Genomic DNA, 54,482 nt, shown 5'->3' with positions numbered 1-54,482 from the left:
TCCCAGCACCCTGAACGCCCGCGACACCCTCGCCTACGCCTACACGACGGCGAAGGACCTGGAGCGAGCCCTGCCCCTGTGCGAAACCACGCTCGCCCAGCGCGAGGAGGTCCTGGGGGAGACCCACCCCGGCACACTGGGCAGCCGCAACACCCTGGCCTTCGCCCACCGGGTGGCCGGAGACCTCGCCCGTGCCATCCCCCTGTACGAGTCCACCCTCGCCGACCGCGAGCGGGTCCTCGGCGACACCCACCCCGAAGTCCTCAGCAGCCGGGCCGCCCTGGCCCACGCCTACGTGGCCGCGGGAGACCCCGCCCGTGCCGTCCCCCTTCTGGAGACGGCACTCGCGCAGTACGAACAGACCCTCGGCGAGGCTCACCCGGACACCCTGAACATCCACGCCTCCCTCGCCCACGCCCGTCGAGCCGGCAGCTGACGCCCCTCAGCGCAGATGCCGCCCGAAGAACGCCACCGTCGCCTCCATCGACCGCGGCCACTGCGGCCCGAACGTGTGCCCCTCACCCGGGTACTGGCGCAGTTCCACGTCCTTGCCCGCCGCCTCGAACGCCGCGACGGTGCGCTTGGTCCAGGCGAGGGGGCAGGTGGTGTCGGCGGTGCCGTGGTGGATGAGGAGGGGCTCGGTGACGCGGTCGACGAAGGTCAGCGGGGAGACATTGCGCCAGAACCGCGGGTTCTCCTCGGGCGCGCCGTACGCCTCGTCGATCTCGGCGACCAGCGGGTCGCCCTCGCCGCGCTGGAAGTGGTCGATGTTGTCCTGCGGCCGGGCGCTGACCGGCGCGAAGACGACGGCCGCGTCGAACAGCCCCGGAGCCACGACCAGCGTGTTGTACACGACCCCGCCGCCCATCGAGCGGCCGAGCAGCCCGATGCGGTCCGGGTCGATCTCCGGGCGGCCCGAGTCGCGCAGGGCCAGGCCCGCGCCGATGACGTCCGAGGTGTAACCGAGCCGCAGGCGCACGTCGTTGTCGGGGTCGTCGTCGGAGCGGGCGTGGTTGCGGTAGTCGGTGTGCAGGACGACGTATCCCTCGCGGGCCAGCAGGTCCTGTTCGCGGGCCAGGCCCCGGCCGGTGGTGTACACGGCGGGGTCGATGTACCCGTGCGCCAGCACGAGCGCCGGGAAGGGGCCCTTGCCGCGCGGGATGTTCATCAGGCCGGAGACGGTCAGTCCGTCGCTCTCGTAGGTCATGGCGTACGAGGTGTACGCGGCGGTGCGGGCCAGGACCGTGCCCAGACGCAGGCCCGAGCCGCTGTGGTCGCGCTCGATCAGGGCCTGGATCGACACCGGGTGCGGCGGGGTCGGTGTCGGGGTGGGTGTGGGCGTGGGGGACGCGGAGGTCGTCAGCGGGCTGGGTGGCGGCGCGGGTTCCTCCCCGCCGCCGGTGCACGCCGCCGTCAGCAGCAGCGTCAGTCCGGCGGCGACGCCGGACAGTGCGCGGAGCCGCCTCATGCCGTCATTGTCCCCCCGGTCACCCCCGGGTCACCCGCTCAGCGCGCCGCCCCCGTACTGTCCCGTTCGATCAGCCTCGGCACCGGTACCCGTACGGTCCGGGCAGGGCCCCCGTCGAGCAGGGCCGTCAGTTCGCGGGCCGCCGTGCGGCCGAACTCCACGCTGTCCCGGGACAGGGCGGACAGCCAGGGCTTGACCATGCGGCACAGCGCGGAGTCCTCCCAGGCCACCACCGAGACATCGGCCGGCACCGAGAAGCCCAGCTCGCTCGCGGCGGCGACGCCGGCGAGCGCCATCACGTCGTTGTCGTAGATCAGCGCGGTCGGGGGAGCGGAGCCGCCCAGGACCCGCCGGGTCACCGCGGCGCCCTCGGCGTCGGAGTAGTCCGTGGTCACCGACTGCACCTCGGTCAGACCCCGCCGCCGGGCCTCGGCGGCGAGCGTGCGGATACGGCGTTCGGTGTGCGCGAGGCCCGCGAGTCCCGCGATGTGCACGATCCGCCGGTGGCCGAGGGCGTACAGCCCGTCCACCACCGAGGCCATTGCGCCCGCGTCGTCCGCCCACACCGTCGACAGGCCCGGATGCCGTTCCTCGGGGGCGCCGCCGATCACCACCGCGGGCAGGCCCAGTTCGTCCAGCAGGTCGGGGCGGGGGTCGTCGGTGCGCGGGTCGACCACCAGCACTCCGTCCACCCGGTGCTCGGCCCACCAGCGCCGGTAGACCGCGCACTCGTCGGCGATGTCCTCCACCACCTGGAACAGCAGCCCGAGATGGCGCTCGGCCAGCACCTCCTGGATGCCGGAGACGAGTTGGAGGAAGAAGGAGTCCACACCCAGGGTGTCCGCGGGGCGGGCCAGCACGAAGCCGACCGTCGCCGCGCCCTCCCCGGACAGCGCCCGCGCCGCCGTGCTCGGCTGCCAGCCCAGCTCTTCGGCCACCCGGCGCACCCGCTCCCGGGTCTCCTCCGAGACCCCGGCCCTGCCGTTCAGCGCGAACGACACCGCGCTCTGCGAGACCCCGGCATGCCGGGCGATGTCCTTCATCGTGGGCCGCCGGGCCGGTGACCGCCTGCCTGTCACGCTGTTCCCCATTCCTCCGACACATTTCGGCCACCAGTGTGCACTAATACGGTTCAGCGGTGTCAACCTAATGCGTATTAGTCACTAATGAAATTAGCCGTGCGAGATGCATTGACGGGCCCGTGCGCAGGCGTGCAGGGTCGGACGTCGTCGACCAACTCCACCGTCAAGGAGGCCGGTTCACCGTGCCCGTTTCCCGAAGAAAACTCGCTGCCGCCCTGGCTGTCTGCGTTGTCCTGCCGCTCAGCGCGTGCGGTTCCGGGGACGACGGCGGCTCGTCCGACGCCTCCGGAAAGATCGAGGGCGACATCACCTTCCAGACCTGGAATCTCCGGGCGAACTTCAAGGACTACTTCGAAGGGCTGATCGCCGACTTCGAGAAGAAACACCCCGGTACCCACGTCAAATGGGTCGACCAGCCCGCCGAGGGCTACGCCGACAAGATCAGCGCGGACGCGGCCGGCGGCACCCTCCCCGACGTCGTCAATGTCTCGCCCGACCTGGTCGCCCCGCTCGCCAAGGCGGGCCTTGCCCTCGACCTCGACAAGGACGCCGGGCAGTACAGGAAGGAGTACCTGGACGGCGCCTGGGCAAGCCACCAGATACCGGGCATGAGCGGCACGTACGCCTTCCCCTGGTATCTGAACACCGGGCCGCTGTTCTACAACAAGTCCCTCTTCGAGAAGGCCGGACTGCCCGCCGACCAGCCGCCGACCACGTACGACGAACTCTTCGAGGACGCCCTCACCATCGCCGAGAAGACCGACGGCAAGGTCGCCACCCTCGCCAACGTCCCCACCGTCGAGGACTTCGGACGCTACGGCGTCCCGCTGATGAACCAGGAGGGCACCGGCTTCGCCTTCAACGACCCCAAGGGCGTCGAACTCCTCACCAAATACAAGGAGTTGTACGACGCCAAGGCCCTCGACCCGCAGGCGCTCACCGCGACCCCGGAGTCCTCGGGCAAGAAGTTCCTCACCGAGGCCGTCGCCATGAACCCGGGCAGCGCCCTCGACCTCGGCAACTTCAAGAAGCAGGCGCCGAACCTCTACAAGAACATCGGCATCACCGACCAGATCACCAGCACCGGGCACGTGAACATGTACGTCATGGGCGTGATGGTCAACTCCCAGACCAAGCGCAAGCCCGCCGCCATCGCCTTCGCGCACTACGTCACCGACGCCCAGCGCCAGATGTCCTTCGCCAAGAAGGTCGCCATCTTCCCCAGCACCGCCGGCTCCCTGGACGACCCGTACTTCACCGAGGAGGACGGCACCGACGAGACCCGGGTCCGCGTCGCCGCCGCCAAGTCGCTGAAGAACGCGGTCAATTACACGCCTGTGCTGTTCAGCGAGCAGATGAAGACCGAGCTGCGCAACGAGGTCGCCAAGGCGCTCCAGGGCAAGGAAAGTCCGAAGGAAGCTCTTGACAACGCTGTCAAGGCCTGCGACCGGCTCCTCCAGCAGCAGGGGTAGCCGATGGCCACCGCGTCCCGGGTGAGGCGCCAACTACCGGTGAGTCCCTGGCTGTTCGCCGCTCCCGGGCTGTTGGTCATCGGCGCCTTCGTCCTCTACCCCTTCGTCTCCACGCTGATCAACGCCTTCACCGACCGGCGCACCCTGATCGAGGGCGAGTTCGTGGGCCTCGCCAACTTCCGCGAGCTGCTCCACGACGACATGTTCTGGATCGGCCTGCGCAACAGCACGCTCTACGTCCTCGGCGTCGTCCCGGCGCTGGTGGTCCTGCCGCTGCTGCTGGCCCTGCTCGTGCAGAAGAACATCCCCGGCATCGCCTTCTTCCGCTCCGCCTTCTACACCCCCGTCGTCGCCTCGATCGTCGTGGTGGGCCTGATCTGGGTGTGGCTGCTCGACGAACGCGGCCTGGTCAACGCCGTGCTGGAGACCATCGGCGTCGGCCGGGTCGGCTTCCTCAGCGACCAGTGGCTGCTGCTCCTGAGCGCCATGGCGGTCACCGTCTGGAAGGGCCTCGGCTACTACATGATCATTTATCTGGCGGCCCTGGCCAACGTGCCCCGCGAACTCCACGAGGCCGCCGCGGTCGACGGCGCCGGAGCCGTACGCCGCTTCCTCACCGTCACCGTGCCCGCCGTACGGTCCACCATGGTGCTGGTCGGCGCGCTGTCCTCGGTCGCCGCGTTCAAGGTGTTCTCCGAGGTCTACCTGATGGCGGGGCCCAGCGGTGGCCCGGCCGGGGAGGACACCACCCTCGTCATGCTCGTCCAGCGCACCGGCACCGGCCTCACCGGACGCGTCGGCTACGCCTCCGCGATCTCGGTCGTCGTCTTCGTCATCACCGTCGCCCTGATGCTGCTCGTCCTGCGCGCGGACCGAAGGAGCGAGACGTGAAGGTCACCGACGACAGCGGCCGCCGCATCAAGGTCTGGGAACTCGTCCTGCGCTACACCCTGTTGCTCGCGGTGCTCGCCCTCACCGTGGGGCCGTTCCTGTGGCAGCTGTCCACCTCGCTCAAGGGGCCGACCGAGAACATCTACACCTCCCCGCCCCAGTTCCTGCCCGGCGAGCCGACCCTGCACAACTACGAGCGCGTCGCCGACACCATCCCGGTCTGGGACTACGCCCTCAACTCCGTGAAGGTCGCCACCGCCAACGTCGTCACCAACTGCGTCGGCGCCGCCCTCGCCGGTTACGCGCTCGCCCGGCTGCGCTACCGGGGCCGCCGCGCCGCCACCCTCGCCTTCATCCTCGCGATGCTGGTCCCGGTGGAGGGCATCATCATCGCCCAGTTCACCACCATGCGGGACCTCGGCCTCAACAACACCCTGATCGCCGTCGTCCTGCCCGGCTGCATCGGCGCCATGAACGTCCTGCTGATGCGCAACGCCTTCCTCAACCTCCCCTACGAGATCGAGGAGGCGGCCTTCGTCGACGGCGCCAACGTCTGGCAGCGGTTCACCCGGATCGCGCTGCCCTCGGTCAAGGGCACGCTCGCCGTCGTCGCGATCTTCGCCTTCATGGGCGCCTGGGACGACTTCCTGTGGCCGCTCATCGTGCTCAGCGACCCCTCCAAGTTCACCCTCACCATCGGCCTCAACTACCTGCACGGCACCTTCGCCAACGACGAACGCCTCGTCGCCGCGGGCACCGTCATCGCCGTCGCCCCGCTGATCGCCCTCTTCGCCTGTCTCCAGCGGTACTTCTTCCGCGGCGTCGGTGAGGGCGCCGTCAAGGGCTGAACCCCCAACCTCCGTCACAAGGACACGCATTGACTCCTGCCGTGCGCTTCGGCGTCAACTACACCCCGAGCGTCGGGTGGTTCCACCACTGGCTCGACTTCGACCTCGACGCGGTACGCGCCGACCTCGACTCGATCGCCGCACTGGGCCTGGACCACATCCGCGTCTTCCCGCTGTGGCCCTACTTCCAGCCGAACCGCACCCTCATCCGTGAACGCGCCGTCGCCGACCTCGTCCGCCTCGTCGACGCCGCCGCCGAACGCGGCCTCGACGTCAACGTCGACGGACTGCAGGGCCACCTGAGCAGCTTCGACTTCCTGCCCGCCTGGACCCGCACCTGGCACCGGCGCAACCTCTTCACCGACCCGGCGGTCATCGAGGGCCAGGCCGCCTATCTGCGCACCCTCGCCGCCGCCCTCGCCGACCGCCCCAACTTCCTCGGCATGACCCTCGGCAACGAGATCAACCAGTTCGCCGCCGACCCCCACCCCGACCCCGACCGCGCCACCACCGACCAGATCGACGCCTGGCTGGAACGCATGCTCGCCGCCTGCGAGCAGGGCGCCCCCGGACGGCTGCACCTGCACGCCGAGTACGACGCCACCTGGTACCAGGACGACCAGCCCTTCACCCCCGCCCAGGCCGCCCAACTGGGAGCCGTCACCGCCGTCCACTCCTGGGTGTTCAACGGCACCGCCCAACGCCACGGCCGACTCTCCGTGCCCACCGAGCACCACGCCGCGTACCTGATCGAGCTGAGCAAGGCATGGGCGGACGACCCACGGCGGCCGGTGTGGCTCCAGGAGGTGGGTGCCCCGGCCCCGCTGATCCCCGCCGAGCACGCCGCCGCCTTCACCGAGGCCACCGTCGCCCACGCCCTCGACTGCCCCGACCTGTGGGGCATCACCTGGTGGTGCTCCCACGACGTGTCCCGGCAACTCGCCGACTTCCCCGAACTCGAATACGGGCTGGGGCTGCTGACCAACGAGCGGCAACCGAAGGACACCGCGCGCGTGCTGGCCGAGGCGGCGGCCCGCAAACCCGGCCCCGCCCCCGTCCGTACGACCGCACTCGTCGTCCCCGCCGACCCGGCGGCCCGGTCCCGGTGCGCCCCCGGCGGTGCCGTCTTCGACGCCTACTTCCGGCTGACCGCGGACGGCGCCCGGCCCACCACCGTCCTCGACACCCGCGTCGGCAACCCGGCCCATCTCGCGGCGCGCGGCATCACCGAAGTGGTCACGCCCGACCAGGTACTCCCCACCCCACAAGGAGGCACCCGCTCGTGAAACCCACCAGACGCGCCCTGCTGATCGCGGGCGCCACAGCGGCCGTCACACCCGCCCTGCCCGCGACCGCCGCACCTTCGGGAAAGAGCCCCAGGGCCGCCGCGCCCCCGCCCTACGCCTCGTACTGGTACCCGGACTCGCTGCCCTCCGGCACCCCCGGCCCCGGCATCACCTGGCGCAGCCTGAAGAGCTGGCGGGCCGCCGACGACCCCGACCTCGCCTTCAACGCCGCCTCCGTCCCGCTCGCCGCCCGGTTCACCCCGGCGCCGGTCAACGCCACCGCCCGCGCGGACCAGGCCCGCATCCAGTCCCTGGTGTCCTTCGCACCCACCGCGAGCAACCCCTCGCAGGGCTCCGCCACCGCCGACTACTACGCCCTCACCCACTGGGCCTACATCGACGAACTGGTCTTCTGGGGCGGCTCCTCCGGCGAGGGGCTGATCCTCGCCCCGAACGCCCCGATCGTCGATGCCGCCCACCGGCACGGCGTGCGGGTGCTCGGCAACATCTTCCTGCCGCCCGTCGCCTACGGCGGGCAGTTGCGGTGGACCCGGGATCTGGTGCAGAAGGACGCCGCGGGGCGCTTTCCGCTGGCCGAGCGGCTGGTGGCCGTGGCGCGGGCGTACGGCTTCGACGGGTGGTTCGTGAACGCCGAGACCGGGGGCGGGAACGCCGCGCTGGCCACCGACATGCTCGGTTTCCTGCGGGAGCTGAAGTCCCGGGCGGCGGCGGTCGGGCAGCGGGTGACCTGGTACGACTCGATGACCGTCAACGGCTCGGTGAGCTGGCAGGGGGCGCTCGACGCGCAGAACCAGCCCTTCTTCGAGACCGCCGACGACATGTTCGTGGACTTCCGCTGGTCCGCGAGCAGCCTGGCGTCCTCGGGGGAGCGGGCGGAGCGGATCGGACGCGACCGGTACGAGCTGTGGGCGGGCGTCGATGTGGAGGCGAGCGGCTGGAACCGGGCCGTGAACTGGGACGCGATGGTGCCGAAGGACCGCGACCATGTGGTGTCGGTCGGCTTCTACCGGCCCGAGTGGACCCGCAACCACCTCCCGGCGGGCCGCACGCCGGAGCAGTTCCACGCCGCCGACGACCGGTTCTGGAGCGGGCGGTCGCTGGATCCGTCGCGGCCGGATGACACCGACTCCTGGCGGGGGCCGGCCGTTTCGGTGGCCGACCGGTCGACGGTGACGGCGGTGCCGTTCGCGAGCGTGTTCAACACGGGGCACGGGCTGCGGTGGTACGAGCGGGGCGCGGTGACCTCGGACGCGCCCTGGAACCATCTGGGGTTGCAGGACCGGCTGCCGTCGCGGCGCTGGGTCGTGCACACCTCGGGGGCGCGGCCCGCTGTGAACTTCGATTTCGCGGACGCCTGGTGTGGCGGCAGCAGTGTGCTGGTGGACGGTGAACTGACCGCTCCGGCGGTGCTGGATGTGTACGCGGCCCGGCTGCCCCTGGGTGTGAACACGGCTGTCGAGCTGACCCATCGCATCGACTCGGGCGCGGTCGACGTCGAGTTGGCCGTCGCCACCTCCGACCCCGACACCCCGGGGTCGACACCGCCGTACACCTACTTCCCTGTGAACACGGTCAACACCTGGCAGACGGCGACCGTTCGGCTCACAGGGCTCACCGGCACCATCCGAGCGATCGGCGTCCGCCTCACCCCGGCCAACGGAGGCAGCGGCGGCGGCCCCGTGCGGTGGCGGCTCGGCGGCCTCGCCGTCCGCTCCGGCGCGCCCTGCACCCCCGCCGCCCCTTCCGGCCTGCGCGTCACCGGCGCGAGCGGCGGCGACCTGCGCCTGACCTGGAACCCCGCCCCCGGCGCCGTACGCCACTACACCCTGCACCGCTTGCTCCCCGACGGCACCCACCGCTTCCTCGGCGGAACCTGCCAGCAGGCGTACTTCCTCACCGGGCTGCGCCCGGAACAGGGCGAGACGGCCGCGCGGTTCGAAGTACGCGCGGTAGGGGAGCTGTACACCAGTTCCACTCCCGCGACCGTGACGCACGCCTGGTAGCCACCACCGCCTGGTATCCACCCCCGACCGTGACGCACGCCTGGTAGTCACCCCCGGCCGGCATCCACCCCGGTCGTGCCTGACGCCTGGCAACCACCCCCCACCCGGACGACCTACGGAGCACCCCGCATGCATGACGACCGCAGCCTGGTCGAAGCCCGTCTCAAGCGCGTCCTCGACGAGCGCATCCGTCCCGCCGTGTACCCCGAGTCCGTGCCGCTCGACGTGGCGGTCTGGCACGCGCCCGGTGAGCCCGTGCCGGTCGCCGAGGGTCTCGCCGCCGAGCCCGAGCCGATCGAGGTGGGCGCCCGCTGGGGTGCTCCGTGGGGCACCAGCTGGTTCCGGGTGACCGGCAGAGTCCCCGAGGAGTGGGCCGGGCGGACCGTCGAGGCGCTGCTGGACCTCGGCTTCGACGAGAACATGCCCGGCTTCCAGTGCGAGGGCCTGGTGTACCGGCCCGACGGCACCCCGGTGAAGGGCCTCAACCCGCGCAACCAGTGGGTGCGCATCGGCGCCCCTGTCGCGGGCGGCGAGGAGGTGCGGCTGCACATCGAGGCCGCCTCCAACCCCGTCATCCTCGACTACCACCCCTTCCTGCCGACCCGGTTGGGCGACAAGGAGACCGCGGGCAGCGAACCGCAGTACCGGCTCGCCCGCATGGACCTCGCCGTTCTCGACGAGACGGTGTGGGAGCTGGTGATCGACCTGGAGGTGCTCGGCGAGCTGATGGCCGAGCTGCCGGTGGACTCCGCGCGCCGCTGGGAGATCCTGCGGGCGGTGGAGAAGGCGCTGGACGCCATCGACCTCCAGGACGTGGGCGGGACGGCCGCGCAGGCGCGGGCCCGGCTGGAGACGGTGCTGTCCGAGCCCGCGGTGCCCTCCGCGCACCGCGTCAGCGCGGTCGGGCACGCGCACATCGACTCGGCGTGGCTGTGGCCGCTGCGCGAGACGGTCCGCAAGGTGGCCCGGACCACCGCCAACATGACCGCGCTGCTGGAGGACGAGCCGGAGTTCGTGTTCGCCATGTCCCAGGCCCAGCAGTGGGCGTGGGTGAAGGAGCACCGGCCCGAGGTGTGGGCGCGGGTGAAGAAGGCGGTCGCGGACGGGCGGTTCGTGCCGGCCGGCGGGATGTGGGTGGAGTCGGACACCAATATGCCGGGCTCGGAGGCGATGGCCCGGCAGTTCGTGCACGGAAAGCGGTTCTTCCTCGACGAGTTCGGCATCGAGAACGACGAGGCCTGGCTGCCCGACACCTTCGGCTTCGCCGCCGGACTCCCGCAGATCATCAAGGCGGCGGGCGCCAAGTGGCTGCTGACCCAGAAGATCTCCTGGTCGCAGACGAACAAGTTCCCCCACCACACCTTCACCTGGGAGGGCATCGACGGCACCCGCGTCTTCACCCACTTCCCGCCCGTCGACACCTACAACTGCTCCATGAAGGGCAGCGAGATCGCCCACGCCGCCCGCAACTTCAAGGACAAGGGCGTCGCCCGGCACTCCCTCGCGCCCACCGGCTGGGGCGACGGAGGCGGCGGAACCACCCGCGAGATGGTCGCCAAGGCCGCCCGGCTGCGCGACCTGGAGGGCTCGGCGACCGTGGTGTGGGAGACCCCGGCGGAGTTCTTCACCAAGGCCGAGGCCGAGTACCCGAACCCGCCGGTGTGGGTCGGCGAGCTGTACCTCGAACTGCACCGGGCCACCCTCACCAGCCAGGCCAGGACCAAGCAGGGCAACCGGCGCAGCGAGCACCTCCTGCGCGAGGCGGAGCTGTGGGCGGCGACCGCGGCGGTCCGCACCGGATTCCCCTACCCGTACGAGGAGTTGGACCGCATCTGGAAGACGGTGCTGCTGCACCAGTTCCACGACATCCTGCCCGGCTCCTCCATCGCCTGGGTGCACCGCGAGGCACGGGCCACCTACGAGCGCCTGGCCGCCGAACTCACCGGCATCATCGACGCCGCCCAGCGCGCCCTCGCCGGGGACGGCACGACCCCGCTGGTGTTCAACTCCGCCCCGCACATCCGCGAGGGCGTCCCGGCGGGCGGCGCCCGGACCCCGGTCACCGAGGGACGCACCACCGTCTCCGACCGCCCCGGCGGCGGACACGTCCTCGACAACGGCCTGCTCCGGGTCGAGATCGACGCCCGGGGCCTGGTCGTCTCCGCCTACGACCACGACGCCGACCGCGAGTCCATCGCGCCCGGCGAGGCCGGAAACCTCCTCCAACTCCACCCCGACTTCCCGAACATGTGGGACGCCTGGGACGTCGACGAGTTCTACCGGAACACGGTCACCGACCTCACCGACCTGGACGAGATGGCCCCGCAAGGTGACGGGGTACGCCTCACCCGCTCCTTCGGCGCCTCCCGCGTCACCCAACTGCTCACGCTCGCCCCGGGGGAGCGGCGGCTGCTGGTGGACACCGAGGTGGACTGGCACGAGACGGAGAAGTTCCTCAAACTCGCCTTCCCCCTCGATGTGCACGCCGAACGGTACGCGTCCGAGACCCAGTTCGGGCACTACTACCGGCCCACGCACACCAACACCTCGTGGGAGGCCGCCAAGTTCGAGGCCTGCAACCACCGGTTCGTGCACCTGGAGGAGCCGGGCTGGGGCGTGGCGATCGTCAACGACTCGACGTACGGCCACGACGTGACCCGCGCCGTCCGCACCGACGGCGACCGCGGCACGACCACCACGGTCAGGGTCTCCCTGCTGCGCGCCCCGCGCTTCCCCGACCCGGAGACCGACCAGGGCGTCCACCGCTTCCGGCACGCCCTGGTGCCGGGCGCCGACATCGCCGACGCGGTCCGCGAGGGCTGGCGGATCAATCTGTCCGAGCGACGGCTCACCGGCGCCGACGAGGTCGCCCCGCTGGTCGGCGTCGACCGGGACGCGGTCGTGGTCACCGCGGTCAAGCTCGCCGACGACGGCAGCGGGGACGTGGTCGTCCGCTTCCACGAGGCCCACGGCGGCCGCTGCCGCGCCCGACTCACCGCCGGTTTCGCCTTCAGCTCCGTCACGGCCACCGACCTGCTGGAGCGCCCGCTGCCCGACAGCGCGGTGGAGCACGACGGCACCGGGGTGGACCTGCGGCTGCGTCCGTTCGAGCTGGCGACGCTGCGGTTCCGGAGGGCAGACTCCGTGCTGTGAAGATCAGCGAGCGGGAACTGAACCGGGCCACCCTCGGCCGCCAACTGCTGCTGCGCCGCGAACCGCTGGGCGCCGCCGACGCCGTACGGCGGATCCTGGCGCTCCAGGCGCAGCAGCCGGAGTCGCCGTACCTCGCCCTGTGGAACAGGCTCGACGGCTTCGACCCGGCGAGCCTGGACACCGCCTTCGCCGACCGCACGCTCCTGAAGGCGACGCTGCTGCGGATCACCCTGCACGCCGTCCACCGCGAGGACTATCCGATGCTGCGGGCGGCGATGTGGCCCACGCTGCGCGCCACCCGGCTCGGGTACCGCTACGCCGCCGCCGGACTGACCCCGTCGGTCGCGGCCGAACTGGAGCCGGGGCTGCTGGAGTTCGCGGCCGAGGAACCGCGGTCCAACGGCGAGATGACGGAGTGGCTCGCGCAGCGGGTCGGTGAGCAGCGGAAGGACGGCGCGTGGTGGGGGCTGCGGGCGTACGCCCCGCTGGTGCACGCGGTGACCGGTGGGCCGTGGTCGTTCGGGACCTCGCCCGCGTACGTCGCCGGACCGGACGACTCCTTCGCCGGTGGGGCGGACGCGGGGCTGCTGGAGCTGCTGCCGCGCTATCTGGCGGCGTTCGGGCCCGCCTCGGTGGTCGACATGGCCCAGTTCGCCACCGTGCGGCGGGGCCGGGTGCGCACCGCGGTGCGCGAGCTCGCCGGCTCACTGGAGGAGCTGGAGGGGCCGGACGGGACGGTGCTGTACGACATCCCGGGCGGTCTGCGGCCGGACGCGGACACACCGGCCCCGCCCCGGCTGATGGCCATGTGGGACAGCGTGCTGCTCGCCCACGCGGACCGCTCCCGGGTGATCCCGCCCGAGTACCGTCCGCTGGTGACCCGGGTCAACGGCGATGTGCTGCCGACGCTGCTCGTCGACGGCAAGGTCGCCGGGGTGTGGCGCGTCGCCGAGACCGGGGGCATCGAGGCGACCGCCTTCCACGACCTGCCGTCCGAGGCGTGGGAAGGGCTCGCCGAGGAGGCCCGGGGGCTGGTGGCGTGGCTGGCCGAGCGGGAGCCACGGGTCTACAGCCGGTACGGGCACTGGTGGAAGAAGCTGCCGGACGGGCAGGTGCGGGTACTGCCGGGGTGAGCGCGACCGTTCAACCTGTCTCCGGCCGCGCCCGCAGCTACGCCTCCACTTCCCCCACGTGCGCCGCCGCCGCGACCCGCGCCGCGTCCGGGTCGCAGGCGACCAGCGCGCGATGGATGGCGGCGTGCTCGCGGCGGGTGCGGTCGAGGGCGCCCTCCTCCTGGTAGGCGCGCCGGATGCGGGCGCGGAGGGTGCGTGAGGAGAGGCCGTCCAGGATCGCGGTCCTGGTGCCGTTGCCCGCGGCCAGGGCGATCTCCCGGTGGAAGGCCAGGTCGTGGGCGAGGATCTCCTCCGGGTCGTCGGTGGCGTGCATGGCCTTCAAGTGCCGTCCGACCTCGGCGAGTTGACCGGGCGTGATCGGGCGGCGGCCATCGCGGTCGCTGTCGACCACACCGAGGTCGCCTTCCGCGAGGGCTACCCGGCCCTGGAGCGGCTCCGCTCGGAGGGAGTCGTCGGCGCGATAGGCGCCGGGATGAACCAGGCCGGGATGCTGACCCGCTTCGCCCGCGACACGGACGTCGACACGGTGCTGTGTGCGGGCCGGTACACCCTGCTCGACCGCACCGCCCTCGACGAACTGCTGCCCGCCGCCCAGGAGCGGGGCGTGTCGGCGGTCATCGGCGGCCCCTTCAACTCGGGCCTGCTGGCCGACCCCGGCCCGGACGCGACGTACGACTACACCCGGGCGCCCGCCGACCTGGTGGACCGCGCCCTGCGCATGCGGCGCCTCGCCGAACGCCACGGCATCAGCCTGCGCGCCGCCGCCCTCACCTTCTGCGCCTCCCACCCGGCGGTCACCGACGTTCTGGTGGGCGCCCGTTCGGCGGCCGAAGTACGCGACTGCGCCGAGCAGTTCGCCACCCCCGTGCCCGCCGCCTTCTGGCGGGAGCTGGCTCGGACCGGCGGGCACCCGTCATGACCGTTCCGCCGCCAGCCGGGTCGGTGGCAGGTACTCCCTCACGTACGTGCGCTCCCAACAGGTGCCGGTCTCCCGCAGTTCGCTCCAGGTCGTGTAGCGGTAGCGGAAGAGCCGGGCGCGGATGTAGCGGGGCGGGGCGTCGGGCGGGAAGGGGGAGTGGCGCAGCAGCTTCAGGGTGGCCCGGTCGCCCTCCAGCAGCCGCTCCACCAGCGTGCCGAACCAGGAGCCGGCGTAGGAGGGGGAGAGCGCGGCGAACCACATCAGCCAGTCCAGGCGCAGGTGGTACGGCGCGAACTGGCGGGGCCAGCGCCTTGGGTCGCCGGGCTTGCCCTTGAACTCGTACTCCCGCCAGTCCGAGTCCGTGCGCGGCGTCCCGTCCGCGGTGCCCTCGATCACGACCTCGTGGCGGATCCGGGTGACGCTGCCGAAGGCGCCGTAGGTGTTGACCAGATGGAGCGGGTCGAAGGAGCGGTTCATCACCTGGCGGCGGGAGATCATGTTGCGCACCGGGTGGTAGCCGAGGGCGAGCAGCAGCGCGGAGACGGTCAGGACGACGGCCGTGTACCAGACTGGCGTGTCCGGGACGGCGGGGGAGGTGTCCGGGAGGCGCAGCGCGGAGGCGGCCAGCGCGATGGTGAGCCAGTTCAGCCAGGAGAAGTTCCCCGAGAGCACCAGCCACAGCTGGGTGAGGATCATCAGGGACGCGGCGGCCGTGGCCACGGGCTGCGGGGTGAACAGCAGGAACGGCACGACGAGCTGGGTGACGTGGTTGGCGGCCACCTCCGCGCGGTGCAGCGGCCGGGGGAGACGGTGGAAGAACCAGCTCAGCGGGCCCGGCATCGGCTGGGTCTCGTGGTGGTAGTAGAGGCAGGTCAGATTCCGCCAGCAGGCGTCGCCCCGCATCTTGATCAGGCCCGCCCCGAACTCGACACGGAACAGGACCCAGCGCAGCAGGAACAGCACCACGACCGGCGGGGCCACCTCGTCGTTGCCGAGCAGCACGGCGAGGAATCCCACCTCCAGCAGCAGGGACTCCCAGCCGAACGAGTACCAGGTCTGGCCCACGTTGACGATGGACAGGTACAGCGCCCAGGGCACCAGCCACAGCAGCATCGCCGCCCACAGCGGCAGCAGCGCGTCCACCCCCGCGAGCAGCGCCGCCGACACCGCGCACCCCGACCAGGCACACAGGGCGAAGAAGCGGTCCGAGTAGTGGAAGTGGAACAGGCTGGGCGCGGCCTTGAACGGCACCAGGTCCACGTAGCGTCGTACGGGCAGCATCCCCCGGTCGCCGATGAGCGGCCGGAACTGGAGCGCCGCCGTCAGGAACGCGACCAGGTACAGCCCCGCGAGGGCCCGCTGGAAGACCAGCCGGCTCAGCCAGTACTCCGATGCGGTGAACCACTCCACGGCCTGCGCTCCTTCGCTCCATTGTGCTGCCGGGACCAGCCTCCACCGGTGCCGTCACTCTGTGTATACAACCACTCCGTTTGCGTCATCCGAGCGGGTGAAGCAGACAATTGGTGACGAAGTTCCCGATGAGAGGCGGGAGGACGCGGTGCGAACCCTCACCGGATTACTGGCCACGGCCTGCGCGCTCACCATGGCGCTCCTCGTCACCGGCTGCGCCGGTCTCGGCGGCGAGGCCGCGGCGTCGAGCGGGGAGGTGCTGCTCCAGCCGGTCGCGGCGCGGGGGCCCGCCCCCTTCACGGACTCCACGGCCACGTCGTCCGTCCCCCGCCCCCGGTCGCCCGAACGCCGCAACCCTCTTCCGGCGAGGTCCGCGCGTACTCCGGTGCGACGCCGGGGCTCTACGCCGGTACGGCCGGGGTCGGCAGCTGCGATGTGGCCCGGCAGATCGACCGGCTCACCGCCGACCCGGGGCGCGCGAGCGCGTTCGCCGGGGCCGTGGGTGTCTCCGGGGCGGGGGTGCCCGGCTATCTGCGCGGTCTGGCGCCGGTGGTGCTGCGGGCCGACACCCGCGTCACCAACCACGGGTACCGGAACGGCCGGGCCGTCGGCTTCCAGTCCGTCCTCCAGGCCGGAACCGCGGTCCTCGTCGACGACCGGGGGCTGCCCCGGGTGCGCTGCGCCTGCGGCAACCCGCTGGGACCGCCGAGGGCCACGCACGGCAGTCCCGGCGCGAAGGGAGAGGTGTGGCCCGGATACCGGCCCGAGGAGGTCGTCGTGGTGACCCCGGCGCCCCGGGCGATCACCAACGTCACGATCATCAACGTCGTCGGCGGGACGTGGATCGAACGGCGGATCTGGCACGACGTCCGCCACGACCGCCCGGTCCCGCGACCGGAACCGCTGGAGCCGAGTCCGGTACCGGAGGCGGACCATACTCCGGACCGGAGCCCCGCCCCGGACGACAGCCCTGTTCTGGATGACCGCCTCAGCCCGGGCGGCAGCCTCACCCCGGCCGATCCGTCGACCGTCGAGCCGCTGAGGACCGGCCCCGCCCGGCAAGACAGCGGGTCCACCCCCGATCCGACCCTCCCCGAGGACACCCGGACCATCCCCGACTCCCCGGACGACATCGGCCCCGAGTCGGTCCCGGAGACCCCGGACCTGCCCGACGGCGGCGGCCTGATCCCGGACGACACCGAAGATCCTCGCGATATCGAAGATCCTCGCGACGCCGAGGATCCCGACGACGCCGAAGGTCTCACCCGGTGAGCGAGCGACCGGAAGATCGAGTCACCGAGTCAAGTCCTCCCACTCGAAGAATCGGACAAATCCTGGCAAGGTGGGCCCATGGTTGATCGGGGAGCGAGCGCCCTGTCACTCCCGGACGACTGGCCCGCCCACCCGGATCCGATTCTGGCGCTCAACCGTATGGGCAGCTTCGACTGGGACCTGGACAGCGGGCTGTTCCACATGGACGCGCAGGCGTACGAGGTCTTCGACCTGCGCCCCGACGAATACGACGGCCACCCGGAGAGCCTCGTGGCGCGGGTGCCCCAGACGGAGGGGTACCGCCTGGACGCCCTCGTCTCCCAGGCGATGAAGGACGGCAGCGAGAACTACGGCGCCTACTTCCGCATCCGCCGCCGCGACGGCAGCCTGCGCTGGACCCACACCCAGGGCTACATCCGCCGGGACGAGACCGGCCGCCCGCGCCGCATCATCGGCATCGTCCGGGACGCGACCCAGGAACTGCGCGAGATCGAGGAGCGCCGGGACCGGGCCGACGCGGACGAGGCGTTCCGCCGGCAGCAGACCAACGTGGTCGAGCTGACCACCGCGGCGCTGGCGCACGCCCGCACCGTCCAGGACGTCATCGACGTACTCAAGGACACCCACGGCCTCACCCACCTCGGCGCCACCAGCCTGGTCATGGGACTGGTCGAGGCGGGCCGCATCCGGCTGATCGCCGAGGGCCCCGCGGGCAGCTTCGTTCCCGGGACCCGGGTGACCGGCATCGATGAGCCGTACCCGATGAGCGAGGTGGTGCGCACGCTCACCCCGCGGTTCATCGAGTCGCCGGAGGAGTTCGCGGACGGCTATCCCATCCTGTGGCCGCACATCACCGACCTGCACATCACCTCGGCCGCCTATCTGCCGCTCATCGCCCAGGCCCGGCCGATCGGCGCCATGGGACTGCTCTACAGCGACCGGCACGGCTTCTCCGCCGAGGAGCGCAACGTCCTGGTGGCGCTGGGCAGCAGCATCGCGCAGAGCCTGCAGCGGGCCATGTTCTACGAGCAGGAGAAGGACCTCGCCGCCGGACTCCAGCAGGCCATGCTGCCGCGCACCATCCCGAGCGTCCCGGGCGCCGACGTCGCCGTCCGCTACCGGGCCGGGACCGCGGCCGGCACCCTCGGCCGGGACATCGGCGGCGACTGGTACGACTTGATCCCGCTGCCCGGCGGCCGGGTCGGCGCGGTCATCGGGGACGTCCAAGGGCACGACACGCACGCGGCGGCCGTCATGGGCCAGCTCCGTATCGTGCTGCGCGCCTACGCGGCCGAGGGGCACACCCCCGCGACGGTCATGGCCCGCGCCTCGGTCTTCCTCCACGAACTGGACACCGACCGGTTCGCGACCTGCCTGTACGCGGAGGCCGACCTGTCCACCGGCGTGGTCCAGGTGGTCCGCGCCGGGCACATCGACCCGCTGGTCCGTGAAGCGGACGGCACCTGCCGACGGGTGACCATGGAGGGCGGGCTGCCGCTCGGACTGTCCGCGGAGTTCGGGCAGTTGGAGTACCCGGTGCGAACCCTGGAGCTGGACCCCGGGCACACCCTGCTGCTGTGCACCGACGGACTGGTGGAACTGCCCGGCTCCGACCTCGACGAGGGCATGCACGCCCTGGCCGCCCTGGTCGCCGACAGCGACGACGACGTACGCAAACTCGCCGACCGGCTGATCGAGGTGGCCGAGGAGCGCGGCGGCGACGACGACGTGGCGCTGCTCCTGCTGCGCCGTCGGGGCGTGGACAGCCCGCGGCGCGGCGGCCGGCTCCAGCAGCATGTGGCGCCCGGCGACCCCGAGGCCCTGTCCCAGGCCCGGCACATGATCCGCGCCGCGGTGCGCGCCTGGGGCTCGGGCCAGCGCGCCGACGAGATCGAACTGGTCGCCGACGAGCTGATCACCAACGCCCTGATGCACACCGAAGGCGCGGCGGTCGTCACCCTGCGCGTGCTCAGCGGCGCCGACCTGCGGCTGCGGGTCGAGGTGGAGGACTCCTCCAGCGCCCTGCCCCGCCGCCGGGAGGCAGGTGCCGACGGTGTCTCCGGGCGGGGTCTGCTGCTGGTCGAACTGCTCACCGATGTGTGGGGGGTGGAGGCGCGCGGCGGCGGCAAGTGCGTGTGGTGCGAGTTCCTGGTCACGGGCCGGGGCTGAGCCCTGGTGGCACCCTGGACCTATGCCGGAACTCCCCGAGGTCGAAGCGCTGAAGGATTTCCTCACCGAGCACCTGGTCGGACGTGAGATCGTCCGGGTGCTCCCGGTCGCGGTCAGCGTGCTGAAGACGTACGACCCGCCCCTGACCGCCGTCGAGGGCCGCGAGGTCACCGGGATCGGGCGGTACGGGAAGTTCCTGGACCTGCGTACGGCGGACGGCCCCCATCTGATCACGCACCTCGCCCGGGCGGGCTGGCTGCACTGGAAGGACCGGCTCCCCGACGGCCCGCCCAAACCCGGCAGGGGCCCGCTCGCCCTGCGCGTCGCCCTGGAGACCGGCGAGGGCTTCGACCTGACCGAGGCCGGCACCCAGAAACGCCTCGCGGTCTACGTCGTCCAGGACCCCCAGCAGGTCCCCGGCATCGCCCGCCTGGGCCCCGACCCGCTCGCCGACGACTTCGACGAGGCCCGCCTGGCCGGCCTGCTCAAGGACGAGCGCCGTCAGATCAAGGGAGCCCTGCGCGACCAGTCCCTGATCGCCGGGATCGGCAACGCCTACAGCGACGAGATCCTGCACGCGGCGAGGATGTCCCCGTTCAAGCTGGCCGCCAAGCTCACCCCGGAGGAGACCCACACCCTCTACGAGGCCCTGCGCACCACGCTGGCCGAGGCGGTCGACCGCTCGCGGGGTGTGGCGGCGGGACGCCTGAAGGCGGAGAAGAAGAGCGGCCTGCGTGTGCACGGCCGTACGGGCGAGCCCTGCCCGGTCTGCGGCGACACCGTCCGCGAGGTCTCGTTCAGTGACTCCTCGCTCCAGTACTGCCCGACCTGCCAGACGGGGGGCAAGCCCCTGGCGGACCGGAGGATGTCGCGGCTGCTGAAGTAGCCCGTCGGGCCACGGGCCCGAGGATCAGCCGAGGGCGAGGGTCACGAGGTGCTCCCCGTCCGTGGTGCGGACCTCGTAGTGGGCGATCTCGTCGGGGTGGAAGGCGGCGGCGCCCATCATCGTGTTCTCGCGGGCGTCGTGCCGGGCCGCGGTCCAGCTGGTGACCATCTGCTCCGAGCCGTCACGGCCGACGGCGATCAGCCGGCAGGCGCGCGGGCCCGCGCCGTCCTTGACCTTCAGCTCGACCTGGGTGCCCCAGGGCTCCTCCTCGGCGGTGACCTGGGCCCACACCCCCGAGCGCTCGTCGGTGGCGTCGATCATCCGGGCCGACGAATCGCCGTCCGCGGCCATCATGGCGATCCCGGGGGAGGCCAGTGCCACCGCCGCGGAGGCGGCCAGACCGAACAGCAGGCGCCTGCGACGCATCCGGCTGCGGCCGGCCACCTCGCCCATCAGGCGGTCCAGCAGCCGCGGGCCGGGCTTGGCCATCGGGTGGACCGAGCGCGGGGTGGCGTTGCGGTACAGCATCAACTGCCGGGTGGCGGGGCCGAACTCGGTCACGCGTGCCGCGCAGCTGGGGCACTCCATGAGGTGATCCTCGAAGCGGAAGGCATCCGCCTCATCCAGCACGCCGAGCGCGTAGGCGGCGACGTCGCGATGCCTCTCCAGGGACCTCATGCGATTCCTCGGTGCCGTTGGGTGCGGGGTGGGTTACTCCTTGCTCCCATCGGTACGCACCAGACCGCCGAATCACTCAAGCCACACACCGAATCGTAACCAAAGCATTCGGAGCGGCCGGGGCGGCGGATTGGTCCCGTGCCGGAAAAATTTTCCGGACGGGCCCCGCGGCCCCCCGAGCAGGGCGCCTAGAACAGATGGATCGCCAAGTGGCCCAAGGGCAGACCCAGTTGCCAGGCCGGGGTCCACACCTTCGGACCCTCGTCCTCACCGACGGGTACGCCGCCGCCGGGCACCGCGTTCAGGTCCGGGGCGAGCAGTTCGGTCTCCTCCAGCCAGCGCCAGGCCGCCTCGGCGAGATCCAGGTCGGGTGTGGGCCCCCCGGACTCGATCGACTCGGCGGCCAGCTTGGCCATCCGCTCGCGCACCCAGTCCTGCCAGGGCTGGTCGTACGCCGTCAGCGAGAGCCAGGTGTCGAGCTGGGAGACGACGCGGATGCCGGACAGTTCACCGCCGTCGTCGGACAGGAAGATCGTGAGCGCCAGCGCGTCCCGCCCGGCGCGGAACTCGAACGACGTCGGCGGCATCAGATCACCGCTGCGCAGCAGTTCGTCGGCGATGTACTCGGCGTACAACCACGCCATGGGAACGGTCAGTTCACCGCCGCCGGTGTCGTCCGTGCTCTCGTGGCCTCTGTGCAGCATCCCTTCCTGCCTTCCTCCGGTGCGTACGCGTCGCCCGATCCGGGGCCGCGCGGGGCGCCCCTTCCGGAACACGGATGAAGACAGCCGATTACTCAACCATGGTCCACAGCAAGGCGCTTTACGGAGGTTTGACTCGGCTCACGGTTTCACCGCAGGTCGGCCGCGTATCCGGGAAGCACCCGGCGCAGGGCGCGCAGCGCGTAGTACGCGCGGGACTTCACGGTACCGGGCGGGATGCCGAGGGTTTTCGCCGCTTCCGCAACACTGGCTCCTTGGAAGTACACGAGCACCAGGACTTCACGGTGCTCCGGAGTGAGTGTCTTCACAGCCTCGCGGACATCGAGGGTCGCGGCCGATCGCTCGGCGTGGTCGGCGCACACCCGGGCGTTCTCCAGGATCGCGTCGCCGACCTCGGCGGGCCGCGCCTGCCGGGCCCGCCGGGCGTCGATGGCGAGCCGCCGGGCGACGGTCATCAGCCAGGGGCGTACGGAGTCGAAGTCGTCGGCGCGCAGGGCCTCGGGATGCTGCCAGGCCCGCACGAGGGTCTCCTGGACCAGGTCCTCGGCGCGCTGCCGGTCCCCGTCGCAGAGCCTGAGCAGCAGCGCGAAGAGAGGCCGGCCGTGCTCCCGCTGCAGTGCGGCGAGCTCGTGCTCGGCGGTCGTCGTCCCGGTCATGAGAGTGGTTCCGGCCGTCATGGCGGTTATGGCACCGCAGGGCACCGTCCGTGCCCAGATCGTGCACACGGGTCTGCGACGGACGGTCGATCGCGTCGACGAACGGTTCGACGAACGGTTCGGGCCACCGTTCGTCGAGGGCCGGACGGGCTAATGGGCGTGTCGGAACCCCGTACCGAACCATCCCGATTCTTACCTGTTGGTACGTAAATACGACCACATCGGGGTGAGTGATGATCGCACGCAGTCGACAGGTGGCCCTGGCCCTGACGGCCCTCCTCGCCGCGGGCGCCGCCTGCCAGGCCGAACGGCACGAGCCGCCCGGCCGTCCGGCCCCCTCCGCCACGGCCGCCGGCGGCTTCACCCTCGTCGCCACCGGCGACGTGCTCCCGCACAGCTCGATCATCGACCGCGCCCGCTTCGACGCGGGCGGCCGGGGATACGACTTCCGCCCCATGCTCTCCGACGTCAAGCCCCTGGTCTCCCGCGCCGATGTGGCCCTGTGTCACATGGAGACCGTCTACGGCGCCGACGGCGACTACACCGGCTACCCCGCCTTCAAGTCCCCGCCCGAGGTCGCCACCGGGCTCGCCGCCACCGGCTACGACGGCTGCTCCACCGCCTCCAACCACAGCCTCGACGACGGCGCCGCGGGCATCGCCCGCACCCTGGACGCCCTGGACCGGGCGGGCGTACGGCACGCCGGGACCGCACGCACCGAGGCCGAGGCCCGCGCGGTCACCGTGCTGCCCGTGGGCGCCGCCCGCCTCGCGCACCTCTCCTATACCTACGACACCAACGGCTACCCGCTGCCGCCCGGACAGCCCTGGGCCGTCAATCTGATCGACGAGGCGAGGATCGTCGCCGACGCCCGCGCCGCCCGCCGGGCCGGGGCCGACGTGGTCGTGGTGTCCCTGCACTGGGGCACCGAGTGGCAGGACGAGCCGGACCGGCAGCAGTTGGACCTCGCCCGCTCCCTGACCGCCGCCCGCACCGGCGACCGCCCCGACATCGACCTGATCCTCGGCACCCACGCCCATGTCCCGCAGGCGTACCAGAAGGTCAACGGCACCTGGGTGATCTACGGCATGGGCGACCAGGTCGCGGGCGAGATGTTCAACCACGGCGGCAGCCCCGACCCGCGCGGCAACCAGTCCACGATCGGCCGCTTCACCTTCGCGCCGCCCGAGAGGAAGGGCGCCCGCTGGAAGGTGACCAAGGCCGAATTCGTACCCCAGCTGTTCGATGTCGACGCCGGACGGGTGGTCAACCTCAACCAGGCCCTCAAGGAGGGCGCCGATGTCGCCGGAGTGCGCGACCGCATCCGGGACGTGGTGCTCAGCCGGGGCGCGGCCAAGGACGGTCTGGTGATGGGGGAGTAGCCCACGGGGCGTTCGGGGCGCCCGCGTCTCAGACCGTCTCGCCCTCGTCGAAGGTCTTCAGCATCTCCTTCAGCACCCGCTTGCACGCCCACAGCTCGGCGGCGGTCAGATCGCCGCCGACCTGACGGTTCAGGGCGTGCTCGCGGGCGAGGATCGCGTCGATCGTCGTCTCGCCCGCGGGCGTGATCCGGATCAGCGAGGAGCGCTGGTGGGCGGGGTTGGGGACGGCCTGGGCCCAGCCCTCCGCCGTCGCGTCGTTGACCATGCGCTGCACGAACTGCCGGGACAGCGCCATGATCCGGCCCATCCGGGGCACCGTCATGGGCCCGTGCCTGCGCAGCAGCACCAGGACGGACCGAACCCCGACGGAGACCCCCTCGACCTGTTCGCTCTGCTCGACCTTGCGCAGGCCGCGCCGGTAGAGCGCGCCGACCAGATCGAACACCTCGGAGACATGGTGGCCGAGGTCGTCGGGGGACAGCGGGGCGTCGTTGGCGTTCACCGGGACATCATGCACCGATCCATCATGACAACCGGGTTGTCAAAGCGCGAGGAAGATGACACCTTGGTTGTCATGACAGTTGCTGCGGATCTTCGCTTCTTCCCTTCCATCGACGGTGACCTCGCCTACCTCGACACCGGCTCCGGCGACCCGGTCGTCCTGCTGCACTGCGGATTCGTCGACCACCGCTACTGGACCGACCAGATCCCGGCACTCGCCGAGGAGTACCGGGTGATCGCGCCCGACGTACGGGGCCACGGCTTCTCGGCCAACGCCTCCCGGCCGTTCCGCTGGTCCGACGACCTCGCCGAGCTGCTGCGCCACCTCGACACCGGCCCGGCCGCCCTCGTCGGGGTGTCCATGGGCGGGGTGATCGCCACCGAGACCGCGCTGGAGCACCCGGACCTCGTCCGCGCCGTCGTCGCCTGCGGCTCGGCGACCGGCGACTACCAGTACGAGGACGCCTGGACGCGGGGCATCCAGGCCGAGTACGCGCGCACCCTCGGCCAGGGCGACATCCAGGGCTGGCTGCACGCCTTCCTGAAGGTGGCCGCCGGTGAGCACCGCTCCCTGGACGACATGGACCCGCTGATGCTGGACCGGCTCGGGGACATGGCCCTGCACACCATCAGCAAGCACACGCCGGGCGAGAAGGACTGGCACGTGCCGGTCACCGGCTCCTGGCCCCGCCTGCCGGAGCTCGCCGCACCGCTGCTCGCCCTCAACGGCGGCCTCGAACCGTCCGGACTGCTGGACGCGGCCGACCGCATGGCCCGTACCGTCCCCCACGGCCGCACCGCGACCATCGACGGCGTCGGCCACTACCTCAACCTGGAGAAGCCGCGGGAGTTCACCGCCCTGGTACGGGACTTCCTGCGCTCCGCGTGACCTGGAGGGCCGCTACGGCACCACCGTGACCGGCCAGCGCCCGGCCTTCACCAGCCGTACCGCCACCGACCCCACGATCCGGTGCCCCGCCTGCTCCGAGGCGCCGACGACCACCGCGTCCGCCTTCAGGTCGTCGGCCGCCTTGACCAGACCGCCGTACGGGTCACCGCGGAAGGTGTGGAACTCCCAGCGCACGTCGAATATCCCCTTCGTGCGCTCGGTGGCCTCCTGGATCTGCGCCACCAGGTCCTCGGCGATCTCGTCGGTCACCTCCGCGACCGGAGCCCCGAGCGCCGCGCCCGCCGGCATCACCGGCTGCACGTACACCACGGCCAGCAGGGCGTTCTGACGGCGCGCCAGACCGCCCGCGTACGCCGCGGCCCGCAGCGAGGACTCCGACCCGTCGACCCCGACCACGATGACCTTCGGCCCGTCCGTACCCCGCTCGAACCGGTGCCCGTGCTGTTCCGTCACGGGCCGAGGCTATCGGAACCCGCCGGTCCGCCGGCCGACGGCACCGCCCGGATCCGTTCGGGCGAATCGCTGACACTCCGTCATGAGCCGCCCGGGTGGAAACCCTCCGCCGACCCGGTGCCGTCGTGGTGCGTCGATGGCCGGGCGGGCGACTGATGAGTCATGCAGAAGGATCAGTTGCTCTCCCGGCTGCTCACCCGGCGCCGGGCCCTCTTCGCCGGTGCCGCCGCTGTCGGTGCCGCGGGCACCGCCGGACTGGTGGTCCTGGGCTCGGAAGCCGAAACGGTACGGACCGCGGCCCCCGCCGCCGGTCCCCAGGCGCACCGCGCGCTCAAGCCCTCCGCCTACCGACTACAGCCCCTCACCGGCTACGGCCCGCCCCGGGCGGCGCCCCGCCGCACCCTCGTCCGCAGCGCCCCGCTGCTGCGCGTCAACGGCCGCGGCCGGACCATGGTGCTCACCTTCGACGACGGCCCCGACTCCCGCTACACACCCGCCGTCCTGGACACCCTCGCCGAGTACGACGTGCACGCGATGTTCTTCGTGTGCGGGGAGATGGCGGAGCTCCGTCCGGACCTGCTGGAGCGGATGGTGGACGAGGGCCACGTCGTGGGCAACCACACCTGGTCCCACCCGCTGCTCACCCAGCTCGGCCGCCGCCAGATCCGCTCCCAGATGGAACGGACCTCCGACGTCGTCGAGGAGGCCTGCGGCGTACGCCCCGAATGGTTCCGCGCGCCCTACGGGGCCTGGAACCGGGCCGCCTTCCAGATCGGCGCCGAACTCGGCATGGAGCCGATGGCCTGGACCGTGGACACCCTCGACTGGCAGACCCCCGGCGCCCGCACCATCGCCGACCGGGTCGAGAAAGGCGCCGCCCCCGGCGTCGTAGTGCTCTCGCACGACGCCGGGGGCGACCGCTCCCAGAGCGTCCGCGCGCTCCGGGACTACCTGCCCGACCTGCTGGACGCCGGGTACCACATCACCGTCCCCCGCCGGCAGTACGCCTGATCCGTCCACGCAAACCGGTCGGGGTCCGCCGCAGGTTCAGCGGACCTCGACCATGCGGGCGAAGGCCACCACGTTGCCGTCGTAGCCGTTCTGCTTGGAGAAACCACCGCCGCAGGTGATCACCCGCAACTCCGCGGTGCCCTTCGAGCGGTAGACCCGGTCACCGGGGAAGTCGTTCTTCTCGAAGACCTCGACGCCGTAGATCTCGAACACGGCCGTCTTGCCGTCCTTGCGCGCCACCTCGACCCGATTGCCCTTCTTCAGGGCGCCGAGCCCGTAGAACACCGCCGGGCCCTGCTGGTTGTCGACGTGCCCCACCACGACGGCGGTGCCCTTCTCACCGGGCGACACGGCCCCGGTGAACCAGCCCGCCAGATTGGGGTCCTCCGGCGGCGGCGCGCCGACCCACCCCTCGTTGTCCAGGCCCACCGGCATCATCGGCGCGTCCACCCGGATCGCCGGAATCCGCACCCGGTCCGGTTCGGCGTACGGCAACGGGGCCGGGGCGTCGGCGAAGACGGTGCCCGAGACCCGGCTGTCCGCGGCGGCGGCCGACGCGGGCTGCGGCGGGCCCACGTCGAACTCCCCCGAACCATTCCGAATGAGCGCGAGACCGGTCAGCAGAACAAGCGCTATCACGCCCCAAGGAGCACGCTTCCTCCGCTGCTCCTCCTCTTCGGCCAGCTCGGACCCAATCATTCGATTTCCCCTCTCGACGCGGCCGTCGCCACGTCATTCGCGCATACGAGAACGCTAAGTCCCGCGCGGGAAACCGGCGACGGAAGAACCTGCGAACGGGTGGCGGCGCGTCCGTTCGGCAATCCGTGGTGCGCCATCCGAGTTGCCGTGACCAGGAAATTTCTGACGGTCCGTGACCTGCGGCAATATCCGATTGTGCGGTTTTCTCTCGGCGTGTCCTCTCACCAGGACGGACCATTCTCGAAATGCGGCTCTGTGCCGGGCAACTGAGGGTCTTTCTTGGAGGCGCTTTCTCGCCGATCGACCGGGGACGGGTCCCGGGGCGCCTTCCGCGGAGGATCAGATGCGTAATTCTCGTGCCCTTGCGGTGTCAGCGGCGGCGGTCGCCGCCCTCGGGCTCGCCGCCCCGGCGGCCGTCGCCTGGGACCAGCCGAGCAACATCGTGGCCCTGCCCAGCGTGATCGCCCGCGGCGGCCAGCTGACCATCACGGTCGACGGCTGCCGCCACGGCGGGACCGCGACCTCCAACGCCTTCCCGACGACCACGCTGTCGCCCGTCCACGGCGCCAACGAGACCTCGAAGGGCACGGCGACGATCAACTCCAACGCGCGCCCCGGCACGCACGACATCACCGTCAACTGCTCCGGCAAGACGCTGACCCGCCCCGCCGCCTTCACCGTCATCGGCGGTGTCCAGGGCGGTCTCGGCGGCAGCTCCACCTCCGGGGCGACCCCGACCGACATCGCCATCGGCGGTGGGCTGGTGACCGCCGCGCTCGTCGGCGGCGGCCTGTTCTGGATGCGCCGCCGGGCCGAGAAGCGGATCTGACCCGGCGCCCGTCCGGATCGCACCGCTGCCCTTCGGTTCGTCGCACGCCGCACAAGGACTTCGCCCCGGCCCCCTTCTCGGGGGGCACGGGGCGAAGTCCTGTGTGGGGGGCGGGCGGGCGTCAGCCGCCGTCGTCCGCGGTGCGCTTGCGGGAGAGCCGGTAGGCGGCCCCGATCGAGCCCGCGATGAGCGCGGCGCCCAGACCGATCTCCTTGAGGTCGAAGTCGCCGAGGCTGCCGCCCGCACCCGCGTGCGCGCCGCGCGTCGGGTACAGCGGGTCCGGGACCGGGTGGTGGGTGGGGGTGCGCCCGCCGGCGATGGTCAGGTCCGTGTGGCCGCTGACGTGGTCGCAGGTGAACGTCACCTTGTAGGTGGCCCCCGGCTTGGCGTCCCAGTCCACCACCGCCGTGGCGTGCTGCTGCTTCGGCGGGATGGTGACCGTGTCGAAGACCGCCGAGGTGACCACAGCCGGGCCCTTGCAGCCGCCGTCCCGGTCGATCCGCAGGGAGACCTGCCCGCCCGCCGCGATGGTGGACGGCAGGACGCTGAAGCCGAACGGCGTGATGTTGTCCTCGCCCTTCGCCTGGGCGGCGGGCGCGGTGAGGGTGAGAGCGGTCAGCCCCAGCAGCGCGGCCGAAGCGACGCGTATCGCACGCATGGTGGTTCCTCCGGGTCCCCGAGGAGCAGCCGCGGACCTTTTCCGCTTGCGCCAGAAATGCACCTCGATGATCGAAACGCTAGGAAGGTGCGCACACCTGCGCGAACGCTGTCGTGCGAATGGGGCAACGCTGTAGGCCGCCCAGGGGACACACGTTCCCGCACCCGGGGGACGCGACGGCGTGGCGCCGGGGGTGGGGAGGTGTGGTGTGGCTGACGGGGTGTCGGGGGTGAGGTGGGCGAGCGGGTCGGCGGCGGGGGTGAGGTGGGCGAGCGGGGCGTCGGGGACGAGGTGAGCGGGCGGGGTGTCGGGGAGTGGCCGAAATGGTCCCGGCGCTCGTGGCACTGACACGGTCCCGGCGACCGGCCTCCGTTCCGGACCCGAGCCTGGGGACCGGTGCCGGCGCGGGGCGAAACCGGTCGATGCCCCGGAGTCCGGGCTGGACGGGCTGTGGCTGACGGAGCGTCCTGGTCCGGGGCGCCCCGCGCGCCGTTCGGGCCGCGGTGAACCTCTGCCGGGGGCGCGACGCCGGATGGACCGGCTCTGCTTCCGGGCCCGGCGTTCGCGCCGGTCGGCCGGGGTGGCGCGCAATCCACTGCGGGCGGAGCCGCCGTGGCCGACACGCCGTCGTGGCGGCGCCCCCGCGCCAATAGGCGGCGGGGGCGCGAAAGCCGGGGCCCGCGGCGCGGGGGTGAGACGCGCGACAGGCCCCGGCCCAGGGGCCGGGAACCGGGGAGACCGTCAGTCCTTGGCGTCCGGGAAGAGTTCCAGGAACGGTTCCGCGGACGCGGTGACGCCTCGGCTGTAGGGCGCGTCGAAGTCCCAGATGAGGAAGAGCAGGAAGGCGATCAGGGCCGAGAAGAGCCCGGCGAGAACCAGTTCGCGGGCGGTCCGCCGGATCTGGAGGGCGAAGATCATCCCGATGGTGATCACGGCCCCGGCGATCAGCCCGAACCACACCACCCCCGGCATGGTCTCCCCGGTGGAGCTGGCGCGGGCGTTACGCGCCTGGTCCGCGGCGGCGACCTGGTCCACGATCGGCTGGTACGCCTGGGCCTCGAAGTCGTTGCGCGGCTCGTAGTCGGTGACGTCCTCCCGCACCCGCTGGAGCAGTTCGGTGCCGCGCTCGGTCAGCTCGCCCCGGTCGGCCATCGCCTGCCACTCGGTGGTGACGACGTGTCCGACATAGGCGTTGACATCCTCCCGAATACGGTCACGGACCTCCGGCGGATAGACCCGGACCCGCTCCGACACCTCGTGCAGGGCGATCGCCTCCGCCTGCACATGGTCCTCCGCGGCGCTGCGTCCCTCCCATACGCCCGCGATGGCCAGACCCAGGACGATGGCGTACACGACGCCGATCCACATCGTCATGTACTCGATGACGTCCGGCGTCTCGGAGGGGTCCTCGTCGTCCGCCGCGGTGCGATGGCGGACGAACGTGATGATGATCACCACGACGCAGGCGGCCGCCATCGCGAGGGTGAGAACAAGCCATTCCGGCAAGGGATGCCTCCAGGGATCAGCGCGGGCGCAGCGCGGCGACGGCGACGATCGCGGGCGCGGCGATGAGCAGGACGAAGGTCAGGGGTGCGGTGGCGCCGCCTTTGGGCGGCCGTTTGGGCGTGGCCTGGTAACGCGGGTAGTGGACCGGGGCCACGGAAGGGCGCGGCGGGGCGGGCTCGGCCGACGGCGTCGGAGTCGGCTCGGGGCTCGGCGCGGGCGGAGGCGGCGGCGGAGGGGTGGGCCGCGGCTTCGGTGCCGCCGGCGCGGGGGCCGGAGGCGGCGGTGTGGGGGTCGGGGTGGGTGTCGGCGTCGGCGTGGGCTTGGGTTTGGGCGGCTTGGGGGTCGGCTTCGGCGGCGGCTCCGGGGTGGGGGTCGGCGTCGGGGTGGGGGTCGGACAGGGCGTAGGGGGAGGCGGCGGGGGCGGCGGTGGCGAGCACGAGGGGGGAGTGGGCCAGGTGGCGCTCCCGGCGACCGCCACCGCCTCGGTGCCGCCCGGCCCGGTCGAGGCGTACGCGCAGGCGTCGGCGGCCGCCGGGGCGGCCGGAGCCCCCACCAGCAGCCAGCTCAGTGCCAGTAGCGCCAACGCCCGGGCGGCGAGGGCGGAATGGGTCGATTCGGGTCCATGCACGAAACAGGATCTTGAAGGCTCACCCCGGTCCAGAAACCTTTCTGCAGTGGCTGATTGCCCCGAAGGAGGGACGGCCGCGGCACCGGTTCGATCGCCGTCCGCTCGTGCCCCCGTCCCCTCGATCGGCCGTGCGGCGGGCGCGGCTGTCACAGGTTCGGCAAAGAAATTTGTGCCACGGCTGAACACGGCCAGGTCCGGCTGCGTACCTCTTGCCGTGCGGCGGCGCAGCAGGGCGCTGCAACACCCTTGTGATAATGGGGAGTTGACGATGAAGACCTCGTGGCGGAGCGCCTCGCTCGTGGTGAGCGCCGTGGCGGTGCTGGCGCTGACCACGGCGTGCGGTCAGGAGACCACCCCGCCGGCGAGCAGCCAGAACGTCGGTGCGGCGGCCTCGCCGGGCGGTTACGGATCCGCGGGTACCGGCGTCGGCACCGGTGCGGAGGCCGGTGCGGGCGCGGGAGCGCAGGAGGGGGCCCAGGCGGCCCCGGCCGGTGAACTGTCCGTCTCCACCAACGCCGAGCTGGGCGAGGTGCTGACCGACAGCGCCGGACTGACTCTGTACCGCTTCGACAAGGACACGGCGGAACCCCCCAAGACCAACTGTGAGGGCGACTGCGCCACGGCCTGGCCTCCGGTCCCCGCCGACGACACCACCGCCGGCGAAGGGGTCGACGAGAGCCTGCTGGGCGAGGTCACCCGCCCCGACGGCACCAAGCAGCTCACCATCGGCGGCTGGCCCGCCTACCGCTACGCCAAGGACGTCAACGCCGGTGACACCAAGGGTCAGGGCGTGGGCGGCACCTGGTACGCGCTGGCCCCCGACGGCAAGAAGGCCAAGGGCGGCACCGGTGGCGGCGGCGGTGGCGGCAGCGAGCAGCCCGGTCTGTCCACCCGCAAGGACGCCAAGCTCGGTGAGATCGTCGTCGACAAGAACGGCATGACGGTCTACCGCTTCATGAAGGACTCGCCCTGGCCGATGAAGACGGCCTGCACCGGCGCGTGCCTGGAGAAGTGGCCGGTCGTCGAGCCGGTGGACGCCAAGGACACCAAGGGCATCGACCTGAAGGGCTCCGGTCCCCGGGGTCAGGGCTACGTGGTCTTCGACCGGCCCGACGGCATCAAGCAGCAGACCATCGACTGTGTCCCGATCTACACCTTCGCCGGTGACAAGAAGCCCGGTGACACCAACGGCCAGGGCGTGGGCGGTACCTGGTACGCCATCCGCCCCGACGGCAAGCCGGTCGGGCTGAAGCAGTAGCGGCCCCCGCGGTCCCGGAACGGATCCACCCCCTTCGTACCGCATCGAAGGGGGTGGATCCATGTGCGCGCCTGTCCGGTCCGTACCTCCCAACTCTTCGTCCCCTTGTGCGTGGTTCGGAACTCTGTGGAATGCTTCGGTCGCATTTCGTAGCGGAATTCCGTCCTCTCAATTCGGCACGTGCCGCAGGCAGTGACCGGGAACGGACGGTCAATTTCCGTTTCGGCTCGCCCCTTTGGCGGGCGATCAGTAGCCTCAGCTCGAACACTGGATCGCCTGAGCCTTGGAGAGGTAGATGGAGCGTCCCGCGTGGGCCCCACGGAGCATCGACATCTCGGTGCCGAGCGTCTCGCGAATCTACGACTACTACTTGGGCGGTTCGCACAACTTCGAGGTCGACCGGGAAGCAGCCCGCCGGGCCATGGAGTTCATGCCGGGCCTGCCCAAGATCATGCAGGCGAACAGGGCTTTCATGCGCCGCGCCGTGCGCTTCGCCGCGGCCGAGGGCATCACCCAGTTCCTCGACATCGGCTCGGGCATCCCGACCTTCGGCAATGTCCACGAGGTGGCCCAGGCCGCCGACCCCGAGGCGCGGGTGGTCTACGTCGACCACGACCCGGTCGCCGTCGCGCACAGCCAGGCCGTACTGGAGGGCAACGAGCGGGCCGACGTCGTGGCGGCCGATCTGCGCAAGCCGCACGAGATCCTGGCAAGTCCTCAGGTCGAGCGGCTCATCGACCTGAACCGTCCGGTCGCACTGCTGATGGTTGCCATACTTCACTTCGTGGAAGAAGCGGATGACCCGTACGGGGCGGTGGCCGAACTGCGCGACGCGCTCGCGCCCGGCAGCCTCCTCGTCCTCACCCATGCCTCGTACGAGGGAATGCCCCTGCCCGCCGAACGGACCGGTGGCGCGGTGGGCGTATACAAGGACATTCGCAACCCGCTGATCATGCGCTCGCGCGAGGAGATCGCGCGGTTCTTCGAGGGGTACGACATGGTGGAACCCGGACTGGTGTCGATGCCGCGGTGGCGGCCGGACACCGCACCGGAGGAGGAGGATCCCTGGGCCTTCTCCGGTTACGCGGGCGTGGGGCGCACGGCGTGAGCGCGGAACCGGACGGGCCGGAGGACAGACTGCGGCGGTTCGCGACGATCTGGAGCCGGGCGGTCTTCCCGGCCACCTCCACGTCGCTGACCCGGCCGGAGCTGGAGGAGCGACTGCTGCCGCTGGCCCGGCGGTTGAGCGAGGCGCTCAGGGCCAGGGCGTTCGACGCGGACGAGGCCCGGGCGATCGGCGCGGCCCTGGTGGACGCGCACTGCACCGAACCGGAGGCGCTCAGCCGCACCCTGGACTGCGTCGACGCCTACCTGGTGCTGTACTGCGGCGACGACGGCCCGCAGGAGGATCTCAGAGCCCGCAGCAGCCGCCTGCAGCACGCCATGGCCGCCGGGTACGCCCAGGCGCTGCGCGAGCGGACGCTGGCCGAGCAGGAGGCGATCTCCGCCGCCGCCCTGGCCGCGCAGGGCGTCGTGGCCCAGGCGCTGCACGCCAGCGAGGCCCGTTTCCGCGCGGTGTTCGAGGGCGCCGCCATAGGGATCGGCATCGCGGACCTGGAGGGCAACATACTGCAGGTCAATGGCGCCCTCGTGCGGATGTTCGGCGGCGCCGAGCAACTGGTGCGCGGGCGCAACGTCCTGGAGTGGACGCACCCCGAGGACGCCCCGCAGGTCTGGAAGCTCTACGAGGAACTGGTACGCGGCGAACGCGAGCACTACCACGTGGAGAAGGCGTTCTACCGCCCCGACGGAACGGTCCTGTGGACCAACCTCACCGTCTCCCTGCTGCGTGACGCCGACGGCAACCCCGAGTACCAGCTCGCCCTCATGGAGGACACCACCGAGCGGCGGCTGCTCAACCTCCGGCTGCGCTACGAGGCCACCCACGACGCGCTCACCGGACTGCCCAACCGCACCCTGTTCTTCGAGCGCCTGGAGAAGGCCCTCGGCGCCGGGGCGGGCCAGCGGTTCGGGCTGTGCTACCTCGACCTGGACGGCTTCAAGACCATCAACGACAGCCTCGGCCACGCGGCCGGCGACCGGCTGCTGGTGGAGGTCGCCGACCGCCTCCAGGCCTGCGCGACCGCGCCCGGCGAGATGGTCGCCCGGCTCGGCGGCGACGAGTTCGTCGCGCTGACCACCGGCCCCGACACCCAGCGGGAGGTCGACGAACTGGCGTCCCGCATCATGAACGCCCTCGTCGCCCCGATCAGCATCGACGGCCGGGAGCTGACCGTGCGCGGCAGCATCGGCATCGTCGAGGGCCCGGCCGGTGAGCGCAGCCCCGCCGAGGTGCTGCGCAGCGCCGACATCACGATGTACCGGGCCAAGTCGGCGGGCGGCAACCGCTTCGAGCTGGCCGACCCGGAGGCCGACGCCCGTGCCATCACCCGGCACGGGCTGACCACGGCGCTGCCGACGGCCCTGGACCGGGGCGAGTTCTTCATCGAGTACCAGCCGCTGGTCCACCTCGGCGACGGCAGCGTGCGCGGCGCCGAGGCGCTGGTGCGCTGGCTGCACCCGCAGCACGGGGTGCTCGGCCCGGACCGGTTCATCCCGCTCGCCGAGCACACGGGCCTGATCGTGCCGCTCGGCCGCTGGGTGCTGGAGCAGTCGGTACGGCAGGCCAAGGACTGGCGCGAACGGCACGCGGACGCGGGCCCGCTGCGCATCAACGTCAACCTCTCGCCGTGCCAGCTCACCCACCCCGGTCTGGTGCAGGACACCGTCGACATCCTGGAGCGCACCGGTGTCGACCCCGACGCGCTGTGCCTGGAGGTCACCGAGTCGGCGTTGATCGGCGCCGACGACGACCTGCTCAAGCCGTTGCGCCGGCTCGCGGAGATGGGCGTCGACATCGCCCTGGACGACTTCGGCACCGGCTACTCCAACCTCGCCAACCTGCGCCGCCTGCCGGTGAGCGTCCTGAAGCTGGACCGCTCCTTCACGCAGAGCATGCAGCAGTTCCCGGCGGACCCCGTCGACCTCAAGATCGTCGAGGGGATCGTTTCCCTCGCCCACAGCCTGAACCTCGCGGTCACGGTGGAGGGCGTGGAAACCGGCGCCCAGGCCGAGCAACTGCGCATACTCGGCTGCGACACGGCCCAGGGCTGGTACTACGCCCGCCCCGGCCCACCGGAACGCCTCCACGAACTGGCCCTGGTGGACGCCACGGGCTGAGCCCGCACCTGCGCCCGGGGGGACGGCCACGACTCAACACAGCCCGCCGAGTCGTCCCCCAGGGACGCGGGGAACTGCGCGAGCAACCACGACGCACCCGCACCCCGCGGACGGCACAGGCCCCTACGGCGCAGCCCGGAAAGGGGCGCGGGGAACTGCGCGAGCAACCACGACGCACCCACAGCCCGCGGACGGCACAGGCCTCCATGGCGCCGCCGGAAAGGGGCGCGGGGAACTGCGCGAGCAACCACGACGCACCCGCAGCCCGCGGATAGCACATGCCCCTACGGCGCAGCCCGAAAAGGGGCGCGGGGAACTGCGCGACCAGCCACGACGCACCCGCACCCTTCAAACGGCGCCGGGACCGGTCACCGCTCCAACAGCATCCGCTGAAGCTCCCGAGCCGCCCGAGGCGGAGCCACATCACTCCGGTGCGCCAACGCGATGGTCCGATGCAACCCCGGCCGCCCCAACGGAGTGACCCGCAGCCCCCGCCCCGCCCGCGCCGCGACCATCCGGGGCACCACCGCCACCCCCAGCCCCGCCCGCGCGAACCCCAGCACGGCGTCCATCTCCCCGCCCTCCACCGCGAACTCCGGCTCGAACCCCTCGGCGCGGCAGGCGGCGACAGTCAGCTCCCGCAGGTCGTACCCGTGCCGGAACATCACCAGCCGCTCCCCCTCCAGGTCGGCGATGCTGATCGCCCGCTTGCCACCTCCCGGCTTAGGCGCGTCCGGCGAGGACACCACGACCAGGTCCTCCCGCAGCAGCTCCACCGTCGCCAGCGCCGGCGACGGCGTCGGCAGTGGCAGCACCACCAGCGCCAGGTCCAGCGCCCCGCGCGCCAGCTCGCGCACCAGGTCGTGCGAGCCGCCCTCCTCGATCAGGAGCCGGATGCCGGGATAGCGGTCGTGGAAGGCGCGCAGCACATCCGGCAGCAGACCCGTGCACAGGCTCGGCGTCGCCCCGAGCCGGACCCGACCGGAACGCAACTGCACGAGCTCCTGGACTTCGAGCCGCGCTGTATCCGCGTCGGCCAGGATGCGGCGCGCCAGCGGCAGCAGCGCCTCTCCCGCGTCGGTGAGCGTGATGTTGCCGCGGGCCCGCAGGAAGAGGTCGGCGCCCAGCTCCCGCTCCAGGGCCTTGATCTGCTGGGACAGGGACGGCTGCGAGACGTGGACCAGGTCGGCGGCCCGGGTGAAGTGCCGGGTCTCGGCGACCGCCACGAAGTACTGGAGCTGCTGGAACTGCATGACCTCACGATAGACGTTGGCTATGGAAACGAGCCGGAGGATGTCTTGGACCGATCGGGCACTCGCCGCCTAGCTTCTACTGACATGGCTCTGGCAACGCGGACGGACCGACGACCGTCCATGGCACGCACGGTGTGGGACAGCTCCGTAGGCAAGAAGACCGTGATGGCGGTCAGCGGGCTGATCATGCTGTCGTACCTGGTCGTCCACATGTTGGGAAACCTGAAGATCTTCTTCGGGTCCGATGAGTTCAACGGGTACGCACACTGGCTGCGCACCATCGGCGAACCGTTCATGCACTACGAGTGGACGCTCTGGCTCGTCCGCATCGTGCTCGTGGTCGCGGTGATCGCGCACGGCGTCTCCGCGTACCAGCTCAGCCGCCGCGACATCAAGGCGCGGCCCAGCAAGTACGTGCACAAGAAGCCGCGGGCCAGCTACGCCACCCGCACCATGCGCTGGGGCGGCATCATCCTCGCCCTGTTCATCGTCTGGCACATCCTCGACCTGACCACCGGCACCGTGCACTCGGGCGGCTTCCAGGAGGGCCGCCCGTACCAGAACGTGGTGGACACCTTCTCCACCTGGTACGGCAACACGATCTACATCGTCGCCGTCCTCGCCGTCGGCATGCACATCCGGCACGGATTCTGGAGCGCCGCCCAGACCCTGGGCGCCGGCAGCCGCGCCCGCGACCGCGCCCTGAAGGCCGTAGCCAACGTTCTCGCGCTTGTGCTCACGTGCGGCTTCCTCGCCGTGCCCGTGGGCGTCATGACCGGAGTGGTGAGCTGACATGACCTACACCGACTACCTGACCGGTGACCCGGTCGTCGACACCAAGGCGCCCAAGGGCCCGATCAACGAGCGCTGGGACAAGCGCCGTTTCGAGGCCAAGTTGGTCAACCCCGCCAACCGCCGTAAGCACACGGTGATCGTCGTCGGCACCGGCCTGGCCGGCGGCTCGGCGGGCGCGACGCTCGCCGAACAGGGCTACCACGTCGTGCAGTTCTGCTACCAGGACTCCCCGCGCCGCGCCCACTCCATCGCCGCGCAGGGCGGTATCAACGCCGCGAAGAACTACCGCAACGACGGCGACTCCGTGCACCGCCTGTTCTACGACACCGTCAAGGGCGGCGACTTCCGGGCCCGCGAGTCCAACGTGCACCGCCTCGCGCAGATCTCGGTGGAGATCATCGACCAGTGCGTCGCCCAGGGCGTGCCGTTCGCCCGCGAGTACGGCGGTCTGCTTGACACCCGCTCCTTCGGCGGTGTGCAGGTCTCCCGCACCTTCTACGCCCGCGGCCAGACGGGCCAGCAGCTCCTGCTCGGCGCGTACCAGGCGCTCAGCCGCCAGATCGCCGCGGGCAACGTGGAGATGCACCCGCGCACCGAGATGCTCGACCTGATCGTCATCGACGGCCGGGCCCGCGGCATCGTCGCCCGCGACCTGATCACCGGCAAGGTCGACACATACTTCGCCGACGCGGTCGTCCTCGCCTCCGGCGGCTACGGCAACGTCTTCTACCTGTCGACGAACGCCATGAACTCCAACGCCACCGCTGTGTGGCGGGCGCACCGGCGCGGCGCGTACTTCGCCAACCCCTGCTTCACGCAGATCCACCCCACCTGCATCCCGCGCACCGGCGACCACCAGTCCAAGCTGACGCTGATGAGCGAGTCGCTGCGCAACGACGGCCGGATCTGGGTGCCCAAGGCCAAGGGCGACACCCGCCCGGCGAACCAGATCCCCGAGGACGAGCGCGACTACTACCTGGAGCGCATCTACCCGTCCTTCGGCAACCTGGTACCCCGCGACATCGCCTCCCGCGCCGCGAAGAACGTCTGCGACGAGGGCCGCGGCGTCGGCCCCGGCGGGCAGGGCGTGTACCTCGACTTCGCGGACGCCATCAAGCGCATGGGCCGCAAGGCGGTCGAGGCCAAGTACGGCAACCTCTTCGACATGTACCACCGGATCACCGACGAGGATCCGTACGAGGTGCCGATGCGGATCTACCCCGCCGTGCACTACACGATGGGCGGACTGTGGGTCGACTACGACCTCCAGACCACGGTCCCGGGCCTGTTCGCGATCGGTGAGGCCAACTTCTCCGACCACGGCGCCAACCGGCTCGGCGCCTCGGCTCTGATGCAGGGCCTGGCCGACGGCTACTTCGTGCTCCCCGCCACGATCAACGACTACCTGGCGAAGAACCCGAAGCTGGAGACGGTCACCGACACCCACCCGGTCGTCAAGGAGGTCCTGTCCGAGACCGAGGACCGCATCACCCGGCTGCTCTCCGTCGACGGCGACCGCACGCCCGACTCCTTCCACCGCGAGGTCGGCGAGCTGATGTGGGAGTTCTGCGGCATGGCCCGCTCCGACTCCGGCCTGCGCAAGGCGCTGGAGCGCATCCCGCAGATCCGCGAGGAGTTCTGGCGGCGCATCAAGGTGCCCGGCACCGGCGAGGAGTTCAACCAGTCGCTGGAGAAGGCGAACCGCATCGTCGACTACCTGGAGCTCGCCGAGCTGATGTGCCTCGACGCGCTGCACCGCTCCGAGTCCTGCGGCGGCCACTTCCGCGAGGAGTCCCAGACGCCCGACGGCGAGGCCGCCCGCAAGGACGACGAGTTCTCCTACGCGGCCGCCTGGGAGTTCAACGGCACCGGCGAGGCGCCCACCCTGCACAAGGAAGACCTGGTCTTCGAGTACGTCCACCCCACCCAGCGGAGCTACGCATGAAGCTCACCCTGCGCGTCTGGCGGCAGAAGAACGCCGACGCCGAAGGCGCCATGTCCACGTACGAGGTGGACAACATCTCCTCCGACATGTCCTTCCTGGAGATGCTCGACACGCTCAACGAGGAGCTCATACTCAGGGGCGAGGACCCGGTCGCCTTCGACCACGACTGCCGCGAGGGCATCTGCGGCGCGTGCTCCCTGGTCATCAACGGAGACGCGCACGGCCCCGAGCGGACCACCACGTGTCAGCTGCACATGCGGTCCTTCAAGGACGGCGACACCATCGACATCGAGCCGTGGCGGGCCGCCGCCTTCCCGGTGATCAAGGACCTGGTGGTGGACCGGTCGGCCTTCGACCGGATCATCCAGGCCGGCGGGTACATCACCGCGCCCACCGGCTCCGCCCCGGAGGCGCACGCCACCCCGGTGCCCAAGCCGGACGCCGACCTCGCCTTCGAGCACGCCGAGTGCATCGGCTGCGGCGCCTGTGTGGCCGCCTGCCCCAACGGCGCGGCGATGCTGTTCACCTCCGCCAAGGTCAACCACCTCAACGTGCTGCCGCAGGGCGCCCCCGAGCGGGAGACCCGCGTGCTGGACATGGTGGCGCAGATGGACGAGGAGGGCTTCGGCGGCTGCACCCTCACCGGCGAGTGCGCCACGGCCTGCCCGAAGGGCATCCCGCTGGTCTCCATCACCGGCATGAACAAGGAGTGGCTGCGCGCCACCCGCAAGGTCAAGCGGTAGTACGCCACCGCTTGCAGTGAACGTTCGCCGACAGCGCGCGGACGAGCGGGGCCGGGAGGGTGCTCCCCGGCCCCGCTTCGCTTGCCCGACCTCGCTAGGCTGCGCGCATGATCTTCACAAGTCAGCAGCAGCCCGGCTTCCTTGAGGCCGTCTCCCGGTTCGAGATCGCCGTGCACGAACAGGAACCGGACCGTGCGGAGACCGCGTTCGGGGAGATGTACGGCGCCTTCCAGGACGCGACGCCGCCGGAGGTCGCCGAGGCCGCGCCGCGTCTTGCCTCGCTGCTGTCCGAGGTCCCGCCGGGACCCCGCGCCACCGTCGCGGTGATCGTCGGCGCCTGTGTGGAGCGCGGCGCCGATCCGCGGCCCTGCGCGCCCTACATCTTCGTGGAGGTGGCCGAAACACTGGCCGCCGCGGGCGAGTTCTGCGAGCGCTGGAAGGAGACCGGCGGCGGCGACTTCCCGAACCCGCAGGACGGCGCGGACGAGGCGCTCTTCGACCGCGTGGGCGCGGAGGCGGCGCTCGCCTGGCTGACGATGCCCCAGTGGGAGATGGCTTCCCTCGCCATGCTCAACCACGCCGACGTACGCGCCGCGCTGCACAGTTCACTGCGCCACCGGCTGCTGCGGGCCCTGCGGACCGTGTCGGAGGCCTCCGACCACCAGTTCAAGTGCCTGGAGTACGCCCTGCTCGTCCTCGACGACGAGCCCCTGGTGGTCCTGCACCGCCCCACCGGCACCGGCTACCGCGTGCGGATGAGCGGCATCGGCGACAACTTCCAACTGCACACCCTGCTCGCCGACATCCTCATAGGCGGCGGCCACATACCCGGCCGGGCCCCGTCCCCCGAGGAAGTCGCGGTCTGCAAGGACGCCCCCGGCCAGGTGCACACCGTGGGCTCGTTCAACCTGGTCACCGCCACCGGCGAATGGATCTGGAACGAGGGCACCCCCTCCGACATCCCCCGCGTCGACGGCATCCGCCTCCTGGTCCTCGACCCACCGCCCTACGAACGCAGCTGGCCCGCCGGCCGCTTCTTCCCGAACATGACCGGCGACCTCGTCCTGGACCGCGTCCTGGACGAAACGGAGACCCACTACTGGCTGGGGGCCTGCACTCCGCCGAAGTGACGGCGGTCCAGCCCGAACAACCGCGCCCCGTTGTCGTGGCACACCGCCCGCAGCCACTCCTCGCCCAGGTCCAGGCGCTCCAGGGCCTCGATCTGGTGGAGGTACGGGTACGGGATGTTCGGGAAGTCGGTGCCGAGGAGGATGCGGTCGCCGAGGGCTTGCAGGCGGGGAAGTTCGGTGGCCGGGTACGGGGTCAGGCGTTCGCCGAAGTCGGTGAAGGCCATCGTGGTGTCCAGGCGGACCTCGGGGTGCCGCTCGGCCAGGTCCAGGAAGTCCGTGTACTCCGGGAGCCCCATGTGCGCCACGATCAGGCGCAGCCGGGGATGGCGGGCGAGGAGGCGGGCCACCGGTTCCGGGCCGGTGTGCTTGCCGGGGGCCGGGCCCGAGCCGCAGTGCATGACCACGGGGATGCCAGCCTCGGCCAGCAGGCCCCAGGCGGGATCCAGCAGGCCGTGCCCCGGGTCGTACGCCCCTACCTGGATGTGGGACTTGAAGACACGCGCCCCGGACTCGACCGCCTGGCGCACATAGTCCTCGACGCCGTCCTCGGGGAAGAGCGTGGCCGTGTGCAGACAGTCGGGCGTGCGGGCGGCGAAGTCCGCCGCCCAGGAGTTCAGCCAGGCCGCCATGCCCGGCTTGTGCGGGTACAGCATCGCCGTGAAGGCACGCGCCCCGAAGCGGCGCAGCAGCTCCACCCGCCGCTCCTCCTCGTGCCGGTAGGCGATCGGCCACTCGACACCGGTCAGCGGGCCGACGGAGTCGAAGTACTGCCACACCTTGCGCAGCACCCGCTCCGGCATGAAGTGCGTGTGGACGTCGACGAGGCCGGGCACCCCGATACGGCTGCGGAAGGCCGCCAGGGCCTCGGCCTCCGCCGCGGGGTCGCTTCCGCTGTACGCAGTCATGCTCCGACTGTCACGCATACCGACGGGTCGAAACAACCCCTGGCGATCATGCTCCGTGCAGCGTGCGGGCCAGATACGGCGCCGTCGCGCTGCCCGGCGCCCGCGCCACCTCCGTCGGCGGCCCCGCCGCCACGATCCGCCCGCCCGCGTCACCGCCGCCCGGCCCCAGGTCGATCACCCAGTCCGCGCCCGCCACCACCGACATGTCGTGCTCGACGACGATCACGGTGTGCCCGGCGTCCACCAGGCCGTGCAACTGGCGCATCAGGACCTCCACGTCGGCCGGGTGGAGCCCGGTGGTCGGCTCGTCCAGGAGGTACAGGGTGTGCCCGCGGCGGCCCCGCTGCAGCTCGCTCGCCAGCTTGATCCGCTGGGCCTCGCCACCGGACAGCTCCGTCGCGGGCTGGCCGAGCCGCAGATAGCCCAGACCGACGTCGAGGAGCGTGCCGAGGCTGCGCGCCACCGCCGGGGTGTCCGCGAAGAAGCCGGCCGCCGCCTCCACCGTGAGGTCCAGCACCTGCGCGATGTTCCGCCCCCGGTACGTCACTTCGAGCGTCTCGGGGTTGTAGCGCGCGCCCCCGCAGTCCGGGCACGCCGCGTACGTACTCGGCAGGAACAGCAGCTCCACACTGACGAACCCCTCGCCCTGGCAGGTCTCGCAGCGCCCGCCCGCGACATTGAAGGAGAACCGGCCGACGCCGTAACCCCGCTCCCGGGCCTGCCCGGTGGCCGCGAACTCCTTGCGCACGACGTCGAACAGGCCCGTGTAGGTGGCCAGGTTGGAGCGCGGGGTCCGTCCGATCGGCTTCTGGTCGACGCACACCAGCCGCCCGACACCCGCCGACTCCTCGGTGATCTCCCCGATCAGCGTGGACTTCCCCGAGCCGGACACCCCGGTGACCGCGGTGAACACCCCGAGCGGGAACTCGGCGGTCACCCCGCGCAGGTTGTGCCGGGTGACGGGGCCGATCTTCAACTGCCCGATCGGGACGCGTACTTCACGCTCCGGGACGGGGGAGCGGTCGAAGAGGAAGCGGGCCGTCGCCGACTCCCGCACCGCGGCCAGACCCTCCGGCGGGCCGCTGTAGAGCACCTGCCCGCCGTGCTCACCGGCGCGCGGGCCCACGTCGACCAGCCAGTCCGCGCCGCGCATCACCTCCAGGTGGTGCTCCACCACGAACACCGAGTTCCCGGCCGCCTTCAGCCGCTCCAGCACCGACAGCAGCGCCTCCGTGTCCGCGGGGTGCAGTCCGGCGGACGGTTCGTCGAGGACGTAGACGACACCGAACAGCCCGGAGCGCAACTGCGTGGCCAGGCGCAGGCGTTGCAGTTCGCCCGCGGAGAGGGTGGGGGTGGCGCGGTCGAGGCTGAGATAGCCGAGGCCCAGTTCGACGACCGGGGCGATACGGGAGCGCAGGTCCTCGGTGAGCACACGGGCGGTCTCGGAGGCGCCGTGCGGCAGGCCGGACAGTTCCAGCAGCGGAAGAGCGGCCAGCTCGGCGATCGTACGGCCCGCGAAGGTCACCGCCAGCGCCTCCGGGCGCAGCCTGCTGCCGCCGCAGGCCGGGCAGGGCGCGGCGGTCAGGAAGCGCTCCGCCTTCGCACGCAGGGTGGCGCTCCTGGAGTCGGAGAACGTCTTCATCACATACCGCCGGGCGCTCATGTACGTGCCCTGGTACGGCCGTTGGATGCGGTCCGCGTCCCGCACCGGGTGGACCGTGACGACCGGCTGTTCGTCCGTGAACAGGATCCACTCCCGCTGCTCGGCGGGCAGCTCGCGCCAGGGGCGGTCCACGTCGTGGCCGAGCGCGTCCAGGATGTCCCGCAGGTTCTTGCCCTGCCAGGCGCCCGGCCAGGCGGCGATCGCACCGTCCCGGATCGACAGCGAGGGGTCGGGGACCAGCAACTCCTCGCTCGTACGGTGCACCTGGCCCAGCCCGTGGCACTCCGGGCAGGCCCCGGCGGCCGTGTTGGGGGAGAAGGCGTCGGAGTCGAGCCGCTCGGCGCCGGGCGGGTAGTCACCGGCCCGGGAGAACAGCATCCGCAGCGAGTTGGAGAGATTGGTGACCGTGCCCACCGACGAGCGCGAGGTCGGCGCGGAGCGGCGCTGCTGGAGCGAGACCGCGGGCGGCAGCCCGGTGATCTCCCCGACCTTCGGCGCCCCCACCTGGTGGATCAGCCTGCGCGCGTACGGCGCCACCGACTCGAAGTAGCGGCGCTGCGCCTCGGCGTAGACCGTCCCGAAGGCGAGCGAGGACTTCCCCGAACCGGAGACCCCGGTGAACACGGCCAGCACGTCCCGGGGAATGTCCACGTCCACGCCCCGGAGATTGTGCTCACGGGCACCGCGGACACGGACGTACGGGTCGTGGGGGTCGTGCATGCGAAGGGCTCCGAAGGCGACGAGGGACTGGGAAACCGACAAACCCCGCAATCCTATGCGACCGCCCTGCTCACGGCCCGAAGGTCCACACGTTCCCCACCGGCTGCCCGTCCCTGCGCAGTACCGTCCCCAGCAGCCCGGTCAGCTCCTCCTCCACCTCGGCGACCAGCTCCGCGCCGAAGACGCACAACGACCGCTCCCGGTGGTCGCCGTACGTGCCCATGCGCAGGTCGCCGGTGACCTGGATGACGTTCTCGTCGGGCAGGTAGGAGTAGCTCACCCACGGGTGCCGGCCGGGGCCGCCGACGCGGGCCGGGTCGACGACGGTGCCGTTGACGTACCACTTGAGCATGTACAACCGGTCCCCGGGCCGGGTACGGGCGCGCAGCCCCCGGGCGATCACCGCCTCGACCTCGCGACACAGCGGGTCGCGCCAGTCGTCGATGGCGTCCATGTGCCAGGTGACCGAGCCGGGCGGATCGGTGACGCCCTTGTCGGCGGTCTCGTAGGTGACCTCGAACCGCTGCTCGAAGCGGCGGAAGAGCGCGCCGTGCTCGGGATCGGAGAACAGTGTCCGCACGGGGCGCTCCCGCGCCGGTTCGCCGGGCGGCGCCCACCGGTACGGGGTGACCTCGGCGACCGCGTGGAACCCCGCCGCCAGATGGACGGGGACGAGGTCTCCGCTCGCCTCGGCCACCAGGTACCGGGACGCGGTCCGCGGCGCCCGTGCCTGCCGGGCCCGGTCGGCGGCGGCGTGCAGCAGCTCGGGGAGCGGGCGGGTGATCGCGTCGACCGCGGAGAACTCCGTGCCCTCGACCCTCTCCGACCAGACCAGGTCGGCGGGCCGCGAGTGGCGCCAGAGGGACAGGATGTCCATGTCGTGCTCCAGCTCCGAGACCGGCCGGCGCTGTTCCGGCGCCGCCTCGACGAGCCGCCGGAGCCGCTCCTGGTCGCGGTACGGGAGCCCCAGCCAGTAGTCACGCAGCTTCGCGTCGGTGGACGGCACGTCGGCGACCTCCGCCACCAGCAGGGAGCGCGGGGTGCCCGGGGCGAAGCCGGCGTCGAGCAGGGCCTCGGCGAGGCGGGGCCCGTCGTGGGAGTACACCTTCCAGGTCACCGGCTCCACGCGGCGCGCGAACTCCTCCCGCGTACGGCGGACCAGGGCGGCCAGGTCGCCGACGGCGGAGAGGTCCCGGTGGTCGACGACCCCATGAGTGCCGTAGTGCGTGCGGACCAGAGGCCCGTCCCGCTCGGTGACCACCCCGAACACCTCGGGCGCGCGGCCGCGCATCTGTGTGTCGTACTTCGCCCACAACGCCGAGGCGTCAGCGGTCACTCAGCGGCTCCCGTGTTCACTGCGCGATCACGGCCAGACGCCGGTAGGAATCCAGCAGCGGCCCGCGGTCGTATGTGCTGGTGGTGACGAGGATCTCCTGTGCGCCCGTCTCCTTCAACAGGATTTCCAACTCCTGTGCGACCTGTTCCTCGGTGCCGGCGATGTGCCCGGCGAGCCCCTGCTCGTAGAAGCCGCGCTCCTTGGCGGTCATGGTGAGGGACTCGACGCGCTCGGCGGGCGGCAGGGGCGGGAAGGTGCCGTGGGTGCGGGAGTACGCCATCGACCAGGCCTCCGGGATCAGCAGGCGCCGGGCCTCCTCGGGGGTGGCGGCCACGGCGACGGTGCCGGAGACCACGACATACGGCTCCGCCGACCAGGGGGAGGGGCGGAAGTTCGCCCGGTAGTGGTCGATGCCGCGCTGCATCCTGGCCCGGTTCCGTAGGCCGCCGATGACCATGGGCAGGCCCGCCCGGGCCGCGATGGCGGCGCCCTCGCCCATCGCCAGCACGAACGGCGGCACCGTCAGCCCCTCGGCGGGCCGCGCGTGCACCCCCGTCGGGGAGGTGCCGCGGAACCACCCCAGCAGCTCCTCCAACTGCCCCTCGAAGTCGTCGGCGCGGTCCTTGTCCCGGCCCAGCGCCCGGCGCACCCCGTCGGTGAACCCCACGGAACGCCCGAGCCCCATGTCGATCCGCCCGGGGAAGAGGGACTCCAGCACGCCGAACTGCTCGGCGACGACCAGGGGTTGGTGGTTCGGCAGCATCACCCCACCGGTACCGACCCGGATGGTGCGGGTCGCGGCGGCGACGGCGGCGGCCAGCACGGTCGGCGCGGACCCGGCGACCCCGGGCACCCCGTGATGCTCCGACACCCACACCCGGTGATACCCGAGCCCTTCCAGCTCCCGGGCCAGCGCCACGGTGTCCCGCAGCGCCTCGGCATGCGTGTGCCCCTCCCTCGTACGAGACCGGTCGAGCACGGAGAAACGGGTCTGGGCCAGGACGGAACTCATGCCTGGTTCAACAACGCGGGGCGCTCAGGATTCCGCCCCGCGCCGCGAGCGCACCCGTCCCTCCCGCGGCGGCTCGATGAACTGCAGCTCCAGCGTGAGCGGCGGCTCCGCGACGCCCGGTCCGCCCGCCGCCACCCAGTTCGCGATCTCCTCCGTGCTGTCGGTGTCCGTCGCGAAGCCCACCCACGTCGGCCGTCCGCCCGCCCGGCGCCCGGCCGGGGAGGGGGCGACGACGACCACATTGGCCTGGTCGCAGGGGCCCAGGCAGTCGGTCGTACGGAGGCGGAAGCCGTGCTCGGCGGAGGCGGCGCGAAGCCGTTCGAGCTGGGCCGCGTGGTCGGCGCCGGGATGCTTGGCGGCGTTGCCGCAGCAGCAGCCACGGCACACGACGACCGTGCAGGCAGGAGGGGAAGGCATGGCGACAGTCTGCTGCCTGTGCTGTGCGTGGTGATCACCGGCCCGCCCCCTGCGTATCGTGGGCGGCGTGACCGACGCAAGCAAACGGCCCCTCGCCGTGTTCGATCTGGACAACACCCTCGCCGACACCGGGCACCGGCAGCACTTCCTGGAGAGCAAACCGCGGGACTGGGACGGCTTTTTCGCCGCCGCGTCCGCCGATCCGCCGATCCCCGAAGGGATCGCGCTGGCGCTGGCCCAGGCCGAGGAGTGCGAGGTCGTCTACCTCACCGGGCGGCCCGAGCGGTGCCGTACGGACACCCTGGAGTGGCTCGCCGCGCAGGGGCTGCCCGAGGGGCGGGTGTACATGCGGCGCGACACCGACCGCAGGCCCGCCCGGCGCACCAAGTTGGAGATCCTGCGCCGCCTGGCCAGGACCCGGGACATCCGGGTCCTGGTGGACGACGACGAGCTGGTGTGCGAGGACGCCGAACGGGCGGGGTTCGCCGTCGTACGGGCGCGCTGGACCGCCCCTTCCGCCGCGCTGAAGAACGCTCAGGAGCGGGAGGGGCGGACCTGACAGCCGCGCCCGGGACCGGCCGGCTCAGGCCGTGTCGTCCAGGCGGAAGCCGACCTTCATGGTCACCTGCCAGTGCGCGATCGTGCCGTTCTCCAGCTGGCCGCGCACCTCGGTCACCTCGAACCAGTCCAGGTTGCGCAGGGTCTGGGAGGCTCGCTCGATGCCGTTGCGGATGGCCTGGTCCACGCCCTCGGGCGAGGTCCCGACGATGTCGGTGACCCGGTAGGTGTGGTTCGACATGTGGGTGCTCCTCTCACACGCGTCACTCCACCGTGCCCCACCGCCGCGCATCGCGCGAGCCGTCCGTCACCGGGCCACGCTCAGTGACAGCGCGAACCGGCCCTCCCGGTCCGTCCACCAGTGGGACTGCTCCAGCCCCGCCGCGGACAGCTCGGCGTGCACGCCCTCCTTCCGGAACTTCGCCGAGATCTCGGTGTGCAGCTCCTCGCCCGCCGCGAAGTCGACCGCCAGGTCCAGCGCGGGCACCTTCACGGTCTGCGCGACACGCGAGCGCAGCCGCATCTCGATCCACTCGTTCCGGGCGTCCCACAGCGCCACATGGTCGAAGGCACCGGGATCGAAGTCGGCGCCCAGCTCACGGTTGACGACGGCCAGGACGTTCTTGTTGAACGCGGCCGTCACCCCGGCCGCGTCGTCGTACGCCCGCACCAGCACCCCCTCGTCCTTGACCAGGTCGGTGCCGAGCAGCAGGGCGTCGCCCGGGGCCATCAGGGCGCGCACCCCGGCCAGGAAGTCGGCGCGCTCGGCGGGCAGCAGATTGCCGATGGTGCCGCCCAGGAACGCCACCAGCCGGGGTCCGGGGGTGTCGGGCAGGGTGAGCCGGCCGGTGAAGTCGGCGATGAGCGCGTGCACATGGAGCCCGGGCCGCTCCTCGATGAGGGCGTGCCCGGCCTGGGTGAGCGCGCTCTCGCTGACGTCGACCGGGACGTAGGTGTGCAGGTCGGTCAGCGCGTCGATGACGTACCGCGTCTTCTCCGAGGAGCCCGAACCCAGTTCGACCAGGGTCCGGGCGTGTGTCGCGGCGGCGATTTCGGCGGCGCGGTCGACGAGGATCTCGCGTTCGGCCCGGGTCGGGTAGTACTCGGGCAACTCGGTGATCCGCTCGAACAGTTCGCTGCCGACGGCGTCGTAGAACCACTTCGGAGGCAGGGTCTTCGGGGACTTGGTCAGACCGTGCAGGACGTCGGCGCGCAGCGCGGCCTCGGTGGCGTCCTCGGGCAGCTGGCGGGTGAGAAGGAACGGGCTCACGTGCGGGGCTCCTTGGACAGTGCTGGTGCCGAGTGCGTGCCCGGCTCCTTCAGGGGAGTGAGGGTGACGTCCGTGCGGCTCGCGACGAGGAGGGTCCGGTCGGGGACCTCCCGCCACAGCGGATCGTCGTCGTACGGCTCGGAGGCCACGACCGTGCCCTCGGCGGGATCGGCGCGGTACCACAGGGTGTCGCCCCAGGTGGTCGCCGCGATGCCGCCGCCGCTGGTCAGCAGCAGGTTCAGCCGGGCGCCCGGGGCGGCCTCGGTGACCTCGCGGACGGTGTCGGCGAGCGCCTGGCCGGGGTCGTCCCCGGCCCGCAGCCGGGCCAGGACCAGGGCCCACACGAACGCCGAGTCGTTGCGGGCCTCCAGCGACAGCAGATCCGTCGGCGACAGCGTGCCGGTCAGCGCCGCGAGCGAGCCGGGCCAGCCCGGCACCGCCCCGTTGTGGCTGAACAGCCAGGCGCCGGACGCGAAGGGCGCCGCCGCGGCCTCCGCGTCCGCCCCGGACAGCGTCGCGTCCCGCACCGCCGCCAGCAGACACGTCGTACGCACCACACGGGCCAGATCGGCGAAGGACAGGTCCGCCCAGATCGGCCCCGCCCGCCGGTACCGGGCCGGCACCGGATCGCCGGGCGCGTACCAGCCGACGCCGAACCCGTCCGCGTTGACCGTGCCGTACCGCTGCTTCCTGGGTGCCCAGGACTGGCGGTACAGGCCGTGGGGTGGTCCTGCGATGCGGGTGCCGAGCGGCTCCTCGGGCCCCAGATAGGCCAGATGACGGCACATCAGACGGCCTCCGAGCGGGCCGTGCGGAACCCGGAGAAGATCTGCCGGCGGATCGGGTAGTCCCAGTTGCGGAAGGTGCCCCGGCAGGCCACCGGGTCCACCGCGAACGAACCGCCGCGCAGCACCTTGTACTCCGGTCCGAAGAACACCTCCGAGTACTCCTTGTACGGGAAGGCGACAAACCCGGGATAGGGCAGGAAGTCGCTCGCCGTCCACTCCCACACGTCCCCGATCAACTGCCGCACACCGAGCGGTGACTCACCCTCCGGGTAGCTGCCGACCGGGGCCGGGCGCAGATGCCGCTGGCCGAGGTTGGCGTGCTCGGGCGCCGGGTCGGCGTCGCCCCACGGGTAGCGCGTCGAGCGGTTCCCGGCGGGGTCGTGCCGGGCGGCCTTCTCCCACTCGGCCTCGGTGGGCAGCCGCCGCCCGGCCCAGCGGGCGTAGGCGTCGGCCTCGTACCAGCACACATGGACGACCGGCTCGTCGGGCGGGACGACCTCGGTGACCCCGAACCGCCGCCGCAGCCACTGCTTGCCGTCCCGCCGCCAGAACAGCGGCGCGTGGATGGAGTTCTTGCGGATGTGCGCCCAGCCCGCGGCCGTCCACCAGCGCTCGTCCTGGTAGCCGCCGTCCTCGATGAACGCCTGGTAGGCGCCGTTGGAGACGGGTGTGGTGTCGATGTAGAAGGGCGCCACCTCCCGCCGGTGCGCGGGCCGTTCGTTGTCCAGGGCCCACGGCTCGTCGGAGGTGCCCATGGTGAACGGCCCGCCGGGGACGAGGACTTCGGAGGGGCCGGTGAACAGCGGGGCCGGCTTCGGGTCGGGCGCGGTCAGGGCCTGCGGGCCCGTGCGGAGCTGATGGGTGATCAGCATGGTTTCGTCGTGCTGCTGTTCGTGCTGCGCGATCATCCCGAAGGCGAAGCCCGCCTCGGTAAGCCGGGACCCGTGGAAGGCGGTGCTCTCCAGCAGGTCCAGCACCCGCCCGCGCACCTCGGCCGCGTACAGCCGGGCCTCGGCGGGCGGCAGCAGCGGCAGCGTGGGGCGTTCGGCGCGCGGGTGCTCGAAGGCGTCGTACAGGCTGTCTATCTCGGGCCGCATGGCCTCCCGGCCGCCGACCGCGCGCAGCAGCCACTGCTCCTCCTGGTTGCCGATGTGCGCCAGGTCCCACACCAGCGGCGACATCAGCGGGGAGTGCTGCGCGGTCAGATCCGGGTCCTCGACGCAGCTGGTGAGCAGCGTGGTGCGGTCGCGGGCCGTGATCAAGGTGGTCAGGGCCCGTTCCCGGAGCGCCTCGGTCTCGGTCATGACGTGCGGTCCTTCCCGTTCAGGCGGTCGAGCAGATCGTCGGCGGGACAGCGGCCCCGGGTGATGTAGCGGTCCCGGTACGCCGCGACGGCGCCCGTGACCTCGTCGGCGGCGCCCATCCTCGGCAGGGCGTCCAGCGCGGCGGCGAAGCAGACCTGCGCCGCCTCGTGGAGCTCCGGGTCCGTCAGGCCGTGCATGGCCGCGTCGGTCCACAGCGGGTTGTGCGGCGCGGGCCGCCGCTCGGCCCGCTCGGCGAGCGGCTTGACCGCGCGGTAGGCGGTCTCGGCGGCTTGCGGATCGTCGAACAGCGCCGCCGTCACGGCCAGCGGGACGATCCAGCCGTCCTCGCCGGGCTGCGCGTCGATCATCCGCAGCTCCAGGTGGCCGCGCGGTCTGACCGGCGGGAACAGGGTCGTCAGGTGGTAGCCGAGATCCTCCTCGGTGGGCGGCCTTGGCGTCGCCGAACGGGTCCAGTCACGGAAGGTGAGTTCCTCCGGGACCTCCCAGGGCCCCTGGTCCCGGCGTACGCACATCACCGGGGCGTCCAGGACGTGCCGGGCCCAGGCGGCGCGCGGATCGCCGTCCAGCGGGGGAGCGCCCGCCCGGCCCGCCCCGATCTCCATCCACAGCAACTGCCGGGTGGAGCGCCAGCCGGTGGGCCGACTGCCGGAGAGCGGGGAGTTGGCGAAGGCCGCCACCAGGACCGCGCCGAGCTGGTGGGCGAGCCACCAGCGCCGTACGTGGCCGAGCGGCCCGGGCTCCTCGTGGCCGGCGTCCAGGCAGACCTGCACGGAAGCGGAGGTGCACATCATGGCGCGGCCCGCGGGACCTCTGCGGTCCAGGCAGGCCTCCATGGCGTCGTAGCGGGGTTCGCGCAGATAGCGGCGGGGTTCGTGCCAGGGGTCGTGGCCGATGCCGACGAGTCCGAGGCCGTGGCCGCGCAACGTGGCGCGGACGGCGTCGAGGTCGGCGGAGACGGTGTCGATGCACTCCGTCAGGGAGGCCGCGGGCGGTGAGCTCAGCTCCAGCTGGCCACCGGGTTCCACGGTGAACGCCGACCTCAGGGGCACGGTCCGCAGGGCGGCGTAGGCCGCTCGCAGTCGTTCGGGTGTGACGGGGAGCTGCGGGCTGCGCAGCTCGTGGACGAGCCATTCCACCTCGACACCGATGGTCCGGGGCGGGCCGGTCTTGAAACAGATGCCTCGCACGAGGGCCTCGACCTCGGCTTCCGAGACCGAGGTACGGGGCCTGGTACAGCCACTCGGCGAGGCGCCGCTGGACGAATCTGGCATATCGGGATCCTCCTGATATTCCACCATGCCATTGCCCCGGCATTTCGGGTGGGCCGGGACGGCGCACCCGTCCCACCCAAGACGCTCGAACGGCTCGGCACAAGGGCGCATCCCGGGACGTTCCGGATTGGTCACTTCCGGTTCGTTCGGGCCTCCAGGGGCGTTCGAGGGCTCGAAAACTCGCTTGCGGCCCCCCTGGGCGATCACCCACGATGCGTGCATGAGCACAACGGGGGAGCGCGCGAGGCGTGCGCTCACGGCGCTTACGGGGGTGGCGCCATGAGCGCACGCCTGCGCGGCGTCGCGCAGCAGACCGAACAGATCGTCGCGGCGGGCTTCTACACCGCCTCCGACGGCCGCCGGGTGTCCATCGAGGCGGCGCTGTCAGCCGCCCGGCAGGGCACCCGCATGTACGGGCCGGACGCAGTCGAGGTCCCGGCGGCGCCGGTCACGGACACCGTTTTCGAGGTGACCGGCGAGTCCAGCCTGGAGGCTGCCCGCCGACTCGGCGCGGACACGGCCGTACTGAACTTCGCCTCGGCCCGCAACCCGGGCGGCGGCTACCTCAACGGCGCACAGGCGCAGGAGGAGGCCCTGTGCCGGGCCTCGGCCCTGTACGCCTGTCTGGTCGGGGTGCGCGAGTTCTACGACCACCACCGGGCGCACCGCGACGCCTTCTACACCGACCGCGTCATCCACTCGCCGGGCGTACCGGTCTTCCGCGACGACCGCGGCCGTCTGCTGGACGAGCCGTACACGGCCGGCTTCCTGACCTCGGCCGCCCCGAACGCGGGCGTCATCCGGCGTACGGCACCCCGGCGCGCGAAGGAGATCCGCGGCGCCCTCGCCACCCGCGCCGAGCGCGTACTGGAGGTCGCGACCGCACACGGCTACCGGCGCCTGGTGCTGGGGGCCTGGGGGTGCGGGGTGTTCCAGAACGACCCCGCCGATGTGGCGGGCGCCTTCCGGGGCCTGCTCGCTCCGGGAGGGCGGTTCGCGGGCCGGTTCGAGCGGGTGGTGTTCGGCATCCTGGACCGTACGCCGGACGCGAGGACGCGCGCCGCTTTCGAACGGGTGTTCCCGAAGGTCTGAGCGTTCCTCGGGTCAGCTTCAGGGCTGAGCGTTCCGCTCGTCAGCTCCAGCCGTAGCGTTCCCGCAGCCGGTGCCGGACCAGGTTGAACCGCATCCGGTCCAGCGCGCACGCCTCGCGCCGCATGCCCCGCTCGTGCAGCCGCAGCACCCGGTCCACGGCGACCCAGGAGTCACGGCCCGACTTGTCCCAGGGGCCGTTGCCGATCGGCACCCAGTCGCGGTCGGCGTCGTGCCGCTTGCTGGAGAGCTGCACGGCGAGGAAGGTGTCGCCGGGCTCCCGGGCCACGACGAGCACGGGGCGGTCCTTGCCCCGCCCGTCGTTCTCCTCGTACGGCACCCAGGTCCACACGATCTCCCCGGGATCCGGGTCGCCGTCGTGCGCGGGCGAGTACTCGGTCCGCACCCGGCCCACCTCGCGGGGGTCGGCCTCGACGGTCGCGAAGGGGCCCTGGCGGCCGGGGATGTTCTCTTCGGTGGGCGCAGTCACGGGGATCACGTTAGAGGGTGCGTCAAGGCGGGCCGACGGCGGGCCGGAAGACCGGCCCGCCGTCGGCGCTTTACGCCGGTCATCCCTCGCGCAGGCGCTCGTGCACAGCCGGAACCCCGTGCGGTGGCCAGGCCTCGTACCAGCGCAACTCCGCCTCCACCTGGGCGGCGAGGGACACGAGCAGGGGCTCACTGCCGGCGGGGCCGAGGAGTTGGGCGCCGACGGGCAGGCCGCCGTCGACGAATCCGGCGGGGACGTTGACGCCGGGCCAGCCCAGCACGTTCCAGGGCCAGGCGTACGGGCAGGCGGCGATCATCGCCCGGTCGGTGGCGAATCCGCCGAGCCCCAGCATCGCGCCGATGGGCGGTGGGGGAGCGGCGGTGGTGGGCGCGAGCATCACGTCGTACGACTCGAAGAACCTGCCGATACGGCGGTGCAGGACCGCCTCGGCGCGCCGCGCCGCCCGCAGGGGAGGCCCGCCGAGGAGCTTGCCGAGCCGGGCGGCGCCGTGGGTGCGGCGGTCGAGGAGCGCCGGGAAGGGCGCGTCGGCCACCCATTCCGCGATACCGGCGGTGGCCCGGGGCACGAAGGTGAGCCCGATCTGCCCGTACGGCGGATCGGCCTCCTC

The 54,482-nt window shown here is 71.8% G+C and carries 50 protein-coding genes and 2 pseudogenes (1 of these 52 cut by a window edge); 26 read left to right on the top strand and 26 right to left on the bottom strand.

Annotated features, from left to right (window positions below):
- Positions 1–436: tetratricopeptide repeat protein (locus GA0115233_RS11030; protein WP_141689498.1), on the top strand; the 436-nt coding region annotated here is incomplete at its 5' end.
- 6 nt (positions 437–442) lie between these two features.
- Here GA0115233_RS11030 and GA0115233_RS11025 read toward each other — a convergent pair.
- Both GA0115233_RS11025 and GA0115233_RS11020 read right to left on the bottom strand, forming a co-directional pair.
- The gene (locus tag GA0115233_RS11025; protein WP_093719978.1) at positions 443–1,468 is read right to left on the bottom strand and encodes an alpha/beta hydrolase family protein; all 1,026 of its coding nucleotides are present in this window, start codon (positions 1,466–1,468) and stop codon (positions 443–445) included.
- Between the two features lie 38 nt (positions 1,469–1,506).
- On the bottom strand, positions 1,507–2,511 hold the full coding sequence (locus GA0115233_RS11020) for a LacI family DNA-binding transcriptional regulator (RefSeq protein ID WP_176711727.1): 1,005 nt from the start codon (positions 2,509–2,511) through the stop codon (positions 1,507–1,509).
- A 221-nt stretch (positions 2,512–2,732) separates the two neighbouring features.
- Here GA0115233_RS11020 and GA0115233_RS11015 point away from each other — a divergent pair, with 221 nt between their 5' ends.
- The 7 genes from GA0115233_RS11015 to GA0115233_RS10985 all read left to right on the top strand — a co-directional run bounded on the left by GA0115233_RS11015 (position 2,733) and on the right by GA0115233_RS10985 (position 13,357).
- Positions 2,733–4,022 carry an ABC transporter substrate-binding protein gene (locus GA0115233_RS11015; protein WP_093719976.1) on the top strand — a complete coding sequence of 430 codons (1,290 nt, stop codon included), beginning with the start codon at positions 2,733–2,735 and terminating at the stop codon, positions 4,020–4,022.
- Positions 4,023–4,025: 3 nt separating this feature from the next.
- The gene (locus GA0115233_RS11010) at positions 4,026–4,913 is read left to right on the top strand and encodes a carbohydrate ABC transporter permease (RefSeq protein ID WP_093719975.1); all 888 of its coding nucleotides are present in this window, start codon (positions 4,026–4,028) and stop codon (positions 4,911–4,913) included.
- On the top strand, positions 4,910–5,761 hold the full coding sequence (locus GA0115233_RS11005; protein ID WP_093719974.1) for a carbohydrate ABC transporter permease: 852 nt from the start codon (positions 4,910–4,912) through the stop codon (positions 5,759–5,761). Before GA0115233_RS11010 ends, GA0115233_RS11005 begins: the two co-directional genes overlap by 4 nt.
- A gap of 41 nt (positions 5,762–5,802) precedes the next feature.
- A complete protein-coding gene (locus GA0115233_RS11000) occupies positions 5,803–7,047 on the top strand; it encodes a glycoside hydrolase 5 family protein (protein WP_176711726.1) in 1,245 nt (414 codons plus the stop codon).
- Positions 7,044–9,071 (top strand): endo-beta-N-acetylglucosaminidase, encoded by a 2,028-nt coding sequence (locus GA0115233_RS10995; protein ID WP_093719972.1) that lies wholly within the window; start codon positions 7,044–7,046, stop codon positions 9,069–9,071. The genes GA0115233_RS11000 and GA0115233_RS10995 overlap by 4 nt, the downstream gene beginning before the upstream one ends.
- A gap of 129 nt (positions 9,072–9,200) precedes the next feature.
- The gene (locus tag GA0115233_RS10990; RefSeq protein WP_093719971.1) at positions 9,201–12,224 is read left to right on the top strand and encodes an alpha-mannosidase; all 3,024 of its coding nucleotides are present in this window, start codon (positions 9,201–9,203) and stop codon (positions 12,222–12,224) included.
- Positions 12,221–13,357 (top strand): winged helix DNA-binding domain-containing protein, encoded by a 1,137-nt coding sequence (locus tag GA0115233_RS10985; protein ID WP_093719970.1) that lies wholly within the window; start codon positions 12,221–12,223, stop codon positions 13,355–13,357. Before GA0115233_RS10990 ends, GA0115233_RS10985 begins: the two co-directional genes overlap by 4 nt.
- Before the next feature lie 37 nt (positions 13,358–13,394).
- Here GA0115233_RS10985 and GA0115233_RS10980 read toward each other — a convergent pair.
- Positions 13,395–13,744, bottom strand: a pseudogene (locus GA0115233_RS10980) (FCD domain-containing protein); the annotation flags it as partial.
- Between GA0115233_RS10980 and GA0115233_RS10975 the strand changes: the two are divergent.
- Positions 13,743–14,276 (top strand): annotated as a pseudogene (locus tag GA0115233_RS10975) (aldo/keto reductase); the annotation flags it as partial. The pseudogenes GA0115233_RS10980 and GA0115233_RS10975 overlap by 2 nt on opposite strands.
- Here the strand turns inward: GA0115233_RS10975 and GA0115233_RS10970 are convergent.
- Positions 14,271–15,686: a lipase maturation factor family protein gene (locus tag GA0115233_RS10970; protein WP_093719969.1), complete on the bottom strand. Its 1,416-nt coding sequence runs from the start codon at positions 15,684–15,686 to the stop codon at positions 14,271–14,273. The pseudogene GA0115233_RS10975 and the gene GA0115233_RS10970 sit on opposite strands and share 6 nt — an antisense overlap.
- A 435-nt stretch (positions 15,687–16,121) precedes the next feature.
- On the opposite strand from GA0115233_RS10970, the gene GA0115233_RS10965 reads away from it, so the two are divergent.
- The 3 genes from GA0115233_RS10965 (at position 16,122) to GA0115233_RS10955 (ending at position 20,013) form a co-directional block, all read left to right on the top strand.
- Entirely contained in the window at positions 16,122–16,958 is an 837-nt protein-coding gene (locus GA0115233_RS10965; protein WP_176711724.1) for a DUF6777 domain-containing protein, read from the top strand.
- A gap of 78 nt (positions 16,959–17,036) precedes the next feature.
- Positions 17,037–19,127 carry a SpoIIE family protein phosphatase gene (locus tag GA0115233_RS10960; RefSeq protein ID WP_093719968.1) on the top strand — a complete coding sequence of 697 codons (2,091 nt, stop codon included), beginning with the start codon at positions 17,037–17,039 and terminating at the stop codon, positions 19,125–19,127.
- Positions 19,128–19,149: 22 nt separating this feature from the next.
- On the top strand, positions 19,150–20,013 hold the full coding sequence (locus GA0115233_RS10955) for an Fpg/Nei family DNA glycosylase (RefSeq protein WP_093719967.1): 864 nt from the start codon (positions 19,150–19,152) through the stop codon (positions 20,011–20,013).
- A gap of 24 nt (positions 20,014–20,037) precedes the next feature.
- Here GA0115233_RS10955 and GA0115233_RS10950 read toward each other — a convergent pair whose 3' ends face one another.
- The 3 genes from GA0115233_RS10950 to GA0115233_RS10940 all read right to left on the bottom strand — a co-directional run bounded on the left by GA0115233_RS10950 (position 20,038) and on the right by GA0115233_RS10940 (position 22,090).
- Positions 20,038–20,691 carry a zf-HC2 domain-containing protein gene (locus GA0115233_RS10950; protein WP_093719966.1) on the bottom strand — a complete coding sequence of 218 codons (654 nt, stop codon included), beginning with the start codon at positions 20,689–20,691 and terminating at the stop codon, positions 20,038–20,040.
- Positions 20,692–20,879: 188 nt separating this feature from the next.
- Positions 20,880–21,395: a hypothetical protein gene (locus GA0115233_RS10945; RefSeq protein ID WP_093719965.1), complete on the bottom strand. Its 516-nt coding sequence runs from the start codon at positions 21,393–21,395 to the stop codon at positions 20,880–20,882.
- Between the two features lie 146 nt (positions 21,396–21,541).
- A complete protein-coding gene (locus GA0115233_RS10940) occupies positions 21,542–22,090 on the bottom strand; it encodes a sigma-70 family RNA polymerase sigma factor (RefSeq protein ID WP_093719964.1) in 549 nt (182 codons plus the stop codon).
- Here GA0115233_RS10940 and GA0115233_RS41685 point away from each other — a divergent pair.
- Both GA0115233_RS41685 and GA0115233_RS10935 read left to right on the top strand, forming a co-directional pair.
- Entirely contained in the window at positions 22,089–22,223 is a 135-nt protein-coding gene (locus GA0115233_RS41685) for a hypothetical protein (protein WP_255310133.1), read from the top strand. The genes GA0115233_RS10940 and GA0115233_RS41685 overlap by 2 nt on opposite strands.
- 79 nt (positions 22,224–22,302) lie before the next feature.
- Positions 22,303–23,451, top strand: coding sequence for a CapA family protein (locus tag GA0115233_RS10935; RefSeq protein WP_093719963.1), 1,149 nt, complete (start codon positions 22,303–22,305; stop codon positions 23,449–23,451).
- A 28-nt stretch (positions 23,452–23,479) separates the two neighbouring features.
- Here the strand turns inward: GA0115233_RS10935 and GA0115233_RS10930 are convergent, their stop codons facing one another.
- Positions 23,480–23,953, bottom strand: coding sequence for a MarR family winged helix-turn-helix transcriptional regulator (locus GA0115233_RS10930; RefSeq protein ID WP_093719962.1), 474 nt, complete (start codon positions 23,951–23,953; stop codon positions 23,480–23,482).
- 72 nt (positions 23,954–24,025) lie between these two features.
- Between GA0115233_RS10930 and GA0115233_RS10925 the strand changes: the two genes are divergently transcribed.
- Positions 24,026–24,841 carry an alpha/beta fold hydrolase gene (locus GA0115233_RS10925; RefSeq protein ID WP_093719961.1) on the top strand — a complete coding sequence of 272 codons (816 nt, stop codon included), beginning with the start codon at positions 24,026–24,028 and terminating at the stop codon, positions 24,839–24,841.
- 12 nt (positions 24,842–24,853) lie between these two features.
- Here GA0115233_RS10925 and GA0115233_RS10920 read toward each other — a convergent pair whose 3' ends face one another.
- Entirely contained in the window at positions 24,854–25,315 is a 462-nt protein-coding gene (locus GA0115233_RS10920; protein ID WP_093719960.1) for a universal stress protein, read from the bottom strand.
- Positions 25,316–25,477: 162 nt separating this feature from the next.
- On the opposite strand from GA0115233_RS10920, the gene GA0115233_RS10915 reads away from it, so the two are divergent.
- Positions 25,478–26,326, top strand: a complete 849-nt coding sequence (locus GA0115233_RS10915; RefSeq protein WP_093719959.1) for a polysaccharide deacetylase family protein — start codon at positions 25,478–25,480, stop codon at positions 26,324–26,326.
- 36 nt (positions 26,327–26,362) lie between these two features.
- On the opposite strand, the gene GA0115233_RS10910 is transcribed toward GA0115233_RS10915, so the two are convergent.
- Positions 26,363–27,025: a class F sortase gene (locus tag GA0115233_RS10910; protein ID WP_093719958.1), complete on the bottom strand. Its 663-nt coding sequence runs from the start codon at positions 27,023–27,025 to the stop codon at positions 26,363–26,365.
- A gap of 343 nt (positions 27,026–27,368) precedes the next feature.
- Between GA0115233_RS10910 and GA0115233_RS10905 the strand changes: the two genes are divergently transcribed.
- Complete coding sequence (locus tag GA0115233_RS10905) at positions 27,369–27,854, top strand: hypothetical protein (protein WP_176711723.1); 486 nt, start codon at positions 27,369–27,371, stop codon at positions 27,852–27,854.
- Positions 27,855–27,975: 121 nt separating this feature from the next.
- Here the strand turns inward: GA0115233_RS10905 and GA0115233_RS10900 are convergent, their stop codons facing one another.
- The 3 genes from GA0115233_RS10900 to GA0115233_RS10890 all read right to left on the bottom strand — a co-directional run bounded on the left by GA0115233_RS10900 (position 27,976) and on the right by GA0115233_RS10890 (position 30,646).
- Positions 27,976–28,512 (bottom strand): hypothetical protein, encoded by a 537-nt coding sequence (locus tag GA0115233_RS10900; protein WP_093719956.1) that lies wholly within the window; start codon positions 28,510–28,512, stop codon positions 27,976–27,978.
- Positions 28,513–29,253: 741 nt separating this feature from the next.
- A complete protein-coding gene (locus GA0115233_RS10895) occupies positions 29,254–30,018 on the bottom strand; it encodes a bestrophin-like domain (RefSeq protein WP_093719955.1) in 765 nt (254 codons plus the stop codon).
- Positions 30,019–30,034: 16 nt separating this feature from the next.
- Complete coding sequence (locus tag GA0115233_RS10890) at positions 30,035–30,646, bottom strand: hypothetical protein (RefSeq protein ID WP_093719954.1); 612 nt, start codon at positions 30,644–30,646, stop codon at positions 30,035–30,037.
- A 268-nt stretch (positions 30,647–30,914) separates the two neighbouring features.
- Between GA0115233_RS10890 and GA0115233_RS10885 the strand changes: the two genes are divergently transcribed.
- From GA0115233_RS10885 to GA0115233_RS10875, 3 genes are all read left to right on the top strand, one after another.
- Positions 30,915–31,904: an SCO0930 family lipoprotein gene (locus tag GA0115233_RS10885; protein ID WP_093719953.1), complete on the top strand. Its 990-nt coding sequence runs from the start codon at positions 30,915–30,917 to the stop codon at positions 31,902–31,904.
- 295 nt (positions 31,905–32,199) lie between these two features.
- Positions 32,200–33,012: an SAM-dependent methyltransferase gene (locus GA0115233_RS10880; RefSeq protein ID WP_093719952.1), complete on the top strand. Its 813-nt coding sequence runs from the start codon at positions 32,200–32,202 to the stop codon at positions 33,010–33,012.
- Positions 33,009–35,144, top strand: a complete 2,136-nt coding sequence (locus GA0115233_RS10875; RefSeq protein WP_093719951.1) for a putative bifunctional diguanylate cyclase/phosphodiesterase — start codon at positions 33,009–33,011, stop codon at positions 35,142–35,144. Before GA0115233_RS10880 ends, GA0115233_RS10875 begins: the two co-directional genes overlap by 4 nt.
- Positions 35,145–35,512: 368 nt before the next feature.
- Here the strand turns inward: GA0115233_RS10875 and GA0115233_RS10870 are convergent, their stop codons facing one another.
- On the bottom strand, positions 35,513–36,397 hold the full coding sequence (locus GA0115233_RS10870) for a LysR family transcriptional regulator (protein ID WP_093719950.1): 885 nt from the start codon (positions 36,395–36,397) through the stop codon (positions 35,513–35,515).
- Between the two features lie 120 nt (positions 36,398–36,517).
- Between GA0115233_RS10870 and GA0115233_RS10865 the strand changes: the two genes are divergently transcribed.
- From GA0115233_RS10865 to GA0115233_RS10850, 4 genes are all read left to right on the top strand, one after another.
- On the top strand, positions 36,518–37,189 hold the full coding sequence (locus GA0115233_RS10865; protein WP_093719949.1) for a succinate dehydrogenase: 672 nt from the start codon (positions 36,518–36,520) through the stop codon (positions 37,187–37,189).
- Between the two features lies 1 nt (position 37,190).
- Complete coding sequence (locus GA0115233_RS10860) at positions 37,191–39,137, top strand: fumarate reductase/succinate dehydrogenase flavoprotein subunit (RefSeq protein ID WP_093719948.1); 1,947 nt, start codon at positions 37,191–37,193, stop codon at positions 39,135–39,137.
- Positions 39,134–39,880, top strand: a complete 747-nt coding sequence (locus tag GA0115233_RS10855) for a succinate dehydrogenase/fumarate reductase iron-sulfur subunit (protein ID WP_093719947.1) — start codon at positions 39,134–39,136, stop codon at positions 39,878–39,880. The genes GA0115233_RS10860 and GA0115233_RS10855 overlap by 4 nt, the downstream gene beginning before the upstream one ends.
- Before the next feature lie 107 nt (positions 39,881–39,987).
- Positions 39,988–41,010 (top strand): hypothetical protein, encoded by a 1,023-nt coding sequence (locus tag GA0115233_RS10850; protein WP_093719946.1) that lies wholly within the window; start codon positions 39,988–39,990, stop codon positions 41,008–41,010.
- Here the strand turns inward: GA0115233_RS10850 and GA0115233_RS10845 are convergent.
- The 5 genes from GA0115233_RS10845 to GA0115233_RS10825 form a co-directional block, all read right to left on the bottom strand.
- On the bottom strand, positions 40,977–41,915 hold the full coding sequence (locus tag GA0115233_RS10845; RefSeq protein ID WP_093719945.1) for an amidohydrolase family protein: 939 nt from the start codon (positions 41,913–41,915) through the stop codon (positions 40,977–40,979). The genes GA0115233_RS10850 and GA0115233_RS10845 overlap by 34 nt on opposite strands.
- A 46-nt stretch (positions 41,916–41,961) precedes the next feature.
- A complete protein-coding gene (locus GA0115233_RS10840) occupies positions 41,962–44,298 on the bottom strand; it encodes an ATP-binding cassette domain-containing protein (RefSeq protein WP_093719944.1) in 2,337 nt (778 codons plus the stop codon).
- Between the two features lie 70 nt (positions 44,299–44,368).
- Positions 44,369–45,634 (bottom strand): DUF2716 domain-containing protein, encoded by a 1,266-nt coding sequence (locus tag GA0115233_RS10835; RefSeq protein ID WP_093719943.1) that lies wholly within the window; start codon positions 45,632–45,634, stop codon positions 44,369–44,371.
- Positions 45,635–45,650: 16 nt separating this feature from the next.
- The gene (locus tag GA0115233_RS10830) at positions 45,651–46,646 is read right to left on the bottom strand and encodes an LLM class flavin-dependent oxidoreductase (RefSeq protein ID WP_093719942.1); all 996 of its coding nucleotides are present in this window, start codon (positions 46,644–46,646) and stop codon (positions 45,651–45,653) included.
- 24 nt (positions 46,647–46,670) lie between these two features.
- Positions 46,671–47,063: a (2Fe-2S) ferredoxin domain-containing protein gene (locus GA0115233_RS10825; protein WP_093719941.1), complete on the bottom strand. Its 393-nt coding sequence runs from the start codon at positions 47,061–47,063 to the stop codon at positions 46,671–46,673.
- A 67-nt stretch (positions 47,064–47,130) separates the two neighbouring features.
- On the opposite strand from GA0115233_RS10825, the gene GA0115233_RS10820 reads away from it, so the two are divergent.
- Positions 47,131–47,622 (top strand): phosphatase domain-containing protein, encoded by a 492-nt coding sequence (locus GA0115233_RS10820; protein WP_093719987.1) that lies wholly within the window; start codon positions 47,131–47,133, stop codon positions 47,620–47,622.
- A gap of 24 nt (positions 47,623–47,646) precedes the next feature.
- Here GA0115233_RS10820 and GA0115233_RS10815 read toward each other — a convergent pair whose 3' ends face one another.
- The 5 genes from GA0115233_RS10815 to egtA form a co-directional block, all read right to left on the bottom strand.
- Positions 47,647–47,862 carry a dodecin gene (locus GA0115233_RS10815; protein WP_093719940.1) on the bottom strand — a complete coding sequence of 72 codons (216 nt, stop codon included), beginning with the start codon at positions 47,860–47,862 and terminating at the stop codon, positions 47,647–47,649.
- A gap of 66 nt (positions 47,863–47,928) precedes the next feature.
- Complete coding sequence (egtD, locus tag GA0115233_RS10810) at positions 47,929–48,891, bottom strand: L-histidine N(alpha)-methyltransferase (RefSeq protein WP_093719939.1); 963 nt, start codon at positions 48,889–48,891, stop codon at positions 47,929–47,931.
- Positions 48,888–49,679 (bottom strand): ergothioneine biosynthesis protein EgtC, encoded by a 792-nt coding sequence (egtC, locus tag GA0115233_RS10805; protein ID WP_093719938.1) that lies wholly within the window; start codon positions 49,677–49,679, stop codon positions 48,888–48,890. Before egtC ends, egtD begins: the two co-directional genes overlap by 4 nt.
- Positions 49,679–50,983, bottom strand: a complete 1,305-nt coding sequence (gene egtB, locus GA0115233_RS10800; RefSeq protein WP_093719937.1) for an ergothioneine biosynthesis protein EgtB — start codon at positions 50,981–50,983, stop codon at positions 49,679–49,681. Before egtB ends, egtC begins: the two co-directional genes overlap by 1 nt.
- Positions 50,980–52,275 (bottom strand): ergothioneine biosynthesis glutamate--cysteine ligase EgtA, encoded by a 1,296-nt coding sequence (gene egtA, locus GA0115233_RS10795; protein ID WP_093719936.1) that lies wholly within the window; start codon positions 52,273–52,275, stop codon positions 50,980–50,982. The genes egtB and egtA overlap by 4 nt, the downstream gene beginning before the upstream one ends.
- A gap of 279 nt (positions 52,276–52,554) precedes the next feature.
- On the opposite strand from egtA, the gene GA0115233_RS10790 reads away from it, so the two are divergent.
- Positions 52,555–53,367 (top strand): TIGR02452 family protein, encoded by an 813-nt coding sequence (locus GA0115233_RS10790; protein WP_093719935.1) that lies wholly within the window; start codon positions 52,555–52,557, stop codon positions 53,365–53,367.
- A gap of 40 nt (positions 53,368–53,407) precedes the next feature.
- On the opposite strand, the gene GA0115233_RS10785 is transcribed toward GA0115233_RS10790, so the two are convergent.
- Both GA0115233_RS10785 and GA0115233_RS10780 read right to left on the bottom strand, forming a co-directional pair.
- Positions 53,408–53,854 (bottom strand): type II toxin-antitoxin system PemK/MazF family toxin, encoded by a 447-nt coding sequence (locus tag GA0115233_RS10785; RefSeq protein ID WP_093719934.1) that lies wholly within the window; start codon positions 53,852–53,854, stop codon positions 53,408–53,410.
- Positions 53,855–53,933: 79 nt separating this feature from the next.
- On the bottom strand, positions 53,934–54,482 hold the 3' portion of the coding sequence (locus GA0115233_RS10780; protein WP_093719933.1) for an amidase. Its footprint extends 885 nt past the window's final position; the window shows 549 of its 1,434 coding nt (coding positions 886–1,434); its start codon lies beyond the right edge, outside the window; its stop codon occupies positions 53,934–53,936.

Source organism: Streptomyces sp. DI166 (assembly GCF_900091315.1).
GTDB classification, from domain to species: Bacteria; Actinomycetota; Actinomycetes; order Streptomycetales; family Streptomycetaceae; genus Streptomyces; species Streptomyces fuscus.
This window is presented reverse-complemented; position numbering and strand designations above follow the sequence as displayed.

Bases quoted from the DNA above. Each gene is read 5' to 3' on its own strand.
- GA0115233_RS11025 (WP_093719978.1), bottom strand. From the start codon at position 1,468: ATGAGGCGGCTCCGCGCACTGTCCGGCGTCGCCGCCGGACTGACGCTG.
- GA0115233_RS11020 (WP_176711727.1), bottom strand. From the start codon at position 2,511: ATGAAGGACATCGCCCGGCATGCCGGGGTCTCGCAGAGCGCGGTGTCG.
- GA0115233_RS11010 (WP_093719975.1), top strand. From the start codon at position 4,026: ATGGCCACCGCGTCCCGGGTGAGGCGCCAACTACCGGTGAGTCCCTGG.
- GA0115233_RS10990 (WP_093719971.1), top strand. From the start codon at position 9,201: ATGCATGACGACCGCAGCCTGGTCGAAGCCCGTCTCAAGCGCGTCCTC.
- GA0115233_RS10960 (WP_093719968.1), top strand. From the start codon at position 17,037: ATGGTTGATCGGGGAGCGAGCGCCCTGTCACTCCCGGACGACTGGCCC.
- GA0115233_RS10955 (WP_093719967.1), top strand. From the start codon at position 19,150: ATGCCGGAACTCCCCGAGGTCGAAGCGCTGAAGGATTTCCTCACCGAG.
- GA0115233_RS10950 (WP_093719966.1), bottom strand. From the start codon at position 20,691: ATGAGGTCCCTGGAGAGGCATCGCGACGTCGCCGCCTACGCGCTCGGC.
- GA0115233_RS10945 (WP_093719965.1), bottom strand. From the start codon at position 21,395: ATGCTGCACAGAGGCCACGAGAGCACGGACGACACCGGCGGCGGTGAA.
- GA0115233_RS41685 (WP_255310133.1), top strand. From the start codon at position 22,089: ATGGCGGTTATGGCACCGCAGGGCACCGTCCGTGCCCAGATCGTGCAC.
- GA0115233_RS10940 (WP_093719964.1), bottom strand. From the start codon at position 22,090: ATGACGGCCGGAACCACTCTCATGACCGGGACGACGACCGCCGAGCAC.
- GA0115233_RS10935 (WP_093719963.1), top strand. From the start codon at position 22,303: ATGATCGCACGCAGTCGACAGGTGGCCCTGGCCCTGACGGCCCTCCTC.
- GA0115233_RS10925 (WP_093719961.1), top strand. From the start codon at position 24,026: ATGACAGTTGCTGCGGATCTTCGCTTCTTCCCTTCCATCGACGGTGAC.
- GA0115233_RS10915 (WP_093719959.1), top strand. From the start codon at position 25,478: ATGCAGAAGGATCAGTTGCTCTCCCGGCTGCTCACCCGGCGCCGGGCC.
- GA0115233_RS10910 (WP_093719958.1), bottom strand. From the start codon at position 27,025: ATGATTGGGTCCGAGCTGGCCGAAGAGGAGGAGCAGCGGAGGAAGCGT.
- GA0115233_RS10905 (WP_176711723.1), top strand. From the start codon at position 27,369: ATGCGTAATTCTCGTGCCCTTGCGGTGTCAGCGGCGGCGGTCGCCGCC.
- GA0115233_RS10900 (WP_093719956.1), bottom strand. From the start codon at position 28,512: ATGCGTGCGATACGCGTCGCTTCGGCCGCGCTGCTGGGGCTGACCGCT.
- GA0115233_RS10885 (WP_093719953.1), top strand. From the start codon at position 30,915: ATGAAGACCTCGTGGCGGAGCGCCTCGCTCGTGGTGAGCGCCGTGGCG.
- GA0115233_RS10880 (WP_093719952.1), top strand. From the start codon at position 32,200: ATGGAGCGTCCCGCGTGGGCCCCACGGAGCATCGACATCTCGGTGCCG.
- GA0115233_RS10870 (WP_093719950.1), bottom strand. From the start codon at position 36,397: ATGCAGTTCCAGCAGCTCCAGTACTTCGTGGCGGTCGCCGAGACCCGG.
- GA0115233_RS10865 (WP_093719949.1), top strand. From the start codon at position 36,518: ATGGCACGCACGGTGTGGGACAGCTCCGTAGGCAAGAAGACCGTGATG.
- GA0115233_RS10860 (WP_093719948.1), top strand. From the start codon at position 37,191: ATGACCTACACCGACTACCTGACCGGTGACCCGGTCGTCGACACCAAG.
- GA0115233_RS10855 (WP_093719947.1), top strand. From the start codon at position 39,134: ATGAAGCTCACCCTGCGCGTCTGGCGGCAGAAGAACGCCGACGCCGAA.
- GA0115233_RS10850 (WP_093719946.1), top strand. From the start codon at position 39,988: ATGATCTTCACAAGTCAGCAGCAGCCCGGCTTCCTTGAGGCCGTCTCC.
- GA0115233_RS10845 (WP_093719945.1), bottom strand. From the start codon at position 41,915: ATGACTGCGTACAGCGGAAGCGACCCCGCGGCGGAGGCCGAGGCCCTG.
- GA0115233_RS10840 (WP_093719944.1), bottom strand. From the start codon at position 44,298: ATGCACGACCCCCACGACCCGTACGTCCGTGTCCGCGGTGCCCGTGAG.
- GA0115233_RS10830 (WP_093719942.1), bottom strand. From the start codon at position 46,646: ATGAGTTCCGTCCTGGCCCAGACCCGTTTCTCCGTGCTCGACCGGTCT.
- GA0115233_RS10825 (WP_093719941.1), bottom strand. From the start codon at position 47,063: ATGCCTTCCCCTCCTGCCTGCACGGTCGTCGTGTGCCGTGGCTGCTGC.
- GA0115233_RS10815 (WP_093719940.1), bottom strand. From the start codon at position 47,862: ATGTCGAACCACACCTACCGGGTCACCGACATCGTCGGGACCTCGCCC.
- egtC (WP_093719938.1), bottom strand. From the start codon at position 49,679: ATGTGCCGTCATCTGGCCTATCTGGGGCCCGAGGAGCCGCTCGGCACC.
- egtB (WP_093719937.1), bottom strand. From the start codon at position 50,983: ATGACCGAGACCGAGGCGCTCCGGGAACGGGCCCTGACCACCTTGATC.
- egtA (WP_093719936.1), bottom strand. From the start codon at position 52,275: ATGCCAGATTCGTCCAGCGGCGCCTCGCCGAGTGGCTGTACCAGGCCC.
- GA0115233_RS10790 (WP_093719935.1), top strand. From the start codon at position 52,555: ATGAGCGCACGCCTGCGCGGCGTCGCGCAGCAGACCGAACAGATCGTC.